Here is a 49,305-nt window from a genome sequence, read left to right as displayed (position 1 = left end):
GATCGCGCGGGTGGCCGCCGTCCGCCGGACGTCGGACCGCCGCCGGCGCTGCCGCCCGCTCCCGGCGTGCGCGGCTTCCGCGACATTACCGCCGATGCCAACGATCTCGGCGGCGCCGCCGCGCAGGCCAGCCGCGCCGCACGCCGCACCTATGCCAACGTGCCCTCGCCCTCGCCGGAATTCGACCGGCTGGAGCCGAGCCTGGAAAGCCGCGTCGGCGAAGGCGAGGCGCCTTATTCCTATGACGAGTCGATCGAGGAGGCTGAGCGCTATGCGCCGCGGCCGGCCTCGGCGCGCCCGCACATCCCGGTGCTCGACCGCGACGGCAAGAAGCCCAAGCGCCGCGGCTCCGCGTTCCCGTTCAAGAGTGCGATCGCCCTTGGCATCGTCCTGATCCTGGTCGGCGTCGGAATTGTCGCGCGCGAGTCGCTGGTTAAGACCGCGACCAATCTGTTCAAGTCATCGCCGACCCAGGTGGTAGAGGCGCCGAAGGATACCTCGCAGCCGCAGACCAAGCCGAAGATCCCCGATCGCGTCGGCCAGCCCTCGGCGAGCGACCAGCCGGTCGCGCCGGTGGCGCAGAAGGTCGTGCTCTATGACGAGGATCCCTCCGATCCGAAGGGCAAGCAATATGTCGGCTCGGTGGTGTGGCGGCTGGAGCCGATCAAGGCCTCCGGCACCCAGAAGGCCGACGTCGCCGTGCGCGCCGACATCGAGATCCCCGACCGCAAGTTCAAGATGACGATGTCGTTCCGCCGCAACACCGACTCTTCGCTGCCGGCGAGCCACACCGCGGAATTGACCTTCATCCTGCCGCCGGATTTTCCGGGCGGCAGCGTCTCCAACGTGCCGGGCATCCTGATGAAGTCGAACGAGCAGGCGCGCGGCACGCCGCTCGCAGGGCTCGCGGTCAAGGTCACCGACGGCTTCTTCCTGGTCGGCCTGTCCAATGTCGACGCCGACCGCAGCCGCAACGTCCAGCTCCTGAAGGAGCGCTCCTGGTTCGACGTGCCGCTGGTCTACGCCAACCAGCGCCGCGCCATCATCGCCATCGAGAAGGGCGCCCCCGGCGAGCGCGCCTTCAACGACGCCTTCGCGCAGTGGGGCGACTGAGCTGTTGCTGTCATTCCGGGGCGTGCGAAGCACGAACCCGGAATCCATCGCACAGCGGGTGACGTAGATCGATGGCTTCCGGGGACGGTGCTGCGCACCGCCTCGGACAATCTGGATGAATCTTTACTGCGCCGCCGCTTCCCGCTTGCGCGATGCCGATGCGGTGGCCTCGCGGTCCATCACGGCGCGGCAGCCGGGGCTGACCTGCGCCTTGTTCCTGACCATGCAGGCCCTGACCCGGGGGATGTCGGGGATCTCGCTGGAGCACAGCCGCATCGCATCGCCCGTGCACATCTGCTGCGCTTCGGAGGAGAAGGCGAGGCCGGGTGAGGTCTGGAGCGCGATGGCGGTGGTTGCGACGGCGAGCAGCGAAGCGGTGGTCTTCAAAGGCGAGGCGATGGTCTGAGTGCGTGTCATGCAGAATGGATCCCCGAGTTCCCGTGGGCTTGAGCCACTTGGTTATTGGGACGCCGCACGCGACTTGATCTGCCGCATGTCACAGCCTTCACGCCGGGAGCTCAGTCCCGCATGTGGTCGCTCGATTTCTTGATTGTTCGAATCGAAAAGTGCTGCGCCGCCCGAGCGAAGTATGCGCCATTGTCGCGCGGCCGCAATGGTCGGCATGAAGGAAATTGCAATTGTTGCGTGGACGTCACGCACAATGCGTGCGCACGCGATCAGATCAGCCGATCGGAGGATGCGCCCGCTTGTTCGATGTCGCTCGTGCCGAGCGCGGCGGCGTGCTCCTCGACGGCAGTGACGCCCTTGGCCGTGAGCTCGAACAGGTCGCCGTCCTTCATCACGTAGCCGTCGGCGATCAGTTGCCCCATCTTGCCTTGACGATCGTCGGCGAAGGCGACGGATTGACTGATGTCCCTGAGGATCGAGAGTTGTTCGTCGCGCAACATGGCTTCCCTCTCCGTTCGTCGGGGGATGTCGAGGTCCTCACATGCCGTGGCTCTGGAAGACCTTGCTGCAAGAGCGCGACAGCTTGGCCCGGTTGGCCTGCAGGCAGCCCTGAACGGCCATGTCGTTGCCGAGATCCTTGCGACAAAAGCGCGATGCGTCCCGCGAGCAGGCTTTCTGCTCTTGCGGCGTGCCCATGTGGCCTTGGGCGAAAGCGGGTGCCGCCGAAAGATGGGTCAGGGCCGCCAGCGTGATCGTCGCGAGGATAATTTTGCGGGCCATCGGCGCTCCAATCTGCCAGGGATAAATTCAGGTCCTGCATGAACTCGTCGCCTTGCCACTTGTTCCCCTCGGGGAGCCGGCCCCCCCGCTGTTCAAGGTTCCCGCGGCGCTGCTATAACCACCGGAGAAGTGTGAGGGTGTTTGATGAAACGCTATCTGGTGTTTGCGCTGCTCGGCCCGTTCGTCGGCGGGTTCCTGTTGCTGCTGACCACGACCTATCAGTCCGGGTATTGGACCCAGACCAGTCTCGGCGAGGTCGGCAAGCTGTTCGCGGTGTTCTTCAAGACCCTGCAATACAGCTATCTGTTCGGCTTGCTGCCTTCGCTGATGATCGGCGCGATCGACGACATCCTGCTCCACATCAGGCGGATCGGCCCGAGCTTGCGGATGCTGCTGGTCGGCTTGTTCGCGTTCGTGCTGGCTTCGCTCACCTACAGCTCGCGCGGGCCGGATTCGGGTGCCGTGCAGTTCATCCTGTACGGCCTCGTCGGCTTCGTGCCGGCGGTGATGTCGTCCTGGCTCGTGCATAAATACATCAAGGAGCCGCAAGCGGTGGCGGCGCCGACCTGAGCGCGCGACGTTCGGGCGCGGCGCAGCAACTTCCGCCGCGCCGGCGCGTTTCCTCGAGGCCATGACCATGTCCGACGACGATATTCTCGCTCCACGCCGGTCCCGTTCGGGGAGCGGTGCGCGCGCGACTGCTTCGGGCGCTGAAGCCCGCGGGCCGATCATCGACCAGGACGGCCGCGAAATCCGCCCCGAGACGCTGGAGCAGGGGTTTCGCGAATTCCGGTTCGAATTCGGCCAGGGCAGCCCGTTCGGCAATTTGACGCGCGAGCAGCGCATCGCGCGGCTCGAGGCGATCGCAAAGCTGCTCGACGTCGCCTTCATCCTGCCCGGGACCAACATCCGCTACGGCATCGACGGGCTGATCGGGCTGATCCCCGTCGTCGGCGACATCATCACCACGGCGATCTCGCTGTGGCTGGTGCGCGAGGCCCGCGCACTGGGCGCGCCCTGGTACATCACCGCACGCATGCTCGGCAATGTCGCGCTCGACGGCGTGGTCGGCATGGTCCCGTTCGCCGGCGATGCCTTCGACGTCATGTTCCGCGCCAACATGCGCAACGTGCGCCTGCTCCGCCGCTGGCTCGACAAGCAGCCAAGGATGTAGCGACTTTTGTCTCCCTGCACCCTCGTTCGTGTCCCGAACAAGGCGCGGCGCGCAAGCGCTGCGCCGCCGAGCCGGGACCCAGGAGCCAAGGGGAACGTCGATGCGTGGGCCCCGGCTCTGCAGCGCATCGCTGAAGGAGCGCTGCGCTGCGTCCGGGGCACGAGAATCTTCAGCTTATTTCCATAGGCGAGGGGACGCCCCCCCAAACACAAAGAGCGCGACGACCTTTCGGCCATCGCGCCCTTTGCGCACATCGAAGGTTTTGCGGAAACTTACGCCGCGTCGGCGTCGGTCTCGGCGGCCGCGGCCGGCTTGGGACGGCGGGGCAGCGGGAAGGCTTCGCTCTCGTAGAGCGAGCGGATGCCGTTCTGGTCGAAACGCGCTTCCTCGACCTGGAGATAGGCGCCGTTCAGCGAGTCCGTCGGCAACTGCTCCATCGCGAACTGCACGGCCTCGGCCGCGGTGCCAAACCGGCGATAGGTGAAGCCGGCACGCTTCTTCTTGCGGATCGCAGCGGGGAAGAGTTCGGCGGAGGTGTTGAAGTTGAACGGACGCAGTGGACGCATGGTCAAAGACCTCGTGATCTTCTCTGGGGCTTTAAGCGCGTGGGGTTTGGGAGGGCAGCGGCCGTAATCGAGCGGGCCCGCCGCACATGTCATTTTCGCCCCCTAATATAGGCTTATCTGACAAAAATGCGACCCCTGCGATGGGAGATGATGAATCCGCGCATGGCAGGTCCGCGGACGATAAAATCTAAATTATTTCAATGTGTTATGTGGTTTACAGCTTGCCAAGAAGCAACAGGACGACCAGCACCACGAGCACGACGCCGCCAATCCCCATGCCGGAATGGCCCAGGCCATAGCCATAACCGCCCACGCGGCCGGACAGACCACCGAGCAGGTAGATGATCACCAGGATGATCAGGATGGTCCCGAGTGACATGGCTTCCTCCCTGGCGGCCGCCAAGATGCGATGATCGGCCGCACCGCCAGAGTAGAAAAGCACATCGCGCGGTTGGGTTCCATGCGGGAACCCACGGGGCGATTATTTCGGCTCCAGCTTCAAAGCGGCGGAGTTGATGCAGTAGCGCAGGCCGGTCGGCCCGGGGCCGTCCGGGAAGACATGGCCGAGATGGCCGCTGCATTTCGAGCAGAGCACCTCGGTGCGGATCATGCCGTGGCTGACGTCCCGCTCCTCGTCGATATGGCTCTCGACGGCCGGCGCGGTGAAGCTCGGCCAGCCGCAGCCGGAATCGAATTTGGCGTCCGACTCGAACAGCACATTGCCGCAGCCGGCACAGACATAGGTGCCGGCGCGGTGGTCGTGCTCATATTCGCCCGAGAAGGGACGCTCGGTCGCCTTCTCGCGCAGCACCGCGTACTGCATCGGCGACAATTCGCGCCGCCACTGCTCCTCGCTCTTGATGACCTTGTCGTCGGTGGTTTTCGTTTTGATGTCGGGCATGGGTCTCCCGTTTTTTCAGTGATCTTGTTCGCGGTGATCTCAGTTGGTGGCTTTGCTGGCACTCACCAGCGTCGGCTTTTCAATATAGTTATCCGCGAACAGCTTTTTCAGGTTCTCGACCTTCGGCAGGTCGTTATAGGCGATGTAGGGCTGGTTCGGATGCAGCGTCAGATAGTCCTGGTGGTAGGCCTCGGCCGGGTAGAACGCCTCCAGCGCGCCGACCTTGGTCACGATCGGCTTGCTGAACACCTTGGCGCCGTTGAGCTGGGCGATATAGGCCTCCGCCACTTTCTTCTGCTCGTCCGAGGTGGTGAAGATCGCAGAGCGATATTGCGGGCCGGTGTCCGGGCCCTGGCGGTTGAGCTGGGTCGGGTCGTGCACCACCGAGAAGTAGATCTGGAGGATCTTGCCGTAGGAGATCTTCTTCGGGTCGTACTTGATCTCGACCGACTCGGCGTGGCCGGTCCGGCCGCTCGAGACCGTCTGGTAGTCGGCGGTCGCCTTGGTGCCGCCGGCATAGCCGGAAACCGCGTTGACGACGCCAGCGGTGTGCTGGAAGACGCCCTGCACGCCCCAGAAGCAACCGCCGGCGATCACGGCGGTCTGGATTCCGTTTCCGGGCGCCGCGTCCATGGCCGGAGCGGGGATCACGACCGCCTCCTCCGCAGCCCGGGACGGCATCGCGAAGGCAAGCCCGAGGGCGGTGGTTGCGGCGAGCAGGGACAACAGGACAGGTCGGCGCATGGCGATCCTCTTTCGGAAGGTCTGACAGTCTACGGCGGGGACGGCCGGGCGAACAGCCTGCCCGGCCGCCTTTTCGCATCACCCGAGATACGGACGCAGCCGCCGATTGTTACGACGGCGCGGACACGAGTCCGTGAAATGAGCCGCCCGGGACGGCCCGGCGAGCGCACGCCTTGGCGAGACCGGGAACTCCGCGCTAGATGAACCCGGGCGGTCGATAATCGACTCAAGAACAACTTGCTGGCTGGAGCAGGCTGACACCATGTTGCGCGCGGCTTTCCTGACCCTTGTCATTCTGGCCGCCGGCGTGTCGAGCGCGGCGGCCGATCCGCAAGCCGACGACCTCACCATCTGCCGCGATCGCCAGGCGGACGCCCAGGCCCGCGCGAGCGCCTGCGAAGACCTGCTGAAGGCCGACAAGGTCGGTGGCAAGGACAAGGCGATCGCGCTCACCGCGCGCGGCAACACGCAGCTCAACAAGCGTGATTACGACCAGGCGATCGAGACCCTGTCCATCGCGCTCGATCTCGATCCGGACTACGTCATCGCCCTCAACCTGCGCGGCCTCGCCTATGAGCGCAAGGGCAAAGAGGACCTCGCCATGGCTGACTACAACCTCGCCCTGCAGAAGCGGCCGGCCTACGGTGTCCCCTACAACAACCGCGGCGTCATTTACGCGCGGCGCGGCGCGATGCAGAGCGCCATCGACGATTTCAGCCTGTCGATCAAGTACACGCCGAAATTCCTGCTGGGCTGGACCAATCGCGCCCGCGCGCGCACGCTGCTGAAGGATTTCGACGGCGCGATCGCCGACTTTGCCGAGGCCGAGAAGATCGACCCGTCCGCGCCGCAGATCGCGAGCAATCGCTGCATCACCTACGGCATGATGCGCAAGTTCGATCAGGCCTTTGCCGACTGCAACGGCCTGATCGAGCGGCAGCCGAAGAACGTCTATGCGATCAACAATCGCGCCGATGTCAGCATGATGAAGGGCGACCTCGATGCCGCGCTGAAGGATTACAACACGGCCATCCAGATCAACCCGAACAACATCCGCGCGCATTCCGGCCGCGGCCAGATCTACGAGCGCAAGAAGGATCTCGCCCAGGCACGCGCAGACTATCGCGCCGCGGCCTATTCGTTGACGAGGTTCGACGAGCCCGACGTCGCCCGCGCCCGTGCCATCGCACAGGATCGGCTCGCCGCGCTGACGCAGCAGGCGCCGGCCGGAGCGACGGGGCGCCGCGTCGCGCTGGTGATCGGCAACGGCGCCTACAAGAACGTCCACGCTTTGCCCAATCCGCCGCGCGATTCCAAGCTGATCGCGAGCGTGCTGCGTGACGTCGGATTCCAGACCGTAATCTCCGTCAGTGACCTCACCCGCGACAAGTTCTTTGACGCGTTGAAGGCCTTCGCGGAGGAAGCGGAGAAGGCCGACTGGGCCGTGGTCTATTACGCCGGCCACGGCTTCGAGATCGGCGGGGTGAACTATCTCGTTCCCGTCGACGCCAAGCTCGCCGCCGACAAGGATGCCGAAACGCAGGCCGTCGCCCTCGAGCAGGTCATCGCCGCGGTTGGTGCCGCGCGAAAAATGCGTCTCGTGGTGCTCGATGCCTGCCGCGACAATCCGTTCGCGCCGACCATGCAGCGTACGCTGTCGTTGAAGCTGGTCGACAAGGGCTTTTCCAACATCGAGCCCGGTGCCGGCTTCATGGTGGTCTACGCCGCCAAGCACGGCGAGACCGCGATGGACGGCGATGGTGCCGCCAACAGCCCGTTCGCCACCGCCCTCGCCCGCGAGATCAAGCAGCCCCGCGTCGAGGTCCGGAAACTGTTCGACATCATCCGCGACGACGTCTGGGCGGCGACGAAGCACGAGCAGCAGCCGTTCACCTACGGCTCCCCGCCGGGACGCGAGGATTTTTATTTTGTCGCGGGGAGATGAGGGGAATACTCGCGCCTCATCTGGGGTGCCGTAGGGTGGGCAAAGCGAAGCGTGCCCACGCGTTCATTGCTTATGGAGAGAGATCGTGGGCACGGCGCCTTGCGCCTTTGCCCACCCTACGGCAGCGGAATCCTAAACCACAATACTCAACCTTTTTGCGGCCCGCGTGATCCCCGTGTACAGCCACCGGGCCCGCGAGTCCTGGAACGCAAAGCTCTCGTCGAACAGCACGACATCGTCCCATTGCGAGCCCTGCGACTTGTGCACGGTCAGCACGTAGCCGTAGTCGAACTCGTCATAGGGCTTGCGCTGCTCCCAGGCGATTGCCTCGACGCCGCCCTCGAAGCAATCGGCACGCACGGAAACCTTCGTCACCTTGTGGCCGAAATCCTCGTCAGGTGACAGCCGCATCGAGAGGATGTGCGACTTCGAGCGCGAGGTGTTGCGCGACTTCACGCGCCACAGGCCGCCGTTGAACAGGCCCTTCTTGCGGTTGTTGCGCAGGCACACCAGCTTGTCGCCGGCGACCGGGAAGACGTCCTCGATGTTCTGGCGCTGGCGCACCCGCATGTTGTAGGCGCGGCGCGTGTTGTTGCGGCCGACCAGAACCTGGTCGGCGCCCATGACGCGGTCGGGGTCGAGCTCCTTGCGCGAGACCACCTCGCTCTCGCCGTAGCGGCCGATGTCGAGCTCGCGGCCTTCGCGCACATCCATCGACATCCGCACGATCGGGTCGTCCTGCGCCTGGCGGTGCACCTCGGTCAGCATCGCGTCCGGTGTGGTGTTGGTGAAGAAGCCGCCGCCCTGGATCGGCGGCAGCTGCGCGGGATCGCCCAGCACCAGCAGCGGGCAGTCGAACGACATCAGGTCGCGCCCCAGTTCGGCGTCGACCATCGAGCATTCGTCGATCACGATCAGCTTGGCCTTCGAGGCCGGCGCGTCGTCCCACAATTCGAAGCTCGGCTGCTCCTCGCCGGATTCGCGGGCGCGGTAGATCAGCGAGTGGATGGTGGAGGCCTCGTCGCAGCCCTTGTTGCGCATGACGAGCGCGGCCTTGCCGGTGAAGGCGGCGAACTTCACGTCGCCGTCGACGCCGTCGGCGATGTGCCGGGCCAGCGTGGTCTTGCCGGTGCCGGCAAAGCCGAACAGGCGGAACACCTGCGGCGTGCCGTTCCGGCCGGGTTTTGCTTTGAGCCAGTCGCCGACGGCTTTGAGCGCGGCGTCCTGATGCGGAGTGAATGTCGGCATGTCTGTCTTGAGGGGGGGGGGCGACGCCCGGCGATTCGCCTCCCTCCAAGGTAACCATTCGACCCCCGCTTTCAAGCCGGATGCAGCAGCGAGAATCGAGGCGGCGGCGGCCGTCCTGGCCTCCTTGAACCGCTGCCGTGGAGCCGTCCCTTGCACGCGGTCGTCGGCTTGCCATGGCCCGCTTCCCGGCTTGCGAATCCGCCTCATCACAGCGGGGGTGAAGGCGAAGTAAACGCCTGGCCCGGCTCGCGCAATTTCATGCGGCAAACGGCACGCAGGTTAATCGTTGCTTGCGCCTGTCGGGACCGCCGCTTGATCTAGCGCAATGCGATCTGGACAGCACGAACCTATGGTCCGCAGCGGTGACAACGGCGTCGACCGAGGTGTGCCCGATGGGGCGCATTCTCCTGGAAAATTCCTGAACACGGGTCTGCCCGTGGGGATTCGGATATGCCGAGACCAATGTCACGACGTTCACTGTTTTCTGCCGTTCTGCCTTTCGCATCCGGCCGCGACGCGCTTGCGCCGCGCGTCGACGCGACGCGTCCCGAACAGGTGGCGACCGTCTCCAGCGCGAGTGCCTGCGTGGAACGACATGGCGTGGTCTGTCGCCGTTGCGTCGAAGCCTGTGAGCATTCCGCCATCCGCATTCTGTCGCGCGAGAAGCTGGGCGCGGTGGTCGACGCTGCGGCCTGCACCGGCTGCGGCGATTGCATCCCGGTCTGCCCGGTCGAGGCCATCGCGCTCGCGCCGCGGGACCGGATCGCGCTGGTATCCGAACTTGCAAACCTGGTCGTGCACAATGGCTGAAACCACCAACATCTGCGGCGTTGCCGTCTATCTTGCGCCGGACTCCGCGCGCGATCTGACGGACCGGATCCTGGCGCTGCCCGGCGTCGAGCTGGAGGCCTCATCCGGCGACAACCGGCTTGCGCTGACCGTGATCGACACGTCGGCCTCGCTCGCGATCGACCAGATCGCCGCCATGCATCGCCTGCCCGGTGTCGTCAGCGCCTCGCTGATCTTTCACGCCTTCGATACGTCCGACGACGAGGGCGCCGTCGAGACCGGGCCCGCCGCGTGCTGCGGCGGCGCCTGCCAGAATTCCGGCGCGCATGCGCGCGCTTCCGCAATTTGAGATCCGTTGAGCCGGAGAGACCGACGATGGTGACGAAATCGACAAACGGGAATGAAGCCGCGGCGACCCGCCGCGATGCGTTGAAGGCGGCCGCAGCGGTTGCTGCCGCCTCGACCATCGGCGTGACGCTGCCGGAAGCTGTGAGCGCACAGCCGGGCAAGACCGACGGCATCCGCTGGGACAAGGGCGTGTGCCGCTTCTGCGGCACCGGCTGCGGCGTGATCGTCGGCACCAAGAACGGCAAGGTCGTGGCGACGCAGGGCGATCCCGACGCGCCGGTCAACCGCGGCCTCAACTGCATCAAGGGCTACTTCCTGTCCAAGATCATGTACGGCGAGGACCGGCTGACCCAGCCGATGCTGCGCATGAAGAACGGCAAGTTCGACAAGAACGGCGACTTCACGCCGATCTCGTGGGACGCAGCCTTCACGCTCATGGCCGAGAAATGGAAGACGGCACTGAAGGCGGGCGGGCCGTCGACCGTCGGCATGTTCGGCTCCGGCCAGTGGACGATCTGGGAAGGCTACGCCGCCGCCAAGCTCTACAAGGCCGGCTTCCGCTCCAACAACCTCGACCCGAATGCGCGCCATTGCATGGCCTCAGCCGTTACCGGCTTCATGCGCACCTTCGGCATCGACGAGCCGATGGGCTGCTATGACGACCTCGAGCACGCCGATGCGTTCGTGCTCTGGGGCTCGAACATGGCGGAGATGCATCCGATCCTGTGGTCGCGCCTGACCGATCGCCGGCTGACGCATGAGGGCTGCGAGGTCCACGTGCTCTCCACCTTCGAGCACCGCTCGTTCGAGCTCGCCGACAACCCGATGGTGTTCGTGCCGCAGAGCGACCTCGCCATCCTCAATTACATCCAGAACTACATCGTCAATTCGGGCGCGGTGAACAAGGACTTCGTCGAGAAGCACGTCGAGTTCGCCTCGACGGTGACCGACATCGGCTACGGATTGCGCCCGACCCACGCCCTCGAAATCAAGGCGGTCAACGCCTCGCACAAGGCCGGCAAGGACGGCGCGCTCGATCCGGCCGGCTTCAAGGACAAGATCGGCTTCGAGGAATACAAGAGGCTGCTCGAGCCCTATACGCTCGACTACGCCCACAAGATGTCGGGCGTGCCGAAGGAGAATCTCGAGCGGCTCGCAAAGCTCTACGCCGACCCGAAGAAGAAGGTCGTCTCCTACTGGACGATGGGCTTCAATCAGCACGCGCGCGGCACGTGGGTCAACAACATGATCTACAACGTGCATTTGCTGGTGGGTAAGATCTCCGAGCCCGGCAACGGCCCGTTCTCGCTGACCGGCCAGCCTTCAGCCTGCGGCACGGCGCGCGAGGTCGGCACTTTCGCGCATCGTTTGCCGGCCGATCTGCTCGTCACCAACCCGAAGCATCGCGAGACCGCCGAGAAGGTGTGGCAGCTGCCCGAAGGCACGATTCCCGGCAACATCGGCTACCACGCCGTGCTGCAGAACCGGATGCTGAAGGACGGCAAGCTGAACGCCTACTGGGTCCAGTGCAACAACAACATGCAGACGGCCCCGAACATGAACGAGGAGGGCTATCCCGGCTATCGCAACCCGGCCGCCTTCGTCGTCGTCTCCGATCCCTATCCGACCGTGACGACGCTGGCCGCGGACCTCATCCTGCCGACCGCGATGTGGATGGAGAAGGAAGGCGCCTATGGCAATGCCGAGCGGCGCACCCAGTTCTGGCGCCAGCAGGTGAAGGCGCCGGGCGAGGCGCGCTCGGATCTCTGGCAGCTGATGGAGTTCTCCAAGTACTTCAAGATCGAGGAGGTCTGGCCGGAGGAGCTGATCGCCAAGAAGCCCGAGATGCGCGGCAAGACCCTGTTCGACGTGCTCTATGGCAACGGCGAGGTGAACAAGTTCGCCGTCACCGAATGCCAGAAGGGTTTTGACAATTCCGAGAGCGCGGCGTTCGGCTTCTACGTGCAGAAGGGCCTGTTCGAGGAATACGCCAAGTTCGGTCGCGGCCACGGCCATGACCTCGCGGATTTCGAGCAATATCACCAGGCCCGCGGCCTGCGCTGGCCGGTCGTCAGCAACAAGGAGACGCTGTGGCGTTTCCGCGAAGGCTACGATCCCTACGTCAAGCCGGGAGAGGGCGTGTCGTTCTACGGCAAGCCGGACAAGAAGGCGCGCATCATCTTCTGTCCGTTCGAGCCGGCGGCCGAAACGCCCGACAAGGAGTTCGATCTGTGGCTGTGCACCGGCCGCGTGCTGGAGCACTGGCATTCCGGCTCGATGACGCGCCGCGTGCCCGAGCTGCACCGTGCCGTGCCGGCCGCGACGCTGTTCATGCATCCGGATGACGCGGCCGAGCGCAAGCTGCTGCGCGGACAGCCGGTCAAGATCCAGACGCGTCGCGGCGAAGTGGTGACGCGGGTCGAGACCAAGGGACGCAACAAGCCGCCGCGCGGCCTCGTCTACTTCCCCTTCTTCGACGAAAGCCAGCTCGCCAATCAGCTCACGCTGGACGCGACCTGTCCGATCTCGAAGGAGACCGACTTCAAGAAGTGCGCCTGCCGCGTGACGTCGGCCTAAACCCTCGATGGACGAGCCATGTCGGATTCGAGCTCAGGCATCCCGCGCGATCCGCGCCGTCGCAAGGCGATGCAGGATATGACGCGTTTCGGCGGCGGCGCAGCCGTCGCCGCGACGATGCTGACTGCGTTCGGCGTGTCCTCGCGGGCTAGACCTGCGCAGACGCTGCGGCCTCCGGGCGCGTTGCCCGAGAACGACTTTCTGGCGGCCTGCGTCCGTTGCGGTCTCTGCGTTCGCGACTGTCCTTACGACACATTGAGGCTTGCGGATTGGGCGGACGGGCCCGCCGTGGGAACGCCGTTCTACGTCGCTCGCAACGTTCCTTGCGAGATGTGCGACACCATTCCCTGCGTCAAGGCGTGCCCGACCGGCGCGCTTCAGCATGCGCTGACCGACATCGCGAAGGCTAAGATGGGCGTCGCGGTGATCACCAGCCGCGAGACCTGCCTCAATCTGCAAGGCTTGCGCTGCGACGTCTGCTATCGGGTGTGCCCGGCCATCGACAAGGCGATCACGCTCGAGATCTCGCATAACGCGCGCACGACCAAGCACGCGATCTTCGAGCCCGTCGTTCATGCCGAGTATTGCACCGGCTGCGGCAAGTGCGAGAAGTCCTGCGTGCTGACCGATTCCGCGATCAAGGTGCTGCCGATCGAGGTCGCCGCGCTGAAGCAGGACGAGCACTACAAGCGCGGTTGGGAAGAGAAGACCAAGGCGGGCGGAGCCCTCGTCGATGCGCCGCTCAAGCTGCCGGTGCGCAGACCCGAGGGGGGCACGCCATGACGGCGAATGTCAGGCCCTATGTCGAAGCGCGCGCGCAGAAGGGGCTCTGGGCGGCCTCGCGGTTTCTCGTGCTGCGCCGGACCAGCCAGCTGTTCTTCCTCGCGCTGTTCCTGTCGGGACCGTTCCTGGGCGTCTGGATCGCCAAGGGCACGCTGGCCTCGTCGATGACGCTCGGCACGCTGCCGCTCACCGATCCCTTCGTCTTCCTGCAGTCGCTCGCGGCGCGCCATTGGCCCGAGGGCCTCTCGGTGATCGGCGCGGCCATCGTGCTCGCCGCCTATCTCCTGTTCGGGGGCCGGACCTATTGCTCCTGGGTCTGCCCGATCAATCCGGCGACCGATCTGGCAGCCTGGTTGAGGCGGCGGCTGGGCATCACCTTCACGGCCAAGATCCGTCCCGACCTCAGGCTCTATTTCGTCGGCGCGGTGCTCGCGGCCTCAGCGCTGTCGGGGTCGATCGCGTGGGAGCTGATCAACCCGGTGACGGCGCTGCATCGCGCGCTGGTGTTCGGCCTGTGGTTCGGGGCCGGCGGCACGGCGGCGATCTTCGTGTTCGACCTTCTCGTCGCCAAGCACGGCTGGTGCGGCCATCTCTGCCCCGTCGGCGCGTTCTACGGCCAGATCGGCAAGGTCGCGCTGCTGCGCGTCACCGCCGACAACCGCGCCGCCTGCGACGACTGCATGGATTGCTTCGCCGTCTGCCCCGAGCCGCACGTCATCAGCCCCGCACTCAGGGGCGAGCGCAGCGGCGCCACGCCGGTCATCACCGCGGGCGATTGCACGGTCTGCGGCGCCTGTATCGACGTCTGCTCCAAGCAGGTCTTTCATCTCGGTCTGCGCGGCCGCAATGCGGTGCGTCCTGATCCCTCCATGACCGCGCCATCGCCAGCGGCGCGCGTCGTCTCTTCCCAGCCGGCCGTCCTTGAAAGGGACCTCCCATGACGTTTGTTCGACTGATTCCGTTGATCGCGGCGGCGGCCGTGACCGTCGCACTTGCAATTCCGTTCGCAGTGTCGGGGCCGCTCGCGCAGGAGGCCAAGCAGCCCAAGGCGCTGCGCGAAGCCCCGCTGACCGAAATGTCGGCGCCGCCCGACGTGACCAAGCAGTCGGTGCCGGCGAGCGGCTTCGAACGCGCCTATCGCCAGCAGCCGCCGCTGATCCCTCACAAGGTCGACGGCTACCAGATCACCACGGAAAACAACGCGTGCATGGGCTGCCACGACTGGCCCGGCAACACGCGGGTGAACGCGCCGAAGATCTCGGAGACGCATTACGTCGACCGCCAGGGCGTGCGGCTCGATAAGGTCGCCGGCACCCGCTATTTCTGCCAGCAATGCCACGTGCCGCAGGCCGACGCGAAGCCGCTGGTCGGCAACATCTTCCAGAACGCGACGCAGGCGAAGTGAGGCTGACATGCAGGACACCAGCACTTCTGCCGCCGTCGCCGCCGCGCGGCCGGGCCTCCTGAAGCGGCTGTGGCGGTGGTTCTTCTCGCCGACCGCGCGCTATGCCTGGGGACTGATCGTCGTCGTCGGATTCGTCGCCGGCGTCCTGTTCTGGGGCGGCTTCAACTGGGCGATGGAGATGACGAACAACGAGCAGTTCTGCATCTCCTGTCACGAGATGAAGGAAAACGTCTATCTCGAATACCGCAACACAGTGCACTATTCGAACCGCACCGGCGTCCGCGCCAGTTGCCCGGATTGCCACGTGCCGAAGGAGTGGAGCCACAAGGTGGTCCGCAAGATCCAGGCCTCGAATGAGGTGCTGCACAAGATCCTCGGCACCATCGGCACGCCCGAGAAGTTCAACGCGCACCGCATCGATCTCGCCAAGAGCGTGTGGCGCGGCATGAAGACGACGGATTCGCGCGAGTGCCGCAACTGCCACAAGTTCGACCACATGGAATATGCGGTGCAGGAGCCGCGCGCGTCCAAGCTGCACCAGACCGCGTTCGCGCAAGGCAAGACTTGCATCGATTGCCATCAGGGCATCGCGCACAAGCTGCCGCCCAAGGCGCAGGAAGGCTATCGCGACATGCTCGACCATATCGACGAGGTCAGCCCCGTGCAGCGCATGATTGACTTCCTGCAGGATGCCGACGTCGCCAAGGCGAAGGCGGCGAGGTGATGGACATGCTTCAGCAATCCCGAGATACGGCGGACAATGCCGCAAGGCCTTCCGCCGCCCTCAGCGTCGCCCTGGTCTATGATTCAGGTCCCGCGGTGAACCGGTGGTTCGCCGGTCTCGTCGCCGAGCTTCGCCGCTCGGGCAAGAGTCTCGCCGGCCTGATCCAGGAGGACGTACCCCAGCCGGGTCGCACGCGCTGCGACATGGTTCTGCACGAGCTCGCCACCGGCCGGGCGATGTCGATCTCCGAGGATCTCGGCGCAGGCGCGACCTCCTGTCGTCTGTCCACGCCGCGCCTGCTTGAAGCGGCGCAATTGGTCGAGGCCCAACTCACTGAGGCCGAGATCGTCTTTCTCAACAAGTTCGGCAAGGCCGAGGCCGAAGGCGGCGGGCTGCGCGATCTCATCGCCCACGGCATCGAATCCGGCAAGAGCCTCGTGATCGGTGTTCCCGCGAGCAACCTCAAGGCATGGACCGAGTTCTGCGGCGAATATTTCCGGACGGTCGCGGCGACGCCCGAGCCTGGCCAGGATGCGATCGCAGCTCTCGCGGCTCTGCTCGGTGAGCCCAAGGCCGTCAGCGAGCATCTACACGTGGTCTGAGGCGCGCCGGCTCGCGATCCAGCTTCTTCCACGCCGCGGAATTGACGGCGGGTGGACAGGATCGCCTCGCTCAATACAATACCCGCAACAACAAGACGGTAGCGGGAGAGCGAAGCCATGAAGTTCGGCATCTTCTATGAGCTGCAACTGCCGCGGCCCTGGGTGGCCGGCGATGAGCTGAGGCTCTATCAGAACGCGCTCTCGCAGATGGAGCTCGCCGACAAGCTCGGCTACGACCACGCCTGGGTGGTCGAGCATCACTTCCTCGAGGAATATTCGCACTCGCCCTCGCCGGAATCCTTCCTCGCCGCCGCCAGCCAGCGCACGAAGAACATCCGCCTCGGGCACGGCATCCTCCAGCTCACCACCAACCATCCGGCGCGCGTCGCCGAGCGCGTCGCCGTGCTCGACCTGCTCTCGAACGGCCGCTGCGAGTTCGGCATGGGCGAGAGCGCGTCCATCACCGAGCTCACCCCGTTCGGCCGCGACATGGAGACCAAGAAGGAGGTGTTTGAAGAGGCCGTGCAGGCGATCTTCCCGATGTTCAAGGATGCCGGCAGCGAGCATCACGGCAAGTACTTCGACATCCCCTTGCGCAACGTCGTGCCCAAGCCCGTGCAGAAGCCGCATCCGCCGCTGTGGATGGCCTGCTCGCAGCTGCCGACCATCGAGCGTGCGGGCCGTCACGGGTTTGGCGCGCTCGGCTTCCAGTTCGTCAGCGCCGATGCCGCGCATGCCTGGGTGCACGCCTATTACAACGCGATGACCAAGCGGCTCACCAAGCTCGCGGACTATCAGATCAACCCGAACATGGCGCTGGTGTCGTTCTTCATGTGCGCCAAGACCGATGAGGAGGCGCGTGCGCGCGCCGACGGCGCCACCTTCTTCCAGTTCGCGCTGCGCTTCTACGGCGCCTCGCAGAACCGCCAGCGTCCCGCGCCCTACACCGTCAACATGTGGGACGAGTACAACAAGTGGAAGCGCGACAATCCGGAGGCGCAGGAGGCGGCCTTGCGCGGCGGCCTGATCGGCTCGCCCGAGACGATCCGCAAGAAGCTGAAGCGCTTCCAGTCCTCGCACATCGACCAGGTCATCCTGCTGAATCAGGCGGGCAAGAACAGCCACGAGCACATCTGCGAATCGCTCGAGCTGTTCGGCCGCGAGGTGATGCCGGAATTCCAGAACGACCCGGCGCAGGCCGCATGGAAGCAGGGCGTGATGAGCGGCGAGATCAAGCTGGAGGAGATCGACACCGAGGCCTTCACCGACCGCTACGGCAAGCTGGCGATCAGCGTGGCGCCGGCGAAAGCTGCCGGGTAGGGGGCTCTGTTGCCAAAACACCGGATCTACACGACCAGCTTTGCCAGCGTTTACCCGCTCTATGTTGCGAAGGCGGAGAAGAAGGGACGCTCGAAGGCCGAGGTCGATCAGATACTGTCTTGGTTGACGGGCTATGGTCCGAAGGAACTGCAAGTCCAACTGGACAGGGAGACGGACTTTGAAACCTTCTTTGCTGAGGCTCCCGCAATCAACCCCTCGCGTGCCCTCGTCAAGGGCGTGGTGTGCGGCGTTCGGGTGGAGGACATCAAGGAGCCGACGATGCGGGAAATCCGCTACCTGGATAAGCTGATCGACGAACTGGCCCGGGGAAAGTCAATGGACCAGATCTTGCGAAGAAAGTGATTTCGGGCGGCTGCATCGGTCCATTCGGCTCGGCGAACCTTCGCGCAGTCTGCATGCAGAGCGGCCTTCCGGCGCGCCGCCATTGCTGGTAGACCACGTCAAAAGCGATAGGGAGAAGGCGATGCGCCCTCGCGGGACGTCCACGACTTCAGCCGACGGCGATGTCACGCCCGCCGTGCTCGCCATCGGCCGGCCCGACTTCCCGAAAATCCTGATCGACACGCTGCGCCGCCAGGCCGGCGTCGGCCATTGCATGGTGTTTGCGCTAACACGCTCGGGCGCGGCGCGTTGCCTGCTCGATGCCGGCAACATCCCGACCGGCAGCGATCTTGGCGCGGCCTACGCCGGCCAGTTCCACGAATCCGATCCCAATCGCGATGCGCTGTTCGAAGCCGAGACCGGTGCGCCGATCATGCTGCCGTCGTTTGCACCGCGCATGTATGGCGCGCGCTACCGCAAGATCTTCTTCAGCGATTCCGACATCGTCGACAAATGCGCCACCGCGATCTGGACCGGCGACACCTGCTTCTACGTCAATTTCTACCGCATCACCTCCCAGGGTCGCTTCGGCGATGCCGAGCGCGCGCGATTGCAGGCCAGCGCGCCCGCGATCGGCGCCAGCGTCGCCCGGCATTTCCAGCAGGCCGCGACGCCCGACCAGAACCTCGCCGCCCTATTCGCAACGCGCGCGCCGCTCTCCACGCTGACGCCGCGCGAACAGGAGGTCTGCCGCCATATCCTGCTCGGGCTCAGCTCCGAAGCAATCTCGCAAGCCCTCGGCATCAGCCTGCATTCGACCCTGACTTACCGCAAGCGCGCCTATCAGCGGCTCGGCATCTCCTCGCAGAATGAATTGTTCGGGATCGTGCTGCGCCTGCTCTCGCGGAGCCTGAACTGAGGCGGCAAGCGGCCTCAGCCTGGGAAGGGTGATAAGCTGAGGCCGCTGACGCTTCGGCACGGAGGCGAAGCCAGCCGAGGCGGGGTCAGGCTAGGCTGTCCTGCACGTCGCGCGATGTTCACATGTGAACGTCCGCGCGCCGTTGTTCTGTGCGATGCTTTACAGCTCGTGAATGGCTGGTTGCGGCTGCCGGTCCTGGTCGCCAGGCGTCAACCGCGTGCAATCAGCTTGCAGTCGTTCGAAGCGGCCAATCCGCGACGTCGCCCGACGGATTGTCCAGATGCGCCGGCCATTCGATCGGCTTGCAGAACAGCCCGCGGCGCTCGATCTCCTTGAACAGACGATCAGCGCGCTGTCTGGCGGGCAGGCCGACCAGCCGGGTGCCGGCCAACGCATCGGCCTGCACCTCGTTGCGAATGAATTCGTGCATTCGCATGATGAAATGATCGGAAAGCCCGGCAAACTCGTTCATGATGAAACGCGTACTCGCTAGAAGAAAATCCACTCGATCAGACGCCAGCCGACCCATGCGATCGCGGCGATCCATGCAATCATGGCGATGCCGATAACGCCGAGGAATGCCAGCCCGATGGCGTAGTCGTTGGCCTCGCGGCGCTTCGCCTTCGTCAGCGTGTGCTGGTCGGTCCTCTCGAGCATCTCATCCTTGCCTGGTTGCAAGGCTAGCGAGGGCAGCGTCGATGGACAAACGCCGGCTCGAATTAACCTCACCGGTCAACCTTACCTGCGCGGCACGGCGGCGGCGCGCGGACCTGTCCCTGTGGTCAAGCTCGCAGGGCGGATGCCGCGTCATTGGCGGGTCAAGGTGCGGATGGAGTCCAGGAGCCGCTCGAGGCGGTAAGGCTTGTGAAGCATGATGCTGCCCGAAACCGGGCGTGGATCAGAGAGGGTGTGGCCGGTGGCGTAGATGACGGGGATGGCGGGATGACTCTCTCTGCATTTGATCGCGACGTCCCAACCTGAAAGCGGCCCCGGCAACTTTACGTCGGTGAAAATGAGGTCTGGAGCAGCTTCAGCGCAAATCTGAAGCGCGCGCTCGCCGCTCCCGGCTTGAAGAACGTCGTGCCCGTGCCCCTCCAATATGTCCACGACCACGTCGCGGATCAGATCTTCGTCTTCAACGACCAGAATTTGCAAATCATTCTCCCGGCAGGCACGCCCTGTTTCTCCGGGCTGTCCCGGTTGTCGAACACGTCGCGAAGCGTCAGGAGCAAAAGCGTTAACCATCACCGCCGGTTCCATTCCGGCCGCCATCGCTTCGAAGTTTCTTAAATTTTGCTGGGTACCTCTTCAGGCACAGTCACGCCTGGAGAAAGACATGGCTAAGCGCGCCAAGGCCAAACGTGGGAAGGCGGAGACGCTCGCAATCCCGATGGCTGCGAGGGTTGCGATTGGCGCCGTGGCCGTCGCCGCGCTGGGGTACGGAGTGCTGTCTCAGCCGGCGAGCGTGCAGCCGGCACGGAAGCCGGCCGCGCAGGAAGCCCGGGCATCGTCGAGTCCAGTTTACGTGGCACCTCAAGTTCATGCGGCAGCGCCGGTCCCCACTCCGGTTCCTGCTCCGATCCTGGCTCCTGCGCCGCTGGCCGAACCGCCCAAAGCCGACGCCGAAGCTCCCGGAGCTCTCGTTCGGCAGGTGGTCGACTATGCCAGCCGCCAGACACCGGGCACGGTCATCATCGATACCGGAAACACGTTCCTCTATTTCGTCCTGAACGACAGGCAGGCGATGCGTTACGGCATCGGCGTCGGCCGCGAAGGTTTCACGTGGTCCGGCGAGCAGACCGTGGCGCGCAAGGCCGAATGGCCGGATTGGCATCCGCCGACCGAGATGATCGGGCGTCAGCCTTATCTGCCGCGCTTCATGGCGGGCGGCCCCGGCAATCCGCTCGGCGCGCGCGCGATGTATCTCGGCGAGACCGAATATCGCATTCACGGCACCAACAACCCCGCTACGATCGGCAAGAAGGTGTCGTCCGGCTGTATCCGGCTGACCAATGACGACGTCACGGACCTCTATGAGCGGGTGAAGGTCGGCGCGAAGGTGATCGTGCTTCCGGCAGCCGCTTCCCGCCGACCATCCCAGGGCCAGCCGTCCGATGCCGCGTCCCGATCGCCTGACCCGGCCTCGCCGTCGAAGCGGCCGTTGGCTGCCAACGCGCAGATGCTGTCGCCTGGACCGAGGGTCGCCGAGGCGCGGTAGGTTTCAGCTCCCGCCCTCTGCCAGTTGCGCAGCTCCAATGACATGCCTTCCTGGTTGGCCGGCAACAGCCGCCTCGATGAGCTGCCGGGCGACGTTGTTCACCGAGCTTAGACGCGCAACCGGTGGCAGCAGCGGGGATACGAAGTTCAGGACGTTTCGCACGGCTCGCTGCACCGGCCGGCTTTCGGCACGTTCGCCGTCCAGGAAGCCCGGCCGCAGGATCGTCAGGGACGGGAAGGCGAGCGCCCCGATCGCCTCCTCCACCTCGCCCTTCGTCCGTGTGTAGAGAAACCGCGATCGCGGGTCGGCACCCAGGGACGACACCAGGGCGAACCGGCCGACTCCAGCCTCGCGCAGCCGCCGTGCGATCAGTAGCACCCGCTCGTAATCGACCGCTCGAAATGCCGCTGCCGATCCTGCCGCCGCCCGCGTCGTTCCGAGCGCGCAGATTGCGCCGTCGGCTTGCCATTCCGCATCGCCGGCACCGGCAATCAGATCATCGAGCCGAGGATAAGCGACCCGCTCCTCGGGCGGCATCGCGCGCCGCGTCGGCGCGATGATGCGCGTGATGCGAGGGTCGGCGAGAGCGAGCGTCATCGCGCGGCCGCCAACCAGCCCCGTCGCGCCTACGATGAGCAATGTGGTCATGATCACCTGTGTTGGGTTTGCAGGCCGAGTGTACAGGAACCGGTTGCCGCGGCAAATTCGACACTGGCGTCGCGACGCTCGCCAAGCTTGGCTCGTATCGAGTTGTGAGCCGCGGAGATGTCCTTGCCGTTTTGTCCCTATCGCTAGGGACAGACGCCGGAGCCGCAATGCGTTAGTCTGGCCGCAAGGAAACAACAATCCGGGGAAACGGCCTTGAGCACCGCGCCGCGCATCGACATCGACCCTGATAAGTTCTGGGCCGATCCCTATCCGATGCTCGCGACCATGCGGAAAGAGGCGCCGATCGCCTTCGTGCCGCAGCTCGGCTCGACGCTGCTGACCAGCCGCGACGACATCTCGATCTCCGAAAAGCAGATCGACGTGTTCTCCTCGCACCAGCCCGCCGGCCTGATGAACCGGCTGATGGGCCACAACATGATGCGCAAGGACGGCGAAGCGCACCAGGTCGAGCGCCGTGCGATGTTTCCGACGGTGTCGCCGAGGACGGTAAAGGCGCATTGGACTGCGTCGTTTCAGGCGCATGCCGATCGCATCATCGATCGCATCGCGCCCGGGCGCATCGATTTCATGCGCGACTTCGCGCTGCCGTTCTCCGGCGAGTGCCTGAAGTCGATCACCGGCCTCACCAATATCGGCTTCGAGGACATGGACGCATGGTCGCAAGGCATGATCGAAGGCATCGCCAATTACGCCGGCGATCCCGCAGTCGAGGCGCGCTGCCACGCCGCGACGTCGGGCATCGATGCTGCGATCGACGACATCCTGCCGGCAATGCGCAAGAACCCGGACCAGAGCATTCTGGGCGTGCTGCTCGCCTCGGGCATGCCGATGGAGAGCGTGCGTGCCAACGTCAAGCTCGCGATCTCGGGCGGCCAGAACGAGCCGCGCAAGGCCATCGCCGGCACGGTGTGGGCGCTCCTGACCCACCCCGAACAACTCGACCTCGTCAGGCGCGGAGAAGTGTCCTGGCTGCAGGCCTTCGAGGAATACGCGCGCTGGATCTCGCCGATCGGGATGTCGCCGCGACGCATCGCAAAGCCGTGGTCCATCCGTGACGTGTCGTTCGAAACCGACGAGCGCGTATTCCTGATGTTCGGCTCCGCCAACCGCGACGAGAAACACTTTGAGCGCGCCGACGCATTCGACGTGCGCCGCGACACTTCCAAGAGCGTTGCCTTTGGCGCCGGCCCGCATTTCTGCGCCGGCGCCTTCGCCTCCCGCGCCATGATCGCCGACGTCGCGCTGCCGACCGTGTTCGCGCGGGCCGGGCAGCTGGAGCTCGCGGATGACGAGCCGGTGCGGATCGGCGGCTGGGCGTTTCGCGGCTTGCAGAATCTGCCGGTGAGATGGGGGCACTAGGCGGCTGGCTTGTCAGGCCGGACCGGCCGATTCTCACATTCGCGTGGGGAAAGAATCTTCCTGCATTGGCCCGTCGATTGAAAGATTGGCCGCGTCCGCCGCCCGCGTCACAGCATGCGCATCGTGCTTCCTGACATCTCGACGCCTTCGGCCCCGAGCGACCTGTTGTCGGCGGACGATCGTACCTAGATATAGCGAACCCCGCTTCGGGGGCCATGCCATGAATATAGTGCCCTGCGATCTCATGAGTGAAATCCCCGTCTCGTCCGCCGATTTCCGCGGCGCCATGCGTCATCTCACCGGCGGCGTCAGCGTCATCACCGCCGGGCGAGGCAAGGATATTACCGGCATGACGGTGACGTCGGTGGCCTCATTCTCGGTCGATCCGCCGACGCTGCTGGTCAGCATCAACCGCGATGCCTCGTCGTTCCCGGTGATCAAGCGCTACGGCGCCTTCGGCGTGAACATGCTCGCGGCCGACCAGCTCGGCGTCGCCGAACGCTTTGCCGGCAAGGGCGGGTTGAAGGGCGCCGATCGCTTTCCGGGCAGCCAGTGGGTGACGGCGGTCTCCGGCGTTCCGCTGCTGGTCGGCGCCTTGTCTGCGGTCGATTGCGAAGTCGAGGAGATCATCGAGCGCCACTCGCATGGCATCGTGATCGGTCGTGTTAGGTCCGTCAGGAATTCGACCCGCAACGCCGCGCTGGCCTATTGGCACGGCCAGTATGTGGCGGTCGACCAGGGCGAGGACGCCGCGACGCTTGCCGATGTCAGCGTTGCCGCCCGCAGCCGGCGTGGCGTTTGATCGGCGCGGAGAGGCTGGCCTTTTCCGCCTCATCGGCCTAGAAGCCCGCAAGCCGTCCCGTTCGGGATGCGCCATGGAGTGGACCGATGAAGCGCATCGCGACCTACGCCTTCTACGCCGTCGGCGCGCTCGCGATCGCCTATCTCGCGCTCTACGCCTACGCGATGTTCTCGGGCCAGCCCGTGATCATCCCCGGCGATCCCATCCACATCTTCCGCAAGCCGGATGCGCCGAGCTATTCGTAAGACTCTCTCCTCGTCATGGCCGGGCTTGACCCGGCCATCCACGTGCATCGGCGATTCCGGAGAGGCGGGGATGCCCGGGTCAAGCCCGGGCATGACGACGGAGTGTGCGGCTCTACCCCCGCAAGATCGCCAGCGCCAGTGTCTGCGCGCGTGGCACGATGCTGTCGACATCGAGATATTCCTCCGGCGTGTGCGCGAGGCCGCCGACCGGGCCGAGGCCGCAGATGGTCGGCGTGCCGACCGCGGCGGTGAAGCCGGAATCGGCGCAGCCGCCGGAGAACTCGCCCTGCAGCGTGGTGAGGCCGACCTGTCTTGCGGCGGCCTGATAGCCTTCGAACAGCGCCTTGGATTCCGCGCTCTGTACCACCGGCACGAACTCGCCCTTGATCGTCAGCGTTGCGCTGGTGCCCGGCACGTAAGAGGTCGCGACGATCTTTTCGATCGCCTCCATCACCCGCGCGCGATCGGCCGGATCGACATAGCGCAGGTCGATCTGACCCTCGGCGTAGGGCGCCGTGGTGTTGACGGACTGGCCGCCCGAGACCAGGCCGACATTGAGCGTGATGCCCTTGTCGAGATCGGTCAGCGCGTGGATCTGCACGATCTTGTGCGCGAGCTCGCCGATCGCGCTGACGCCTGCGGCGAAATTCGCGCCGGAATGCGCGGCCTTGCCGGTGATGGTCATGTGCATGAAGATGCCGCCCTTGCGCCCGGTCACGACGTTGCCGGTGGGACGGCCCGGCTCGGAGTTGAACACGGCGCGGGCCGAACGGCCTTCGCGCTCGATCACGGGCCGGGAGGAGGGCGAGCCGATCTCTTCGTCCGAGGTGATCAAGAGCTTGATCGGATGCGGGTTGCTGCCGAATTTGTGGAAGGCGGTCGCGACGAAGATGTTCATCACGACACCGGACTTCATGTCCGCGACGCCAGGCCCGTAAGCGCGCCCGTCCTTGATGGTGAAGGGACGGCGCCCGGCCTCGCCCTTGCCGAACACGGTGTCGCGATGCCCCATCAGCAGCACCGGCTTTTCGTTGCTGCCGGGTTTTGCCACGTCGGCGTGGATCGCATCGCCGAAGGTGGCGCTGGCCTCGCGGCGGCACGGAATGCCGTGCTCGGCAAAATACCGCTCGAACCGCGCACCGACCGCATCGACGCCTTCCTTGTCGTAGGAGCCGGAGTCGATGTTCACGACGTCGCGGAGCAGATCGATCATCGCCTGCTTCTGCGACGCCAGCCAGTCCATGATTTGAGCTTCAGACATGTGGTTCCTCGCGTGGTTCTCACGCGGGGTTATAGGGCGTTGCGCAGGCGGGACCTAGTCGGAGAACGCGGTGCCGCCATGTCCACCGCTGTGGTTTGAATGCTCACTACCTCCACGCCGTCGTCCCTGCGCACGCAGGGACCCATACCGCGGAATCTATCGGTTAGCGGCGGGAGGAGTACCGAACGGCGAGTCTTCGCCAAACACCTTTCTGTGGTTATGGGTCCCTGCTTTCGCAGGGACGACAGCGAGAGCTTGGCGGGAAGGTGCCTAAAACAAAAATGCCCGGGACCAGTCCGGGCATTCGTAGTCTCAATCCGCGTGGGCGTGGCCTACGCCCCCATCATCGGCATCCGCGGATATTCGCCCGGCGTGCCCGCGGGGGTGATCGGGATGCCGCCGTCGGAATATTCGTTGAGCTTGTTGCGCAGCGTACGGATCGAGATGCCGAGGATGTTGGCGGCATGGGTCCGGTTGCCGAGGCAGTGCTTCAGCGTCTCCAGGATCAGGTCGCGCTCGACGTCGGCGACGGTGCGCCCGACCAGCGCGCGCGTCACCTGCTCGGCGGCCATGGTGGCGTGCGCCACGGCCGGCGGGGTCTTGGCGAGGTCGAGGCGATCGCCGTCCGGGGTCAGGATCGCGTCGGGTCCGATCTCGTCGCCCTGCGCCATCAGCACTGCGCGGTGCATGGTGTTTTCGAGCTCGCGGACGTTGCCCTGCCAGCGATTGGTGGAGAGCACGCGGCGCGCTTCCGCCGAGATCGGCCGCATCGGCACGCCGTTGGCCTCGGCGTATTTCTTCACGAAGTGCTGGGCGAGCTCGAGGATGTCGAGGGGACGCTCGCGCAGCGGCGGGATCTTGAGGTTGACCACGTTGAGGCGGAACAGCAGGTCCTCGCGGAACGTGCCTTCGCGCACGGCTTCGGCCAGATTGCGGTTCGAGGTCGCGATGATGCGGATATCCACCGGCACCGGCTTGGTGCCGCCGACGCGGTCGATCACGCGCTCCTGGATGGCGCGCAGCAATTTCGATTGCAGGCGGACGTCCATCTCCGAGATTTCGTCGAGCAGCAGCGTGCCGCCGGTGGCCTCCTCGAACTTGCCGATGCGGCGTGCGATCGCGCCGGTGAAGGCACCCTTCTCGTGGCCGAACAGCTCGGACTCCAGGAGATGCTCAGGGATAGCGGCGCAGTTGATCGAGATGAAGGGACGCTTGGCGCGCGCCGAGCGGGTGTGGACGTAGCGGGCCAGCACTTCCTTGCCGGTGCCGGATTCGCCGGTGATCATCACCGAGGCGTCCGAGCCCGCGATCTGCTGCGCCAGCTTGATCACCTTGGCCATGGCTTCGTCGCGATAGACCAGTTCGCGGGAATCGTTGGCGACGGCCGCCAGCACCGCGGCGATCAGCTCGGGATCGGGCGGCAGCGGGATGTATTCCTTGGCGCCGGCATGGATCGCCGCAACCGCGGCGCGGGCGTCGTTGGTGATGCCGCAGGCGACGATCGGGGCGTGGATGTGCTCGGCCTCGAGCCGCATCACGAGGTCGCGGATGTCGAGCGCGACGTCGACCAGCAGGAGGTCGGCGCCCTTGCCGCCGCGCAGCACGCGCATCGCCTGCTCGTGGTCCTCGGCGTGGGTCACGGTGGCGCCGTTGTCCATCGCGATCTTGGTGGCGGTGGTGAGCTGGCCCTTCAATGTGCCAACGATGAGAAGCCGCATGTCAGTCTCCTGTCCGTCTGGTCGCGCTGCCGCGCGTTATTCCCTGCAATTTCGCTAGCTGCGTTCGGCCTTGATGATTTCGGTCATGGTCACGCCGAGCTTGTCCTCGACCAGGACGACTTCGCCGCGGGCGACCAGCTTGTTGTTGACGTAGATGTCGATGGCCTCGCCGACGCGCCGGTCGAGCTCGAGCACCGTGCCGGGTCCGAGCTTCAACAACTCGCTGACGTCCATCTTGGAGCGGCCGAGCACCGCCGAGACCTGCACCGGCACGTCGAACACCGCCTCGAGGTCGGCGGCGGCGCGCGTCGCGTATTCGTCCTCGTTGTAGCCGACGTCCGTGCCAGCGGGCGGCATCGGGCCGTTGAGATCGGGCAGCGGGACCTGTCCGTCGGTGTCGCTCATGGCTTAGCTCCCCCTGCGGGACGCGACATAGCGTCCGACCATTTCGTCGATCTTGGCTGCGATGGCGCCGCGTTCCAGCACGACGCCGCCATCGGCCCATTCGATCCGGCAGTCGCCGGTGGCAATCTCCGGCTCGGCCAGGATCACCAGCCGGCCCTCGAAGCCGCTCTGCTTGGCGAGCCGCTCGATCTTCTCGCGGGCGGCGTCGTAGAGCGCATCGTTGATGCGAACGACGAGATGCGGCGTGGCGACCAGATGCGAGAAGCAGTCCTTGACCAGCGCGACGATCTCGCCGAGCGGCTCGGCGGCGACGAGGTCGGCGCACAGCTTGCGCGCCACCGCGACCGCGACGTCGACTGCCTCGGTCTCCATCTTGGTTTCGATGTTGCCGATACCGGAGGCGATGCCGCGGATGCCGATGTTGATCTCCTCCATCGCGAGCGCCACGCGACGGTCGCTCTCGGCCTTGGCCTCGCTTTGGCCGGCGGCAAAGCCTTCCTGATAGGCGCGCGCCTCGGCTTCCGCGACCTTCTGGGCGATCTCGGCAGCCGTCGCCGCCTTCTCGCGCGGCGACCGCTCGGGTGCCGCGAAGTCGGTGTCGAACAGGAATTTGGCGGGAGCGCCCATCAATACACCAGCTCGTCGTCGGCGCGGTTCTTGGTCAGCATGATCTCACCCTTGGCGGCGAGGTCCTTGGCGAGGTTGACCAGCAGCGCCTGGGCCTCGTCGACGTCGCGCAGGCGGACCGGGCCCATCGCCGCCATGTCGTCCTGCAGCATCTTGGCCGCGCGCGAGGACATGTTGCCGAAGAAGAAGTTGCGGACGTCCTCGTTGGCGCTCTTGAGCGCGACGCCGAGCTTGTCCTTGTCGACGTTGCGCATCAAGGTCTGGGCCGAGCCCGAATCCAGCTTCACCAGGTCGTCGAAGGTGAACATCAGCGCCTTGATGCGCTCGGCCGATTCCCGGTTGTCCTCTTCCAGCGAGGTGATGAAGCGGGTTTCGGTCTGGCGATCGAAATTGTTGAAGATTTCCGCCATCACCTCGTGGGCGTCGCGGCGGCGGGTCTGCGACAGATTGGACATGAATTCGGTGCGCAGCGTCTTCTCCACGCTCTCGATCACCTCCTTCTGCACCGCTTCCATCTTCAGCATGCGGTTGACGACGTCGAGCGCGAGCTCCTCCGGGAAGATGCCGAGCACGCGTGCGGCGTGCTCGGGCTTCAGCTTCGACAGCACCACGGCGATGGTCTGCGGATATTCGTTCTTGAGATAGTTGGCGAGGACCTCTTCCTGCACGTTGGAGAGCTTCTCCCACATGTTGCGGCCCGCGGGGCCGCGGATTTCGTCCATGATGCCGTTGACGCGCTCGGGCGCCAGATATTGCTGCAGCAGCCGCTCGGTGGCGTCGAAATTGCCCATCAGCGCGCCCGAGGCCGACATGCGCGAAACGAATTCGAGCAGCATGTCCTCGACCGTGTCGACCTCGACGGTGCCGAGCGTCGACATCTCCAGGGACAGCTGGCGCACCTCGTCGTCGTCGAGCAGCGACCAGATCTTGCCGCCATATTGCTCGCCCAGCGCCAGCATCAGGATGGCGGCGCGCTTCGGCCCCGGCACTGCCTCGGCCGGCGTGCCCGCGCGGCTGCCGGCACGTTGGCCGAGCGTGGAGATCACGCTGGTGATGTCGTTCGAGTTGGCGTTTTGCAGGGAGGCGGCCATGTCAGATCACTTCTTGATTCACTTGGCTAGGTTTCTTCGCTGGATTACTTGGCTGGTTCGGTCAGCCACTGGCGGATGATGGCGACGGTTTCGTTGGGGTTGCGCTCGGCGAGCTCGCCGACGCGATGAACGGATTGGGCGTGGACCTGGCCCTGGATGGTGGCGACGTCGATCGCGCTCGCGGCGCCGCTCGGCAGCATCGGCTGGCCGCTGGCCGGGGCCGCCTCTTCCGAAGCGGCGGGGCCGGTCAGCACGCCGGAGATCGCGGCGGCGACCTCGTCGGAGGCGAGGATGCGCTTGACCAGCGGGCGGATCACCAGGAACAGCACGACGAGGCCGAGCAGCATCATCACGCCAAGCTCGACGAAGTACATGACGTCGTCCTTGGTGAACTGCAGCATGCCGAGGAAGCCGCTGGGTTCGCCGATCGGAGCGGTGGAGGGGGCGTCTGCGAAGCGCAGGTTGACGACCTCGACCTGGTCGCCGCGCTTCTGGTCGAAGCCGATCGCCGAGCGCACCAGGGTGGCGATGCGGTCGAGCTGCTCCTTGGTGCGGTCGGTGTAGGCCAGCTCGCCCTTGTCGTTCTTGGTGTAGATGCCGTCGACCAGCACCGCGACCGAGATGCGGTTGACCCGGCCGGCCTCGGTCACCTCGGTCTTGGTGGTGCGGGAGATCTCGTAATTGTTGGTCTCTTCGGTCTTCTTGCTCTGGTCCTTGGCCGCGACGCCGTTGTTCTGCTGGTTGCCGGGCAGCTCGTTGTTGACCGTGACCTGGCCGTTGTTGTCGGCGGTCATGCTCTGCTCTTCGCGGGTCTGGCTCGAGCGCAGCACCCGGCCTTCGGGGTCGTACTTGTCCGAGGTCTGGGTCACCTTGTTGAAGTCGAAATCGGCGGAGAGCTGAACGCGGGCGCGGCCGGAGCCGACCACCGAGGAGACGATGTCCTCGACCTGCTTGCGCATCCGCTTCTCGAAGTTGATGCGGCGCTCGTCGCCGACCGCCTGCTCCGGATCGGTCGCCGCGCCGTCGGCGAGCAGCTGGCCGGCCTCGTCGACGATCGAGACGCGCTGGGGCTTCAGGCCGTTGACGGCGGAGGCGACGAGGTGGCGGATGGCGCGGATCTGCTGGGCTTCCAGCGCGCCGCGGACGCGGACCACGATCGAGGCCGAGGGCTCCGGCGCCTCACGCGCAAACAGCGGGCGCTCGGGCAGCACCAGATGGACGCGGGCGGCCTGGATGCGGTCGATGGCGCGGATGGTGCGGGCGAGCTCGCCTTCGAGGGCGCGCAAATGATTGATGTTCTGGACGAAAGAGGTGGTGCCGAGCGCATCCGACTTGTCGAACACCTCATAGCCGACGCCGCCGCCCTTGGGCAGGCCACCCTCGGCGAGCTTCATCCGCAGGCGCGTGACCTTATCCTTGGGCACCATGATGATGGAGCCCTCATTGCGGATCTCGAACTGGATGCCCTGGCGCTCCAGGTCCTTGATAATGCTGGAGGAATCCTCGACGCTGAGGTCGGTGAACAGCGTCGTCATCTGCGGCGTGGTAACGCGCATGATGACGAACGCGAAAAAGCCGATGAGCGCGGCGGTGACCGCGATCATCGCCCCGAACCGGGCGGCGCCGATACTCTTCAAAAAGTCCGCAAGACCTTGCAAGCAACCGCCCCAACAGATTCGGCCGCTTTCACTGGAAAGGCCGACTGGGCAATTATTGCCTAGGTGATGGTTTCGATATGGTTAACGAAGGTTAAGAGGTCGGACAAAAGTAGCGAACATGAAAAAAATCGGCCTCGCGGGGCGAGGCCGATTTTCGTCAAAAGCCGCAGATTTCCGGATCGCTTACTGGCGATATTGCTGAATGCGGGTGGTGCGAAGACCCGCCAGACCATGCTGGTCGATGGAAAACTGCCAGGAGAGGAATTCGTCGACCGTCAGGGTATAACGGCTGCAGGCCTCCTCGAGGGAGAGAAGTCCACCGCGCACGGCGGCGACGACTTCGGCCTTGCGGCGGATGACCCAGCGTTTGGTGCCGGGTGCTGGCAGATCCGCGATCGTCAACGGACTGCCGTCCGGCCCGATGACGTATTTTACCCTCGGGCGATGGGGTTCTGTCATGGCGTACTCACAAACTCTCAACCACTGAACTCACGCCCGTAACCCTACGCCCGGCGGCTTAAAAATCCGCTAAGCCTAAGGCTTCAATACAATTCTCGTTGAAAATGGCCGAAGCGGCGCCGTCTCGGCCGGCGGAACGGGGCGTCCGGGCCGGTCGAGGGGGTCTGCGTCAATACTTTACTAACGAATGGAGCCCACGGCGGGCTCTCTCGGCCGTCGTCCCCGCGAAGGCAGGGACCCATACCGCGTGATCTCGCGATGGGACGCGGTACCAAAAAATGACTTTACGAACTACGGGTCTTCGCCAAATGGCGTCCTGTGGTTATGGATCCCCGCGTTCGCGGGGATGACACCGCGTTATGTGGCGAGCACCTCCCCGCCCTTAATTGCTGGTCGCGATGATGCTCTTGACCTGGCTGAGCGTGTAGCTGTTGCCGTCGATGGTCAGCAGCGGCGGCGACTGGGTCAGGTCGACGGACGACACGGTGCCCTGCACCTGCGCGGCGATGCCGACATTGTTGTTCGCCACGTCCTTGCCGGTTGCCGAGATCGTGTACTTGCCGTCGGGCCATTGCGTGCCGTCATTGCCCTGGCCGTTCCAGGTGAAGGGAATGTCGGTGCCGGCGGCGGCGGTATATTTGCCGGTGAACACGGTCTGGCCGCTGGCATTGGCGACGGTGATGTCGACGGTCGAATCCGTGGGCACGTTGAGGTGCCAGGTCGCCGAGGAGTTCTTCATGGTCGCGGTGGAGCCGTCGACCAGGGCGGTCTTGCCGACGAAGCCCAGCGCCTGGGTCGCCTGCGTGGTCTGCTGCAGGGTGACGAGCTGGGACAGCGCATCGTTGGTCTTGAGCTGCTGCTCGACGCCGGCGAACTGCACCAGCTGCTGGGTGAACTGGTTGGTGTCGAGCGGATCCAGCGGGTTCTGGTTCTGCAACTGCGTCGTCAGCAGCGTCAGGAAGGTCTGGAAGTTGCCGGCGAGCGTCGATCCCGTGGTCGAGCTCAGCGAGTTCGACGAGGAGGATTTCGGAAGGTCGGTCGTCCCGGAGACGACGGAGGGCGCGGTAGCGGCATTCGTGGTGGTCATGGCCTGATACTCCTCACACTCTGATATCGACGCCGCTGCTTGAACCGAGCATGCGGCCGTAGCTGCGTCCCACGGGCGCGGCGGGAACGCTGTCGTCCTCGCTGATGATCAGCCGGCGGGCATTGCCGCCATTGTCGTTGCCCTGGCCGGAATTCTGGCCCGACGAGTTCTGGTCGCGCAGGCTGAATGACAATCCGTTGCTGCCGGTCTTGAGGCCGGCATCATCGAGCGCGCGCTGCAATTGCGGCGCGTCCTGGCGCAGCATCTGCAGCGTCTCCGGCTTCTCCACGGTGAGATGCGAGGTGACGTTGCCGGCGCGGTCGACGTTGATGCGCACATCGATGCGGCCGAGCTCGGCCGGATCGAGGCTGATGTCGAAGCGGGACTTGCCGGAGCGGATCGCGGCCGCGATCTCGACCGGGATGCCGGTGACAGGCACGGCCATGTTGGTGGCCGCGGTCGCGGTCAACGTCGCGGTCGATGCGGACGCGGTCGAAGTCGTATTCGTCAGCGGCGCCTGCACGGCCGCAGCGGCCTGGGCGCTGGTGTCGGTCGGGGCGACCAGACCTTGCGGGCCTGCATGGGTGGGCGTGGTCGGCGCGCCCTGGGGCGCATCGGCGGTGCGGTCGGCCGCACCCGGCTTGGTCTCGGTCGCTGCGCCGTCTGCCTGCGGCTTGGCGACCTGCGGATGCGCGGCCGCATTGGCGGTCGCAGCGCCCGGCGCCTGCGCGGTGGCGGCGTTCGCCTTGCCGGTGTCCTGGCCGATATTGGAGACGTCGGACTGGCCTTGCGCGGTGGCGACGGCCTGGAACGAGGTTTTCGGCGTACCCTGATTGACGGGGATCAGTCCGGCAGTCGGCTTGGTGTCGGTCGCGGTCGCATCGGTTGCGCCGGTCGCGGCATCGCCCAGCGCCGCCGAAGTGTCGGCGTCGACCTTGGCGCCGGCGGTCTTGGCGCTCTTGTCTTCCGGCGTGGCGGTGTCGGTCTTGCCGCCCGCGATCTGCGCCGCGGTCGAGGCGCTGGCGGCGATGCCGGCGGCAGCAATCGTCAGCGGTGACGAGGTGGCGGCCTGGCTCGGCGCGGCGTTCGCATCGGTCGGGACGCTAGGTGCGGCAACCACGATGGCGTTCGGATCAGGCACGGCGGCCTGCGCCGCATCGGTCGGCGCGGTTGCCGCCGCATCCACGGCGGCGGCAAGCCCATCGGTGGCCTCGCCCTTGGTCTCGTCGGACGCGTCAGCCGATTTGGCGTCCGAGGTCTCGGACTTGTCCTTGGTCTTATCCTTGGTCTTATCCTTGGCCTTGATCCCGGCGTCCTTGGCCGGATCGGCGGTGGTATCGCCAGTCTTGTCGTCCCTGGCGGAGGCGGACGTGTCGTCGCTCGCCCTGCTCTGCGCGGGTTGATCCGTGGAGGAGGTGTCGCGCGGGCCCTTGTCGGCGGAGGACGGATCGCTCCGGCGCGGTGCGCTGTCCTGCGCGGCGGCGTTGGTGTTGATGGCCTGGGTGTTGCTGTCGACCAGCGACCCGAAGGAGTCGGGCGCCTGCTGCGCGTCCTTGGTGCTCTGCGACCGCGCAGGTTTTTGCTGCGTGCTCGGAACTTGCACGCTGGCCACGACATCTGACGTACGACTGACCACAGGCGACCCCTTGGAAACAAACTTCGGCATCAAGGGAGCAAGGAGCGGGCCAGCGCCGTCGGGCGTGATTTTATACAGCAAAATCAATATGTTGATGATTCGTGGCCGGCGCACTGGGGCCCGCCGCAACCCCGCCATTTCTGCCGCCCCGGCAAGAATTGCCCTAAGCCCGTGGCGTGCGTGATTGCTTCACCGGAATGCCGCCTATATTAAAGAGGTTACTCTCAGCCGCTTTCGACCGGGCCGCCGTGCCTTTCGGGAACTGAAGTTCCCGGGGATCGCCGATGTCCCGCGAGAGGCATGAAATCGCGGATCGCCGCACGCCGCCGTCACAACCCCTTAAGGCCCATGCTCAACAGTCTGGATCTCGAAGGCCGTCCTGAGGACACCAGGGTCGTTGTCGCCATGTCGGGCGGCGTCGATTCCTCGACGACGGCTGCGCTTCTGAAGGCGGAAGGCTACGACGTCGTCGGCATCACGCTGCAGCTCTACGACCATGGCGCGGCGACCCACCGCAAGGGCGCCTGCTGCGCCGGCCAGGACATCCACGACGCCCGCGACGTCGCCGCCAAGCTCGGCATTCCCCATTACGTGCTCGACTACGAGGACCGCTTTCGCGAGTCTGTCATCGACAATTTCGCCGACTCCTATGCGCTCGGTGAAACGCCGGTGCCCTGCATCGAGTGCAACCGCTCGGTCAAATTCCGCGACCTCCTGAAGACCGCGCGCGAGCTCGGCGCGCAGGCGCTCGCCACCGGCCATTACGTCGCCTCGCGCCGGCGCGAGGACGGCTCGCGCGCGCTGGTCTGCGCCGCCGACGCCGACCGCGACCAGAGCTATTTCCTGTTCGCGACGACGCAAGAGCAGCTCGACTTCCTGCGCTTTCCGCTCGGCGACATGACCAAGCCCGAGACGCGCGAGCTCGCGCGCCGCTTCGGCCTCAGCGTCGCCGACAAGCACGATAGCCAGGACATCTGCTTCGTGCCGACCGGCCGCTACACCGACATCATCACCCGCCTGCGGCCGAACGCGATGGATCCCGGCGACATCGTCGATCTCGAGGGACGCGTGCTCGGCCGGCACAACGGCATCGCCAATTTCACCGTCGGCCAGCGCCGCGGCCTCGGCATCGCCGCCCACGCGCCGCTGTTCGTGGTGCGGCTGGAGGCAGCGACCCGCCGCGTCGTCGTCGGCCCGCGCGATGCCCTGAAGATGCACCGCATCGCCCTGCGCGACGTCAACTGGATCGGCGGCGGCGACATCGACCGCGCCATCGGCGCCGGCCTCGAGCTGTTCGTGCGCGTCCGCTCGACGCGCGCGCCGCAGCCGGCGTGGCTGCGCGGCAGCGACGGCCATTACGAGGTCGAGCTCGTCGCCGGCGAGGAGGGCGTCTCGCCCGGCCAGGCCTGCGTGTTCTACGACGCGCCTTCGGGGCAGGCGCGCGTGCTCGGCGGCGGCTTCATTCAGAGCGCCGCCGCGAAGGTCGCAAGCAACGCAGCGAGGCCGCTCGCTGAAGCGGTGCGCGGCTAGACATTCCGGGCAGGGCAGGGGGCATGGCAGCAGACATCTCGCGGGCCGGGGTCGAGAAGGCCTATGGCCGCTGGGCACCGGTCTACGATCTCGTGTTCGGCAAGGTGTTCGACGCCGGCCGGCAATCGACCATCGCGGAGGCCGATCGCATCGGCGGGCGCATCCTCGACGTCGGCGTCGGCACCGGCCTGTCGCTGTCCGATTATTCGCGCACCACGAAGATCTGCGGCGTCGACATTTCCGAGCCGATGCTGCGCAAGGCGCAGCAGCGCGTGCGCGCGCTTCGCCTCTCCAATGTCGAAGTGCTCTCGGTGATGGACGCCAAGAACCTCGCCTTCCCATCAAACTTCTTCGACGCGGTGGTGGCGCAATACGTCATCACCGCCGTGCCCGATCCCGAAGGCACGCTCGACGAGTTCGTGCGCGTGCTCAAGCCGGGCGGCGAGCTGATCCTGGTCAACCACATCGGCGCCGAGAGTGGTCCGCGCAAACTGTTCGAGCTCGGCTTTGCCCCGATCGCCCGCCGCCTCGGCTGGCGCCCGGAATTCCCCTGGGCCCGCCTCGTCAACTGGGCCGCCAAACACGGCGGCATCACGCTGACGGAGCGCCGCCCGATGCCGCCGATGGGTCACTTTTCGCTGATCCGCTACCGCAAGGCGTAGCCGCACGAGGCGCTTGCTCGGTCATCTCCGATCACATCGCGCACCGCCCGGGAACATCGCCCCGTTCCCGCGCGTTTTGCTTCCATGCGCACGATAGCGAACATCATCCTGGCCAGCCTCGCGGTCGCCGCCTCCGGCGGTGCGATCGCGCAGGCGCCCCCCGCCCCGGCGACGCCGCCGCAAGCGACCGCGCCGCCATCCCCGCAACATGCCGCCAACTGCCTGCCGCAGGACCGGCCCAACCGGCAGGCCGACGGCACCACCACCGGCCAGTCGCGGGAACCGCTCGGCGACAAGCTGGCGAAATCCGACGGCGTGCTCTGCCCGCCCGCCGGGGTTGATCCCGAGATGCACGCCCCGGCCCCGGACGCCGGCGGCAACACCCCGGTGATCCCGCCCCCCGGCAGCCCCGGCGGCGACCCCAATGTGAGGCCGAAGTAGGAGATTTCGCGCGTCCTTCGCCTCTCCCCGCCCTTGTTCCGCCGTAGCCTTGGCGAAGGCGGATGCGGCCGAAATCCGCGCAAAAGCGCGGATTCAGGGTGAGGGGAGCGACCGCGAGTCGGACGCCCGAAATCGACTGAATCCGGCGCCGAATTCACGCGGCCAATCGCCCGACCTTAGCTTGACTTCCCGCCGCCCCCTTCTTTATATGCCGCGCGTTCGCGAGATCGGCCTTTCGCCGTTCGCGACCCTGTGGCGGGGTAGCTCAGCTGGTTAGAGCACGGGAATCATAATCCTGGGGTCGGGGGTTCGAGTCCCTCTCCCGCTACCAATTCTCATCTCCTCGCTCCCGATATCGGCAGGCACGGCTCGCGTCGCGAGCAGCACGGCGCGCCTTCGTTGCGGCGTCGCCCCGACGCGCGGCTAGGAACTCCAGGGCACGATCGACGCTTGAATCCGCGGGCCAGAGTCGCCGCCGATTGCTGGCCTGCACGGCCCGCCTCCAAGCCCCCCATGCCCCCCCAGGGTGGGCCGTGCGTCATCAGCAGGAGACACCATTGTCCGACCCGACCGAGCAGGAGATCAGAGACCGCGCGCATCGCCTCTGGGAGCAGGCCGGCAAGCCCGAAGGCCGTGACGACGAGTTCTGGCACGCCGCCGAGCAGGAGCTGCGCAACGAGGACAAGTCGAGCACCTTGCGCACGCCGGATACGCTGTGACCGAGAAGCTGTGCCCGTTCTGCCGCGGTCTCGGATGGGTCTGTGAAAACCATCCACTCCGAGCCTGGAGCGACAAGCCCGGCGGCTGCCGCTGCGGCGAGGGCATGCCCTGCACCTGCAACACCACCGAGGATCCGGAAGTCAGGGCGGTGATCGTCGAGGCCGATACGACCTGGCACTAGCGACGTCGACTTGATGTGATGCGCAGAATGGGGTGAGCCCTTGCGAAACCCGTCATGCGCCACGTCATCCAGATTCCGATGAGTTTCGCTGCGCTCTTCCCATGCCGCGCCGAGGGAACGGACCATCCCGGAAATGAATTCACTGCTTGAACAGCACGGGCTCTGACAACAACACTTTCCCACGGCAGCATCGGCGGTGGACGAGCAGAAGAAGATAGAGCACCAGATCGAACTCGCCACGCGAGCGGCCGCGCTCGTCAAGGACGAACCCACCGGCCATCGCTTCCGCAGCTTTGCCGAGGAGCTGAAGCGAAAGCTCCGCCGCATGATGCGCCGCGGCCAGGTCCGCACCCGGGCCTACGAGCTCTGGGAGCAGGCGGGACGGCCGGCGGGTCGCGATCTCGAGTTCTGGCTCGACGCGGAGCGGCAGCTGGAGGACGAGCGCGAGGAGCGCAAGGGCGCGGGCGGTCCGTAGGCGAAAGCTTCACCTCGATCGAGAAGCATCGCGTCGAGAATTCGTCATGCCCGGGCTCGTCCCGCCTGCGGGACTGAGGCCCTTCGGCGCGGCGAAGGCCCGGTCCTCCACGTCCTCAGTGCTGCGTTGCAAAGAAGAAAGCCGCCGGGCTCTTCACCCAGGCGGCCTCGAAAAGTCCGGAGCTGTCGATCGTCGCCGCAGCCTCACGCGTACCGCCGTTACCTTGTTTGCGGCCATGCAGGATGTTTGTAGGCGAAGGTGCGCGATTCTGCTGTGATCTGAACCACACAGTGCACAATTGATGGAAAGGCCAGGAGCCGCGCGAGATCCTGGACGTTGGCAGGGGGAGAGCCCTTGCGAAACCATCGCGTCTCGGAAGTGAGAATCCTGTTGAGTTTCGCTTCGCTCTTTCATCCCGCTTCGGGCACTACGGAGCGCTCCGGCGATGCGAAGCATGCCGGTGCCCGACGCGGCTTGCGGCGACAAGGCGCGCGACGGTGTGCTGGATTGGTGGAACTCCTTCCTCTCCACCGTCGTCCGAGTTTTCATGCAGAAGAAATCGGTGACTGTGACTGACATACGCGCAGCGGCTTTCTGACGCACGTCCGCGGTACGCGGTTTCGTTTCTGCTCGTTCACGCCTCAGCGCGGCAAGTGCACGATGCTCACGTGCGTCGGACCGCTCACGCAACCACCGCAGCGATCCAACGAGATTTGCCCAGCGTTCAGCGTCACATATCAAGCAGGCGCGCGCCGCTGTTCCCCTCGTCGTCGTCGAATGCATCAAATGCGAGCGATCGCCGCGCCTGCAATTCGCATTCTGCCTATGGGCTACCTCACACTTTGAAATTTAGCGGCTCACAATTTGCTGACGCGGTGCCAGGCGACGTACGTTGCTTTGTCTAATTCAGGTTGTATGGTGGCCGCGAGCATTTCGACTTGGCCGACGACGTGTGGGCGATGGGTGCTGTCCACACTTGGCGGTCGCGATCAGAAGAAAAATGTTCGCCTGTGGATGACATGAGGGACGGAAGACAATGACCGAGGATAAGGACAATGTCGCTGCTCCACATCAATCTCTTCGGCGGTGTCGAGGTTATTTCTGCTTCCGGTGAGTCGGTACCGATCCCCAGCCGCAAGGCTGCAACTCTTCTGGGCTATGTCGCGCTGAGTTCCCCACGGGCCATTTCACGCGGCAAGCTCGCCACGCTGTTATGGGACGGCCACTTCAGCGATCGCGCGCGCGCCAGCCTTCGACAAGCTCTGCTCACCTTGCGGCGCGTGCTGCCGCAATATCCCGATGTGATCTCGGCCGATCGCGGCGACATCTGGATCTGCCCGACCACGATAAGTACCGATGTCGGCGAATTCGAGCGCTTGCTGAGGGAGGGCCATCCCGAGCGGCTGGCCCGTGCGGCGGTGCTTTATCGAGGCGACCTTCTCGAGGGCCTCAGCTCGACGTCCTGCCAATTCGAGGCCTGGCTGTCGGCCGAGCGTCAGCGACTGAGGACGCAAGCGATGCAGGCGCTTGCGGGCCTGCTGGACGCCGACGGGCGCGAGCACGTGGATATCGCGATCGCACTCGCGCTGCGCATTCTCGCCATCGACCCGCTTCAGGAGGGGGTCCATCGCATATTGATGCGCTGTTATGCGAAGCACGGTCGCCGTGCCGACGCTTTGCGTCAGTATGACCTTTGCCGCTCCGTGCTGTGGCGGGACGTTCGCGCGGTGCCGGATCAGGAGACCGAACAATTGCAGCGCGAAATTCGCCGCATGTTCTGCAATTCCCCGCGATCTGCCTCACTCAAATTGCCGCTCGCCAAGAACTTTGACGCAACTTTCACGCTCGACGTGACGCCTGCATCACGATCCCTGTCGTAGCACTGGCCGACCGCACAGTGATCCCGACTCCCTTCGGGAAGCGCGTGTCGCTCGCGGGTCAGGCACTTCATCAGGAGACGTTGATCATGACTGGAACACAGCAGCAGTATGAGGACTACGGCCAACTGGACCCGCAGGGGATATTCGGCTCCATCCTCGGCGGTGCGGCCGGACGCGTTATCGGCAATCTGCTCGGCGGCAAGAATGGGAAGACCATCGGTGGTGTCGTCGGAAACATCGGCGGAGGTTTCCTGCCGTTTTCGGCCGGTCCGGAAACGCAAGGTTCGGCGCAGGTCTCCGACATGGAACTGCAGAGCTTCTGGAGCGTGCTGAAGAAGATCGGCCAGGGCGTGCAGACCGGCGTGAATATCGGTCACCAGCTCGGCGTGTTCAGCGCCCAGCCCGGCATGGAGCCGGCAGCAAGCACGCCGCCCACCGACATGGAGCTGCAGAGCTTCTGGAGCGTGCTGAAGAAGATCGGCCAGGGTGCCCAGACCGGCCTGGATATCGGTCGCCAACTCGGCGTCTTCAACGCCGGCCAGCCCGGTGGCACGATGCACTAGACCCGACACGCAGAGGGCGGGCGCACGCCCGCCCCTGCGCACAGAATGGATGGAAGCCAGATGGCGGATTCAAACACGTCGCAGCAATTCATCGTGCAGGGAGACCCGGTCCGATCCGGTCAGCTCAACGAACACCTGCGGGGTGAGCCCGGCGTGACGCGAATAGCGCAGGTCGCTCCCGACGTCGTCATCCTTGCGATGACGAAGACACAGGCCGATCGCCTGAAGTCGACGTTTGCCACGCTCGTGGTCGAACCGAATTCAGCGTTGAAGCCATTCGATGCCGACTGATTTCGGTGGGCAAACATTGGACACGCAAAACATCAAGGAGGCTGCAATGGCCACGAAAGGCAAACCAGGAACGTCCGGGCAACGCGAGCACGAAGCGACCGAAGCGGCGGCAAACGGCAACGGCGTGGATCCCGGACACGGTGCCGGACCGGCACCGGCGCCGGGGCCCGCAACGATCACATCGCGCCGATCGCAGTTCATGATCGCGCCGCAGCAGCAGCCCGGGCTTGCGACCTTCAGCGTCGACTTTCTGACCCAGCAGCTCACCAACAGCCCCGACATCGAAGTGGTGAAGACGGTCTCTCCGCCGCGCCTGTTCGGATTCCAGAGCGCGGAGCTCGGACAGGTGCCGCTCAGTCCGCTGGTCCTCGCCAAGATGACTCCCGACAAGGCCAAGTTGCTGCAGACCCAGGCGCAAGGGCGCTGCGCGGTGGAGCGTGACGAGCGGCTGGCCTATATGCTCGATCCGACCACGCCGCAGCTTCCCAATCCGGGCGTGCTGACGCCGCTGGCTGACGGCTTCACTGCGACGATCGAAGTATTGGGCCAGGACGGCCCGCTGCCCGAAGCCGAGGTCTATGTGTTCGGCAGCATGTGGCCGGCACAGGGCATCACCGACGCCACCGGCCGTGCCACGGTGACCCTCCAGGGCGAAACGCCGGAGACCATTCGCTCGATCCTCGTCAAACCGAAGATCGACTACTGGACCTTCTGGCTCGATCGTCCGCAGCTCGTTCCCAACAGCGTCAACCGGATCGTGGTGAGGGCGCTCGGCGCAGTCTTGCGGAACTTCCCCGGCCAGCAATTGATGGGGTGGGGCGAGCGCGCGATGGGACTCGATCGACTGCCGCCGTCCTTTGACGGTGCCGGTATCAAGATCGCGATCATCGATTCCGGCCTGGCGCCGACTCATCGCAATTTGCACGGCATCACGGTGGGCACCAGCATCGTCGGCAACGACAAGGCGGCGTGGACCGTCGACACGATCGGCCATGGCTCGCATTGCGCCGGGATCATCGCCGGCGGTCCGGTCGGCGCCGGCGGCGGAATCCGCGGCTTCGCGCCGGCGGCGGAAATTCATGTCTGCCGCATCTTCCCCGGCGGCCGGTTCAGCGATCTCGTCTCTGCGCTCGACTACTGCATGGAGCACGGCATCGACGTCGTCAATATGAGCCTGGGTGGCGGCGACCCCTCGCAGATCATCGAGGAGCGCATCATCCGCGCCAAGCAGATGGGCATGGCCTGCATCATCGCTGCCGGCAATTCGTCGGGGCCGGTGCAGTTTCCCGCCTCGACGCCGCATTGCCTGGCGGTCGCCGCGCTCGGCAAGTGGGGCGAGTTCCCCGACGACAGCTATCATTCGCAGCAGGCGCTCGACGGCTTCCAGAGCCGCGACGGATATTTCCCGGCAAAATTCTCCTGCTTCGGACCGGAGGTCGACGTCTGCGCGCCCGGCGTCGGCATCGTCTCGTCGCTTCCCGCCGATGGTTTCGGCGCATGGGACGGGACCTCGATGGCGACGCCGCATGTCACGGGCCTGGCCGCGCTCGTGCTGGCGCACCATCCGGATTTCACCAAGGGCAACTTCCAGAATCGCGATGCACACCGTGTCGAGCGGCTGTTCCAGATCCTGAAGGAAACCGCGACGCCGCTGCAATTCGGCGACCCCAACCGGACCGGCGCGGGACTGCCGAACGCGATGCGGGCGCTCGGCCTCGAAACCGGAATCGCCCCGGTTGCCGCCGCTACCGATCCGTCGCTGGCAACGCTGCGTCGTCTGCTCGGATTGCCGCCGGCCGAAGCACCGAGCGTGGTTCCGGCGGGCGCCCCGGCGCCGCAGTCGGCCGCTCCCGTGCAGGCCGGCGCGAGCCACGTGGCACGCGGCCCGGCACAAACGGCAGGCGCGATGGCGCTGCAGTCCGCCGATCCCGCGCAAAGCGGCTCGAGCTACGTCGCCCGCGGTCCCGCACAGACGGCAAGCGCCACATTCGTCCCCTCGATGATGGATCCTGATCCGGCCCAGATCCGGGAGATCATGCACAGGGTCGGATTGCTGTAACGCGGGCCAATGCGAATGAGGGATAAGGGGCACAGCGGCAACCGCCGCTGTGCCCCGCGCGTTTGCTGCGACAGCTTCACAAAGCCGGGAATTGGTGTTCCGTTCGCGATGGACTTGCCCGCGTCATTGCGAGGAGCCCTTGCGACGAAGCAATCCAGAATCCCTCTGCGGAAGGATTCTGGATTGCTTCGCTGCGCTCGCAATGACGGTGTGAGGGGAGCGCGCGCTTCACGCGCTCTCGAGCCCCGGACGCAGTCGTAAGATGGGGGGAGTCCTTGCGAAGCCCATCATGTGCCGGCATCAAAGACGCCTTGATGGGTTTTGCTTCGCTCTACGCGTCCCGCGCGCCAAGCAATTCAGGCGGCTCGTCCGCGGGCCAGACCTCGACCAATTCATCGAGCGTGCAGGGCACCGCCGGCACCAATGCCAGTGGCACCATCCATGCCGACCTAGGCAAACAACGAAAACAATCAGTTCGCATTCAATCCCATTTCGCGACTTTGCAATTTACGCTTCCATCGAGATTCCAAATTATCAAGCTGATCTTCGTTCATCGACCCCACAGTTTCTAGGATCGTCACCTGATAGTCGCTGGGATCGCGGCTCTTAAGCAGGATGTTCCCTCCGTGCGAGGTAGCGATATAGTCCTGCCAACGACCCCAGAACCCGCCTTCGCCGGATGCTTTTCCAACATACTGCTCTTTGGTCTTTGGGCAGGTGAGCAAATATATCCCTTTTGTGCTTCGTAGAGCCTCAATCCACGTAGTTGGAATCGAGGCCAGTTCCGAAAGTGGCGACACGAATGCCAAATGACCTGGGTATTGTTCTTCATGAAATTGTCGTTGAAGCTCAACGATCGGCTTGTCGCTATTGCGCTGAATCCAACTCCTCCATCCCTCGCCCCAATCGATGAACATCAGGCCGATGTATTGCCTGAGTTCGTCCTGCAAGGTCAGTTCATATCGATCATAGTGCCCAGCCTTGTCGATCCTATTGCGTTGATGGGGACGTGCAAGATCCTTATCGCCAATCCCTAGGTAATGGCTGGCGTAGAGCCCGCAAAAAAGGGTTCCCTTTCCGGGAGTACCAACAAACGAGGCCCAATATCGCGCTTTGAGCCTCGATCTGTTCTCAAAACTCTGGACCGCCTGATACTCATCGAAAGCCGGACGATCCCTTAGAAAGAGCTGATATGGATTGCGCCCCGGATCGGCTCGATTATCCTGATGGCGAAGAATGCAGGCATCGCTCGGATTAATGCCATCTGCTTCCATTGCATGACGAAACATGAGCATCCTTCAGCCTCCCCCTATACCGCCGTTGAAGATTATCGAAGGAAGCCTCTCGATCAAGCTGCGCCTCGATCCTTGCCATCCAAGAGCCGATAGCAGTCCAAAGACGCTACAGTTGCCGTTTTCGCCTTAGGGTCGGACGAAATCCGCCTCCTGTTTCGCCCCGTCAACCCCTCCCCGCAAAAATATTCCACTTTACCGAAATTCGGTTTTGTCGTATGTCTCGCTCATCCCGGCTCACCCAAGAGGGGCGACTTGAGGTCGTCTTGATCGCGAGCCGGGCTTGCGGTGGACGCGGCAGCGTCGGCATGAGAGGTGCGGGCAGGGCGGGTAGTCCCTGTGAGTCCGTAACCGCGTGCGGACGACGGCGCTGCTAGGTTCGTCTCGCTCGTAAGTTTCCGGCTCTGTCGACGGAGTCGGGAATACTGCGGGCGAAATGGCGGGCCGTGCGTACGGCAAAACCGTGTGGTCCTGGCCGTCGTTGCCACGGTCAAGTTCTGCGAAGGTGCGAGCGAGCCCAACCGGGCAGACTGCATCATCCAAATTCGCAGGGCGAGGGAGGCCAGAAGGAATGGTCGGCTCCCGGGAGATCACGGCATAAGCCGTCCAGCCATCGCGCAGGGAAGGCCGAGTGATCGGCGACACCTGTATGCTGCTGTGCGGTCTTTTCGCGTGTGCATTTCGCGCGGCAGACCGCGGGTGCCCGTCGGCACCCGGCCTTCCCTGCGCCCTTTTCTTTGGAGGGGCGAGGAATGAAGCAAAGCTCGGGCGAGATGAGCCGCGAGAACGCGAAGGCGTGTCTGAAGGTCAAAATGCCGATAGGAAAAGCGCGGAAGGCGCTTCATGCTCCGTCATTGCGAGCGCAGCGAAGCAATCCAGAATCCCTCCGCGGCAAGATTCTGGATTGCTTCGTCGCAAGGGCTCCTCGCAATGACGTGGAGAGAGTCGCGCGCCAGCTCCGCTCTCGTGCCTCGGACGCAGCGCAGCGCCCTTGCGGTGCGCTGCAGAGCCGGGGCCCATGTCTCTGAGCAATCCGTGCCGCCCTGGGTCCCGGCTCTGCACAGCAGCGTTGCACGCTGCAGCGCGTCCGGGACACGAGAGGCCCTACACTTCCCGTCGGCTCAAGAACGCCAGCCGCTCGAACAGATGCACGTCCTGCTCGTTCTTGAGCAGCGCGCCGTGCAGCGGCGGGATCAGTTTTCGCGGGTCGCGTTCGCGCAGCTGCTCGACGCTCATGTCCTCGTTGAGCAGCAGCTTGAGCCAGTCCAGCAGCTCCGACGTCGACGGCTTCTTCTTCAGCCCGGGCACCTCGCGCACCTCGAAGAAGATGCGCAGCGCTTCTTCCACCAGGCGCTTCTTGATGCCGGGGAAGTGGACGTCGACGATCTGGCCCATCGTGTCGGCGTCGGGGAACTTGATGTAGTGGAAGAAGCAGCGGCGCAGGAACGCGTCCGGCAGCTCCTTCTCGTTGTTGGAGGTGATCATCATGATCGGGCGCTGCTTGGCCTTGATCGTCTCGCCGGTCTCGTAGACATGGAATTCCATGCGATCGAGCTCGAGCAGCAGATCGTTCGGAAACTCGATGTCGGCCTTGTCGATCTCGTCGATCAGCAGCACCGGGCGCTGCTCGGCCGTGAAGGCCTCCCACAGCTTGCCGCGCTTGATGTAGTTCTTGATGTCGGACACCCTGGCGTCGCCGAGCTGGCTGTCGCGCAGACGCGACACCGCGTCGTATTCGTAGAGGCCCTGCTGCGCCTTGGTCGTGGACTTGATGTGCCAGGTCAGCAGCGGCGCGTTCAGCGCCTTCGCCACTTCCTCCGCCAGCACCGTCTTGCCGGTGCCGGGCTCGCCCTTCACCAGGAGCGGGCGCTCGAGCACGATCGAGGCATTGACGGCGACCTTGAGATCGTCGGTCGCAACATAGTCCTTGGTGCCGGTAAATTTCATCGCGTGTCCTTGAGTCATCGTCGGCGAGAGGCGTTAAATCCCGTCGCGACAAGCGAACGGCCGCTCGCAGCGGCCGTTCCTGGTTCGGTCAGGCTTTCAGACCCGTTTTATCAGCGAAAGGATGACGAGCACAATCACCGCACCGATCGTGGCGTCCACGATGGCGCCGAACGTGCCCGTCGCAAGCCCGATGTGAAGCTGCGGCAAGACCCAGCTCGCCACCAGCGCGCCGATGATGCCGACGACGATGTTGCCGACCAACCCAAATCCCGCCCCGTGGACAATCTTGCCCGCGAGCCAGCCTGCGATCGCGCCGATGATGAGTGCTGCGACAATTCCCATTGCAAACGTCCCCAAAACAACCCCTTGAGGCGGCCAATTCTAGAGCAAAAAGCCTCCCGGTCCAGCACCCAAGGTCGATCTCCGCCCCTTGACGTTCGTCCCCCGACGGGCAATCTGTCAGCCATGTTCCTGCAATTCTTCACCTCTCTGCGCGATGCGCAGGTCCCTGTGACGCTGCGCGAATACCTCACGCTGATGGAGGCGCTCGACGCCGACCTCAGCGATTATTCGGTCGAGAATTTCTACTATCTGTCGCGCGCCTCGCTGGTGAAGGACGAGCGCAACCTCGACAAGTTCGACCGCGTCTTCGGCACGGTGTTCAAGGGGCTGGAAAACCTGCTCGACGCCATGGAGAAGGCGGAGATCCCCGAGGAGTGGCTGAAGAAGCTCGCAGAAAAGTACCTGACCGAAGAAGAGAAGAAGCAGATCGAGGCCATGGGCTGGGACAAGCTCATGGAGACCCTGAAGAAGCGCCTCGAGGAGCAGAAGGGCCGGCACCAGGGCGGCAGCAAGTGGATCGGCACCGCCGGCACCTCGCCGTTCGGCGCCCACGGCTACAATCCCGAAGGCGTGCGCATCGGCCAGGAGAAGAACCGCAACAACCGCGCCGTGAAGGTGTGGGACAAGCGCGAATTCAAGGACCTCGACGGCAATGTCGAGCTCGGCATCCGCAACATCAAGGTGGCGCTGCGCCGCCTGCGCAAGTTCGCGCGCACCGGCGCACCCGACGAGCTCGATCTCGACACCACCATTCGCGAGACCGCCAATCACGGCTATCTCGACGTGCACATGCGTCCCGAACGGCGCAATGCGGTGAAGCTGCTGGTGTTCTTCGACATCGGCGGCTCCATGGACGCGCATATCGAGCAGGTCGAGGAGCTGTTCTCGGCGGCGAAGAGCGAGTTCAAGCACATGGAGTATTTCTACTTCCACAACTGCCTCTATGAGGGCGTGTGGAAGCAGAACAAGCGCCGCTTCACCGACCGCACGCCGACCTGGGACGTGCTGCACAAATATCCGCACGACTACAAGATCGTGTTCGTCGGCGACGCCTCGATGTCGCCTTACGAGATCATGGTGCCCGGCGGCTCGGTCGAGCACGTCAACGAGGAGCCCGGCTCGATCTGGCTCGACCGCATCATCCGCACCTATCCGCATGCGGTGTGGTTGAATCCGGTGCAGCAGAAGCACTGGGACTATTCGGAATCGACCACCATCATCAAACGCATCTTCGCGGGCCGCATGTACCCGATCACGATCGAGGGGCTGGAAGGTGCGATGAAGGAACTGACGCACTGATCATGACGAGGCCGGGCTCTATCGGCAACGGCAGTGTGCTCCCTCTCCCGCTTGCGGGGGAGGGTTGGGGAGGGGGTGTCGCCATGGGCGACGTTCCCAAGAGGAGAGAGCCCCCACCCGCGTCGCTTCGCGCCGCGACCTCCCCTGCAAGCGGGAGAGGTTGCACCGAGTGTGCGGCCCGCAAACGCTGTAACAACGGCTACGAATGAATTGAGGGAGAACGACATGCCCCAGAACATCACCCGCGGCATCAAGGCGCTGATCGACGAGGCCAATGCCGAGATCGAGACGCTCACCGCCAAGGACGCCATCGAGATCTCGGGGAACGGCGACGTCGTCATCGTCGACATCCGCGATCCCCGCGAGATCGAGCGTGACGGCCGCATCCCGGGCGCGTTCGCCTGCACCCGCGGCATGCTCGAGTTCTGGATCGATCCGCAGAGCCCCTACGCCAAGCCGATCTTCCAGGAGGACAAGAAGTTCGTCTTCCACTGCGCCGGCGGCCTGCGCTCCGCCCTCGCGGCCAAGACCGCGCAGGATATGGGCCTTAAGCCCGTCGCCCACATCGCCGGCGGCTACGCCGCCTGGCGCGACGCCGGCGGCGCGACGGAGAAGTGGGAGCCGAAGAAGAAGGGCTAACCTGTCACACGCGGGCTTGACCCGCGTGTCCATCATTTCAAGAAGGATGGATGGCCGGGTCAAGCCCGGCCATGACGACTGGAGAGTACAGAAGCATGACCACCGACCCCCTCGTCTCCACCGAATGGCTCGCCGCCCACATGGGCGATGCCAACGTCAAGATCCTCGACGCCAGCTTCAAGCTGCCGGGCGTGCTGCCGCTGCCGAAGGACGACTATCTCGCCGCGCATCTGCCGGGTGCTGTGTTCTTCGATGTCGACGCGGTGTCGGATCATTCCAACCCGTTGCCGCACATGTATCCGAGCGCCGAGCAGTTCGGTCGCGACATCGGTGGTCTCGGCATCTCCAACGCCGACACCGTCGTGCTCTACGATTCCGGCGGCTGGGTCGCCGCGCCCCGCGCGTGGTGGATGTTCCTGGCGTTCGGCCACGGCAATGTGCGCATCCTCAACGGCGGCTTGAAGAAGTGGCGCGCCGAGGGGCGGCCCGTTGAAAGCGGCGAGGTGAAGCCGAAGGCTGCGACATTCAAGGCCAGCTTCGATGCGAAGCGCGTGCGCAGCATGCAGCAGCTCATCGCCAATGTCGAAAGCAGGACCGAGCAGGTGATCGACGCCCGCGCCGCCGACCGCTTCGAGGGCCGTGCGCCCGAGCCGCGTGCGGGCATCCGCTCCGGCCACATTCCCGGCGCCCGCAACGTGCCCTACAATCTCCTGTTCGACGCCGGGACCGGCGAGATGAAGCCGCTCGATGACCTGCGCGCCGCCTTCACCAATGCCGGCGTCAAGCTGGATGCGCCGATCGTGACGAGCTGCGGCTCGGGCGTGTCGGCCGGCGTGCTGACGCTCGCGCTGTATCGCTTGGGGATCACCGACACCGCGCTCTATGACGGCTCGTGGTCGGAATGGGGCCAGGAAAAAGGCCCGGCCATCGCGACCGGGCCGGCGTAGGCTACTGGCGCGGCCTCATGGCCGTCGTCGTCGCAAACGTCTGCTGCTGCCCAAACGGATCGAGCTGCTGCTGCAACTGCTGAGGCGGCGGACGCCGCACCACACGGTGCCGCT

Annotated in this window: 58 protein-coding genes and 1 tRNA gene (1 of these 59 only partly in view); 34 read left to right on the top strand and 25 right to left on the bottom strand. The window is 65.1% G+C overall.

From position 1 onward, the window contains the following. Positions 1 to 1,113: hypothetical protein (locus tag Q0743_RS31895; RefSeq protein WP_298245389.1), on the top strand; the 1,113-nt coding region annotated here is incomplete at its 5' end. Positions 1,114 to 1,236: 123 nt separating this feature from the next. Here Q0743_RS31895 and Q0743_RS31890 read toward each other — a convergent pair. The 3 genes from Q0743_RS31890 to Q0743_RS31880 form a co-directional block, all read right to left on the bottom strand. Continuing rightward, complete coding sequence (locus tag Q0743_RS31890; RefSeq protein ID WP_298245388.1) at positions 1,237 to 1,530, bottom strand: hypothetical protein; 294 nt, start codon at positions 1,528 to 1,530, stop codon at positions 1,237 to 1,239. Between the two features lie 260 nt (positions 1,531 to 1,790). After that, positions 1,791 to 2,021 carry a hypothetical protein gene (locus Q0743_RS31885; protein ID WP_298245387.1) on the bottom strand — a complete coding sequence of 77 codons (231 nt, stop codon included), beginning with the start codon at positions 2,019 to 2,021 and terminating at the stop codon, positions 1,791 to 1,793. A gap of 37 nt (positions 2,022 to 2,058) precedes the next feature. Beyond that, positions 2,059 to 2,301, bottom strand: a complete 243-nt coding sequence (locus tag Q0743_RS31880; RefSeq protein ID WP_298245386.1) for a hypothetical protein — start codon at positions 2,299 to 2,301, stop codon at positions 2,059 to 2,061. Between the two features lie 144 nt (positions 2,302 to 2,445). Here Q0743_RS31880 and Q0743_RS31875 point away from each other — a divergent pair, with 144 nt between their 5' ends. Both Q0743_RS31875 and Q0743_RS31870 read left to right on the top strand, forming a co-directional pair. Then, on the top strand, positions 2,446 to 2,871 hold the full coding sequence (locus tag Q0743_RS31875) for a DUF5413 family protein (RefSeq protein WP_298245385.1): 426 nt from the start codon (positions 2,446 to 2,448) through the stop codon (positions 2,869 to 2,871). 61 nt (positions 2,872 to 2,932) lie between these two features. Further along, on the top strand, positions 2,933 to 3,475 hold the full coding sequence (locus Q0743_RS31870; protein WP_298245384.1) for a DUF4112 domain-containing protein: 543 nt from the start codon (positions 2,933 to 2,935) through the stop codon (positions 3,473 to 3,475). A 272-nt stretch (positions 3,476 to 3,747) separates the two neighbouring features. On the opposite strand, the gene Q0743_RS31865 is transcribed toward Q0743_RS31870, so the two are convergent. From Q0743_RS31865 to msrA, 4 genes are all read right to left on the bottom strand, one after another. After that, positions 3,748 to 4,041 carry a hypothetical protein gene (locus Q0743_RS31865; protein WP_298245383.1) on the bottom strand — a complete coding sequence of 98 codons (294 nt, stop codon included), beginning with the start codon at positions 4,039 to 4,041 and terminating at the stop codon, positions 3,748 to 3,750. Positions 4,042 to 4,255: 214 nt separating this feature from the next. After that, positions 4,256 to 4,420: a DUF3309 family protein gene (locus Q0743_RS31860; RefSeq protein ID WP_100176436.1), complete on the bottom strand. Its 165-nt coding sequence runs from the start codon at positions 4,418 to 4,420 to the stop codon at positions 4,256 to 4,258. Between the two features lie 102 nt (positions 4,421 to 4,522). Beyond that, positions 4,523 to 4,942: a peptide-methionine (R)-S-oxide reductase MsrB gene (gene msrB, locus Q0743_RS31855; RefSeq protein WP_298245382.1), complete on the bottom strand. Its 420-nt coding sequence runs from the start codon at positions 4,940 to 4,942 to the stop codon at positions 4,523 to 4,525. 39 nt (positions 4,943 to 4,981) lie between these two features. Beyond that, positions 4,982 to 5,686, bottom strand: a complete 705-nt coding sequence (gene msrA, locus Q0743_RS31850) for a peptide-methionine (S)-S-oxide reductase MsrA (RefSeq protein WP_298245381.1) — start codon at positions 5,684 to 5,686, stop codon at positions 4,982 to 4,984. A gap of 262 nt (positions 5,687 to 5,948) precedes the next feature. Here msrA and Q0743_RS31845 point away from each other — a divergent pair, with 262 nt between their 5' ends. Beyond that, positions 5,949 to 7,631, top strand: a complete 1,683-nt coding sequence (locus Q0743_RS31845) for a caspase family protein (protein WP_298245380.1) — start codon at positions 5,949 to 5,951, stop codon at positions 7,629 to 7,631. Positions 7,632 to 7,763: 132 nt separating this feature from the next. Here Q0743_RS31845 and Q0743_RS31840 read toward each other — a convergent pair whose 3' ends face one another. Beyond that, positions 7,764 to 8,879, bottom strand: coding sequence for an ATP-dependent RecD-like DNA helicase (locus tag Q0743_RS31840; RefSeq protein WP_298245379.1), 1,116 nt, complete (start codon positions 8,877 to 8,879; stop codon positions 7,764 to 7,766). A 462-nt stretch (positions 8,880 to 9,341) separates the two neighbouring features. Here Q0743_RS31840 and Q0743_RS31835 point away from each other — a divergent pair, with 462 nt between their 5' ends. The 11 genes from Q0743_RS31835 to Q0743_RS31785 all read left to right on the top strand — a co-directional run bounded on the left by Q0743_RS31835 (position 9,342) and on the right by Q0743_RS31785 (position 18,688). Continuing rightward, on the top strand, positions 9,342 to 9,689 hold the full coding sequence (locus Q0743_RS31835) for a 4Fe-4S dicluster domain-containing protein (protein WP_298245378.1): 348 nt from the start codon (positions 9,342 to 9,344) through the stop codon (positions 9,687 to 9,689). Continuing rightward, entirely contained in the window at positions 9,682 to 10,017 is a 336-nt protein-coding gene (locus tag Q0743_RS31830; protein ID WP_298245377.1) for a chaperone NapD, read from the top strand. The genes Q0743_RS31835 and Q0743_RS31830 overlap by 8 nt, the downstream gene beginning before the upstream one ends. Before the next feature lie 29 nt (positions 10,018 to 10,046). Beyond that, entirely contained in the window at positions 10,047 to 12,593 is a 2,547-nt protein-coding gene (napA, locus tag Q0743_RS31825; RefSeq protein WP_298245376.1) for a nitrate reductase catalytic subunit NapA, read from the top strand. Between the two features lie 18 nt (positions 12,594 to 12,611). Next, positions 12,612 to 13,376: a ferredoxin-type protein NapG gene (gene napG / locus Q0743_RS31820; protein WP_298245375.1), complete on the top strand. Its 765-nt coding sequence runs from the start codon at positions 12,612 to 12,614 to the stop codon at positions 13,374 to 13,376. Beyond that, positions 13,373 to 14,317, top strand: a complete 945-nt coding sequence (gene napH / locus Q0743_RS31815; RefSeq protein WP_298245374.1) for a quinol dehydrogenase ferredoxin subunit NapH — start codon at positions 13,373 to 13,375, stop codon at positions 14,315 to 14,317. The genes napG and napH overlap by 4 nt, the downstream gene beginning before the upstream one ends. Next, complete coding sequence (locus tag Q0743_RS31810; protein ID WP_181769598.1) at positions 14,314 to 14,781, top strand: nitrate reductase cytochrome c-type subunit; 468 nt, start codon at positions 14,314 to 14,316, stop codon at positions 14,779 to 14,781. The genes napH and Q0743_RS31810 overlap by 4 nt, the downstream gene beginning before the upstream one ends. Positions 14,782 to 14,788: 7 nt before the next feature. Continuing rightward, complete coding sequence (locus Q0743_RS31805) at positions 14,789 to 15,505, top strand: NapC/NirT family cytochrome c (RefSeq protein WP_298245373.1); 717 nt, start codon at positions 14,789 to 14,791, stop codon at positions 15,503 to 15,505. A gap of 5 nt (positions 15,506 to 15,510) precedes the next feature. Next, on the top strand, positions 15,511 to 16,107 hold the full coding sequence (locus tag Q0743_RS31800; RefSeq protein WP_298245372.1) for a DUF2478 domain-containing protein: 597 nt from the start codon (positions 15,511 to 15,513) through the stop codon (positions 16,105 to 16,107). A gap of 117 nt (positions 16,108 to 16,224) precedes the next feature. Next, complete coding sequence (locus tag Q0743_RS31795; RefSeq protein WP_298245371.1) at positions 16,225 to 17,427, top strand: LLM class flavin-dependent oxidoreductase; 1,203 nt, start codon at positions 16,225 to 16,227, stop codon at positions 17,425 to 17,427. Between the two features lie 9 nt (positions 17,428 to 17,436). Beyond that, a complete protein-coding gene (locus Q0743_RS31790; RefSeq protein ID WP_298245370.1) occupies positions 17,437 to 17,790 on the top strand; it encodes a DUF2200 domain-containing protein in 354 nt (117 codons plus the stop codon). Positions 17,791 to 17,911: 121 nt separating this feature from the next. Then, complete coding sequence (locus Q0743_RS31785; protein WP_298245369.1) at positions 17,912 to 18,688, top strand: LuxR C-terminal-related transcriptional regulator; 777 nt, start codon at positions 17,912 to 17,914, stop codon at positions 18,686 to 18,688. Positions 18,689 to 18,911: 223 nt separating this feature from the next. Here the strand turns inward: Q0743_RS31785 and Q0743_RS31780 are convergent, their stop codons facing one another. The 3 genes from Q0743_RS31780 to Q0743_RS31770 form a co-directional block, all read right to left on the bottom strand. Further along, a complete protein-coding gene (locus tag Q0743_RS31780; protein ID WP_298245368.1) occupies positions 18,912 to 19,160 on the bottom strand; it encodes a hypothetical protein in 249 nt (82 codons plus the stop codon). A 17-nt stretch (positions 19,161 to 19,177) separates the two neighbouring features. Further along, a complete protein-coding gene (locus tag Q0743_RS31775; protein WP_298245367.1) occupies positions 19,178 to 19,345 on the bottom strand; it encodes an RNA-binding protein in 168 nt (55 codons plus the stop codon). Between the two features lie 150 nt (positions 19,346 to 19,495). Next, positions 19,496 to 19,843, bottom strand: coding sequence for a response regulator (locus Q0743_RS31770; RefSeq protein WP_298245366.1), 348 nt, complete (start codon positions 19,841 to 19,843; stop codon positions 19,496 to 19,498). Positions 19,844 to 20,024: 181 nt separating this feature from the next. Between Q0743_RS31770 and Q0743_RS31765 the strand changes: the two genes are divergently transcribed. Next, complete coding sequence (locus tag Q0743_RS31765; RefSeq protein WP_298245365.1) at positions 20,025 to 20,906, top strand: L,D-transpeptidase; 882 nt, start codon at positions 20,025 to 20,027, stop codon at positions 20,904 to 20,906. 3 nt (positions 20,907 to 20,909) lie between these two features. Here the strand turns inward: Q0743_RS31765 and Q0743_RS31760 are convergent, their stop codons facing one another. Beyond that, positions 20,910 to 21,554 carry an NAD-dependent dehydratase gene (locus Q0743_RS31760; RefSeq protein WP_298245364.1) on the bottom strand — a complete coding sequence of 215 codons (645 nt, stop codon included), beginning with the start codon at positions 21,552 to 21,554 and terminating at the stop codon, positions 20,910 to 20,912. Positions 21,555 to 21,767: 213 nt separating this feature from the next. On the opposite strand from Q0743_RS31760, the gene Q0743_RS31755 reads away from it, so the two are divergent. The 3 genes from Q0743_RS31755 (at position 21,768) to Q0743_RS31745 (ending at position 23,981) form a co-directional block, all read left to right on the top strand. Then, entirely contained in the window at positions 21,768 to 22,934 is a 1,167-nt protein-coding gene (locus tag Q0743_RS31755) for a cytochrome P450 (RefSeq protein WP_298245363.1), read from the top strand. A gap of 220 nt (positions 22,935 to 23,154) precedes the next feature. Further along, complete coding sequence (locus Q0743_RS31750; protein ID WP_298245362.1) at positions 23,155 to 23,736, top strand: flavin reductase family protein; 582 nt, start codon at positions 23,155 to 23,157, stop codon at positions 23,734 to 23,736. 86 nt (positions 23,737 to 23,822) lie between these two features. Beyond that, positions 23,823 to 23,981 carry a hypothetical protein gene (locus Q0743_RS31745; RefSeq protein WP_298245361.1) on the top strand — a complete coding sequence of 53 codons (159 nt, stop codon included), beginning with the start codon at positions 23,823 to 23,825 and terminating at the stop codon, positions 23,979 to 23,981. 112 nt (positions 23,982 to 24,093) lie between these two features. On the opposite strand, the gene Q0743_RS31740 is transcribed toward Q0743_RS31745, so the two are convergent. The 9 genes from Q0743_RS31740 to Q0743_RS31700 form a co-directional block, all read right to left on the bottom strand. Continuing rightward, the gene (locus Q0743_RS31740; RefSeq protein WP_298245360.1) at positions 24,094 to 25,242 is read right to left on the bottom strand and encodes a M20 family metallopeptidase; all 1,149 of its coding nucleotides are present in this window, start codon (positions 25,240 to 25,242) and stop codon (positions 24,094 to 24,096) included. Positions 25,243 to 25,574: 332 nt separating this feature from the next. Beyond that, positions 25,575 to 26,960 carry a sigma-54-dependent Fis family transcriptional regulator gene (locus tag Q0743_RS31735; protein ID WP_298245359.1) on the bottom strand — a complete coding sequence of 462 codons (1,386 nt, stop codon included), beginning with the start codon at positions 26,958 to 26,960 and terminating at the stop codon, positions 25,575 to 25,577. Positions 26,961 to 27,014: 54 nt separating this feature from the next. Further along, complete coding sequence (gene fliN, locus Q0743_RS31730) at positions 27,015 to 27,365, bottom strand: flagellar motor switch protein FliN (RefSeq protein WP_298245358.1); 351 nt, start codon at positions 27,363 to 27,365, stop codon at positions 27,015 to 27,017. A 3-nt stretch (positions 27,366 to 27,368) separates the two neighbouring features. Continuing rightward, on the bottom strand, positions 27,369 to 27,992 hold the full coding sequence (locus tag Q0743_RS31725; protein WP_298245357.1) for a FliH/SctL family protein: 624 nt from the start codon (positions 27,990 to 27,992) through the stop codon (positions 27,369 to 27,371). Continuing rightward, positions 27,992 to 29,083 carry a flagellar motor switch protein FliG gene (fliG, locus tag Q0743_RS31720; protein WP_298245356.1) on the bottom strand — a complete coding sequence of 364 codons (1,092 nt, stop codon included), beginning with the start codon at positions 29,081 to 29,083 and terminating at the stop codon, positions 27,992 to 27,994. Before fliG ends, Q0743_RS31725 begins: the two co-directional genes overlap by 1 nt. Before the next feature lie 44 nt (positions 29,084 to 29,127). Next, complete coding sequence (gene fliF / locus Q0743_RS31715) at positions 29,128 to 30,741, bottom strand: flagellar basal-body MS-ring/collar protein FliF (RefSeq protein ID WP_298245355.1); 1,614 nt, start codon at positions 30,739 to 30,741, stop codon at positions 29,128 to 29,130. Positions 30,742 to 30,924: 183 nt separating this feature from the next. Then, complete coding sequence (locus Q0743_RS31710; RefSeq protein WP_002714638.1) at positions 30,925 to 31,200, bottom strand: DUF1153 domain-containing protein; 276 nt, start codon at positions 31,198 to 31,200, stop codon at positions 30,925 to 30,927. Between the two features lie 382 nt (positions 31,201 to 31,582). Beyond that, positions 31,583 to 32,287: a flagellar hook capping FlgD N-terminal domain-containing protein gene (locus tag Q0743_RS31705; protein WP_298245354.1), complete on the bottom strand. Its 705-nt coding sequence runs from the start codon at positions 32,285 to 32,287 to the stop codon at positions 31,583 to 31,585. 13 nt (positions 32,288 to 32,300) lie between these two features. Further along, positions 32,301 to 33,923 (bottom strand): flagellar hook-length control protein FliK, encoded by a 1,623-nt coding sequence (locus Q0743_RS31700; RefSeq protein WP_298245353.1) that lies wholly within the window; start codon positions 33,921 to 33,923, stop codon positions 32,301 to 32,303. A 348-nt stretch (positions 33,924 to 34,271) separates the two neighbouring features. On the opposite strand from Q0743_RS31700, the gene mnmA reads away from it, so the two are divergent. The 12 genes from mnmA to Q0743_RS31640 all read left to right on the top strand — a co-directional run bounded on the left by mnmA (position 34,272) and on the right by Q0743_RS31640 (position 42,725). Beyond that, positions 34,272 to 35,453 (top strand): tRNA 2-thiouridine(34) synthase MnmA, encoded by a 1,182-nt coding sequence (gene mnmA, locus Q0743_RS31695; RefSeq protein ID WP_298245352.1) that lies wholly within the window; start codon positions 34,272 to 34,274, stop codon positions 35,451 to 35,453. Between the two features lie 23 nt (positions 35,454 to 35,476). After that, positions 35,477 to 36,115 carry a class I SAM-dependent methyltransferase gene (locus Q0743_RS31690; protein ID WP_298245351.1) on the top strand — a complete coding sequence of 213 codons (639 nt, stop codon included), beginning with the start codon at positions 35,477 to 35,479 and terminating at the stop codon, positions 36,113 to 36,115. An 84-nt stretch (positions 36,116 to 36,199) separates the two neighbouring features. Then, complete coding sequence (locus Q0743_RS31685; RefSeq protein ID WP_298245350.1) at positions 36,200 to 36,556, top strand: hypothetical protein; 357 nt, start codon at positions 36,200 to 36,202, stop codon at positions 36,554 to 36,556. Positions 36,557 to 36,810: 254 nt separating this feature from the next. After that, positions 36,811 to 36,887 (top strand) — tRNA-Met (locus tag Q0743_RS31680). Between the two features lie 226 nt (positions 36,888 to 37,113). Then, positions 37,114 to 37,275 carry a DUF2934 domain-containing protein gene (locus Q0743_RS31675; protein WP_298245349.1) on the top strand — a complete coding sequence of 54 codons (162 nt, stop codon included), beginning with the start codon at positions 37,114 to 37,116 and terminating at the stop codon, positions 37,273 to 37,275. Next, entirely contained in the window at positions 37,272 to 37,457 is a 186-nt protein-coding gene (locus Q0743_RS31670; RefSeq protein WP_298245348.1) for a hypothetical protein, read from the top strand. The genes Q0743_RS31675 and Q0743_RS31670 overlap by 4 nt, the downstream gene beginning before the upstream one ends. A gap of 196 nt (positions 37,458 to 37,653) precedes the next feature. Beyond that, complete coding sequence (locus Q0743_RS31665) at positions 37,654 to 37,932, top strand: DUF2934 domain-containing protein (protein WP_298245347.1); 279 nt, start codon at positions 37,654 to 37,656, stop codon at positions 37,930 to 37,932. Positions 37,933 to 38,386: 454 nt separating this feature from the next. Beyond that, entirely contained in the window at positions 38,387 to 38,530 is a 144-nt protein-coding gene (locus Q0743_RS31660; RefSeq protein ID WP_298245346.1) for a hypothetical protein, read from the top strand. 457 nt (positions 38,531 to 38,987) lie between these two features. After that, positions 38,988 to 39,812: a BTAD domain-containing putative transcriptional regulator gene (locus Q0743_RS31655; RefSeq protein ID WP_298245345.1), complete on the top strand. Its 825-nt coding sequence runs from the start codon at positions 38,988 to 38,990 to the stop codon at positions 39,810 to 39,812. Between the two features lie 86 nt (positions 39,813 to 39,898). Continuing rightward, positions 39,899 to 40,375, top strand: a complete 477-nt coding sequence (locus tag Q0743_RS31650) for a hypothetical protein (protein WP_298245344.1) — start codon at positions 39,899 to 39,901, stop codon at positions 40,373 to 40,375. 60 nt (positions 40,376 to 40,435) lie between these two features. Then, positions 40,436 to 40,666, top strand: coding sequence for a hypothetical protein (locus tag Q0743_RS31645; protein ID WP_298245343.1), 231 nt, complete (start codon positions 40,436 to 40,438; stop codon positions 40,664 to 40,666). Between the two features lie 46 nt (positions 40,667 to 40,712). After that, the gene (locus Q0743_RS31640) at positions 40,713 to 42,725 is read left to right on the top strand and encodes a S8 family serine peptidase (protein ID WP_298245342.1); all 2,013 of its coding nucleotides are present in this window, start codon (positions 40,713 to 40,715) and stop codon (positions 42,723 to 42,725) included. A gap of 470 nt (positions 42,726 to 43,195) precedes the next feature. Here Q0743_RS31640 and Q0743_RS31635 read toward each other — a convergent pair whose 3' ends face one another. From Q0743_RS31635 to Q0743_RS31625, 3 genes are all read right to left on the bottom strand, one after another. Beyond that, positions 43,196 to 44,020 carry a GIY-YIG nuclease family protein gene (locus Q0743_RS31635; protein ID WP_298245341.1) on the bottom strand — a complete coding sequence of 275 codons (825 nt, stop codon included), beginning with the start codon at positions 44,018 to 44,020 and terminating at the stop codon, positions 43,196 to 43,198. Between the two features lie 1,101 nt (positions 44,021 to 45,121). After that, the gene (locus Q0743_RS31630; protein WP_298245340.1) at positions 45,122 to 45,964 is read right to left on the bottom strand and encodes a MoxR family ATPase; all 843 of its coding nucleotides are present in this window, start codon (positions 45,962 to 45,964) and stop codon (positions 45,122 to 45,124) included. 96 nt (positions 45,965 to 46,060) lie between these two features. Then, positions 46,061 to 46,306 (bottom strand): GlsB/YeaQ/YmgE family stress response membrane protein, encoded by a 246-nt coding sequence (locus Q0743_RS31625; protein WP_128917360.1) that lies wholly within the window; start codon positions 46,304 to 46,306, stop codon positions 46,061 to 46,063. 123 nt (positions 46,307 to 46,429) lie between these two features. On the opposite strand from Q0743_RS31625, the gene Q0743_RS31620 reads away from it, so the two are divergent. From Q0743_RS31620 to sseA, 3 genes are all read left to right on the top strand, one after another. After that, complete coding sequence (locus Q0743_RS31620) at positions 46,430 to 47,605, top strand: VWA domain-containing protein (protein WP_298245339.1); 1,176 nt, start codon at positions 46,430 to 46,432, stop codon at positions 47,603 to 47,605. A gap of 225 nt (positions 47,606 to 47,830) precedes the next feature. Beyond that, on the top strand, positions 47,831 to 48,244 hold the full coding sequence (locus Q0743_RS31615) for a rhodanese-like domain-containing protein (protein ID WP_298245338.1): 414 nt from the start codon (positions 47,831 to 47,833) through the stop codon (positions 48,242 to 48,244). Between the two features lie 95 nt (positions 48,245 to 48,339). Continuing rightward, positions 48,340 to 49,191, top strand: a complete 852-nt coding sequence (gene sseA / locus Q0743_RS31610) for a 3-mercaptopyruvate sulfurtransferase (protein WP_298245337.1) — start codon at positions 48,340 to 48,342, stop codon at positions 49,189 to 49,191. Between the two features lies 1 nt (position 49,192). On the opposite strand, the gene Q0743_RS31605 is transcribed toward sseA, so the two are convergent. Beyond that, a protein-coding gene (locus Q0743_RS31605; RefSeq protein WP_298245336.1) for a hypothetical protein crosses the window boundary here: on the bottom strand, positions 49,193 to 49,305 show its final stretch. Its footprint extends 652 nt past the window's final position; 113 of the gene's 765 nt are visible here — the last part of the coding sequence; its start codon lies off the right edge, out of view; the stop codon is at positions 49,193 to 49,195.

Source organism: uncultured Bradyrhizobium sp. (assembly GCF_936943645.1).
In the GTDB taxonomy this organism is placed as follows: Bacteria; Pseudomonadota; Alphaproteobacteria; order Rhizobiales; family Xanthobacteraceae; genus Bradyrhizobium.
The sequence above is the reverse complement of the archived record's forward strand: the minus strand, read 5'-3'. Positions and strand labels throughout refer to the sequence as shown.

Excerpts from the sequence above, each read along its gene's own strand:
- Q0743_RS31810 (WP_181769598.1), top strand. The coding sequence starts at position 14,314 with ATGACGTTTGTTCGACTGATTCCGTTGATCGCGGCGGCGGCCGTGACC.
- Q0743_RS31835 (WP_298245378.1), top strand. The coding sequence starts at position 9,342 with ATGTCACGACGTTCACTGTTTTCTGCCGTTCTGCCTTTCGCATCCGGC.
- Q0743_RS31645 (WP_298245343.1), top strand. The coding sequence starts at position 40,436 with ATGGCGGATTCAAACACGTCGCAGCAATTCATCGTGCAGGGAGACCCG.
- Q0743_RS31655 (WP_298245345.1), top strand. The coding sequence starts at position 38,988 with ATGTCGCTGCTCCACATCAATCTCTTCGGCGGTGTCGAGGTTATTTCT.
- Q0743_RS31800 (WP_298245372.1), top strand. The coding sequence starts at position 15,511 with ATGCTTCAGCAATCCCGAGATACGGCGGACAATGCCGCAAGGCCTTCC.
- Q0743_RS31830 (WP_298245377.1), top strand. The coding sequence starts at position 9,682 with ATGGCTGAAACCACCAACATCTGCGGCGTTGCCGTCTATCTTGCGCCG.
- Q0743_RS31745 (WP_298245361.1), top strand. The coding sequence starts at position 23,823 with ATGAAGCGCATCGCGACCTACGCCTTCTACGCCGTCGGCGCGCTCGCG.
- Q0743_RS31650 (WP_298245344.1), top strand. The coding sequence starts at position 39,899 with ATGACTGGAACACAGCAGCAGTATGAGGACTACGGCCAACTGGACCCG.
- Q0743_RS31640 (WP_298245342.1), top strand. The coding sequence starts at position 40,713 with ATGGCCACGAAAGGCAAACCAGGAACGTCCGGGCAACGCGAGCACGAA.
- fliG (WP_298245356.1), bottom strand. The coding sequence starts at position 29,083 with ATGGCCGCCTCCCTGCAAAACGCCAACTCGAACGACATCACCAGCGTG.
- Q0743_RS31775 (WP_298245367.1), bottom strand. The coding sequence starts at position 19,345 with ATGCTCGAGAGGACCGACCAGCACACGCTGACGAAGGCGAAGCGCCGC.
- Q0743_RS31845 (WP_298245380.1), top strand. The coding sequence starts at position 5,949 with ATGTTGCGCGCGGCTTTCCTGACCCTTGTCATTCTGGCCGCCGGCGTG.
- Q0743_RS31660 (WP_298245346.1), top strand. The coding sequence starts at position 38,387 with ATGCCGGTGCCCGACGCGGCTTGCGGCGACAAGGCGCGCGACGGTGTG.
- mnmA (WP_298245352.1), top strand. The coding sequence starts at position 34,272 with ATGCTCAACAGTCTGGATCTCGAAGGCCGTCCTGAGGACACCAGGGTC.
- Q0743_RS31880 (WP_298245386.1), bottom strand. The coding sequence starts at position 2,301 with ATGGCCCGCAAAATTATCCTCGCGACGATCACGCTGGCGGCCCTGACC.
- Q0743_RS31760 (WP_298245364.1), bottom strand. The coding sequence starts at position 21,554 with ATGACCACATTGCTCATCGTAGGCGCGACGGGGCTGGTTGGCGGCCGC.
- Q0743_RS31785 (WP_298245369.1), top strand. The coding sequence starts at position 17,912 with ATGCGCCCTCGCGGGACGTCCACGACTTCAGCCGACGGCGATGTCACG.
- napG (WP_298245375.1), top strand. The coding sequence starts at position 12,612 with ATGTCGGATTCGAGCTCAGGCATCCCGCGCGATCCGCGCCGTCGCAAG.
- msrA (WP_298245381.1), bottom strand. The coding sequence starts at position 5,686 with ATGCGCCGACCTGTCCTGTTGTCCCTGCTCGCCGCAACCACCGCCCTC.
- napH (WP_298245374.1), top strand. The coding sequence starts at position 13,373 with ATGACGGCGAATGTCAGGCCCTATGTCGAAGCGCGCGCGCAGAAGGGG.
- Q0743_RS31615 (WP_298245338.1), top strand. The coding sequence starts at position 47,831 with ATGCCCCAGAACATCACCCGCGGCATCAAGGCGCTGATCGACGAGGCC.
- Q0743_RS31690 (WP_298245351.1), top strand. The coding sequence starts at position 35,477 with ATGGCAGCAGACATCTCGCGGGCCGGGGTCGAGAAGGCCTATGGCCGC.
- Q0743_RS31860 (WP_100176436.1), bottom strand. The coding sequence starts at position 4,420 with ATGTCACTCGGGACCATCCTGATCATCCTGGTGATCATCTACCTGCTC.
- Q0743_RS31805 (WP_298245373.1), top strand. The coding sequence starts at position 14,789 with ATGCAGGACACCAGCACTTCTGCCGCCGTCGCCGCCGCGCGGCCGGGC.
- Q0743_RS31750 (WP_298245362.1), top strand. The coding sequence starts at position 23,155 with ATGAATATAGTGCCCTGCGATCTCATGAGTGAAATCCCCGTCTCGTCC.
- Q0743_RS31630 (WP_298245340.1), bottom strand. The coding sequence starts at position 45,964 with ATGAAATTTACCGGCACCAAGGACTATGTTGCGACCGACGATCTCAAG.
- Q0743_RS31840 (WP_298245379.1), bottom strand. The coding sequence starts at position 8,879 with ATGCCGACATTCACTCCGCATCAGGACGCCGCGCTCAAAGCCGTCGGC.
- Q0743_RS31740 (WP_298245360.1), bottom strand. The coding sequence starts at position 25,242 with ATGTCTGAAGCTCAAATCATGGACTGGCTGGCGTCGCAGAAGCAGGCG.
- Q0743_RS31870 (WP_298245384.1), top strand. The coding sequence starts at position 2,933 with ATGACCATGTCCGACGACGATATTCTCGCTCCACGCCGGTCCCGTTCG.
- Q0743_RS31635 (WP_298245341.1), bottom strand. The coding sequence starts at position 44,020 with ATGCTCATGTTTCGTCATGCAATGGAAGCAGATGGCATTAATCCGAGC.
- msrB (WP_298245382.1), bottom strand. The coding sequence starts at position 4,942 with ATGCCCGACATCAAAACGAAAACCACCGACGACAAGGTCATCAAGAGC.
- Q0743_RS31620 (WP_298245339.1), top strand. The coding sequence starts at position 46,430 with ATGTTCCTGCAATTCTTCACCTCTCTGCGCGATGCGCAGGTCCCTGTG.
- Q0743_RS31890 (WP_298245388.1), bottom strand. The coding sequence starts at position 1,530 with ATGACACGCACTCAGACCATCGCCTCGCCTTTGAAGACCACCGCTTCG.
- Q0743_RS31710 (WP_002714638.1), bottom strand. The coding sequence starts at position 31,200 with ATGACAGAACCCCATCGCCCGAGGGTAAAATACGTCATCGGGCCGGAC.
- Q0743_RS31725 (WP_298245357.1), bottom strand. The coding sequence starts at position 27,992 with ATGGGCGCTCCCGCCAAATTCCTGTTCGACACCGACTTCGCGGCACCC.
- Q0743_RS31885 (WP_298245387.1), bottom strand. The coding sequence starts at position 2,021 with ATGTTGCGCGACGAACAACTCTCGATCCTCAGGGACATCAGTCAATCC.
- Q0743_RS31780 (WP_298245368.1), bottom strand. The coding sequence starts at position 19,160 with ATGAACGAGTTTGCCGGGCTTTCCGATCATTTCATCATGCGAATGCAC.
- Q0743_RS31865 (WP_298245383.1), bottom strand. The coding sequence starts at position 4,041 with ATGCGTCCACTGCGTCCGTTCAACTTCAACACCTCCGCCGAACTCTTC.
- Q0743_RS31795 (WP_298245371.1), top strand. The coding sequence starts at position 16,225 with ATGAAGTTCGGCATCTTCTATGAGCTGCAACTGCCGCGGCCCTGGGTG.
- Q0743_RS31685 (WP_298245350.1), top strand. The coding sequence starts at position 36,200 with ATGCGCACGATAGCGAACATCATCCTGGCCAGCCTCGCGGTCGCCGCC.
- fliN (WP_298245358.1), bottom strand. The coding sequence starts at position 27,365 with ATGAGCGACACCGACGGACAGGTCCCGCTGCCCGATCTCAACGGCCCG.
- Q0743_RS31765 (WP_298245365.1), top strand. The coding sequence starts at position 20,025 with ATGGCTAAGCGCGCCAAGGCCAAACGTGGGAAGGCGGAGACGCTCGCA.
- sseA (WP_298245337.1), top strand. The coding sequence starts at position 48,340 with ATGACCACCGACCCCCTCGTCTCCACCGAATGGCTCGCCGCCCACATG.
- Q0743_RS31875 (WP_298245385.1), top strand. The coding sequence starts at position 2,446 with ATGAAACGCTATCTGGTGTTTGCGCTGCTCGGCCCGTTCGTCGGCGGG.
- Q0743_RS31625 (WP_128917360.1), bottom strand. The coding sequence starts at position 46,306 with ATGGGAATTGTCGCAGCACTCATCATCGGCGCGATCGCAGGCTGGCTC.
- Q0743_RS31735 (WP_298245359.1), bottom strand. The coding sequence starts at position 26,960 with ATGCGGCTTCTCATCGTTGGCACATTGAAGGGCCAGCTCACCACCGCC.
- Q0743_RS31705 (WP_298245354.1), bottom strand. The coding sequence starts at position 32,287 with ATGACCACCACGAATGCCGCTACCGCGCCCTCCGTCGTCTCCGGGACG.